Here is a 57,671-nt window from a genome sequence, read left to right as displayed (position 1 = left end):
CGCCGTTCCGCGACCGCGCGTTCGACGACGCGACGCGGGACCCGGTCGAACGTCCCGCTCCGTTCGAGCGTGGCGAGCGTCGGACGGCCCGGCCGCGGGAGCCGGATCGACAGGGCGGTGCCGCTGACCGCGACGGGTGCGAGCACGACGTGTACGCGGATCCCGTCGCCGTGTCGCACATCGGCCACGGGCGTGCTCTCGTCGACGTGCCGACCGCCCCGGGCGACGAGGGCGGCGCCGAGCTCGCGGGCACGTCGTTCGCCGAGCACGGGATCGGCCGGCTCGAGTCCGGAGCCGCGGTCGATCCACGTCCCGCGTCCTCCGACGGCGAGGACGTCGGTCACCGCCGCGTCACGGACGAGGCCCGCGAGCTCCTCGAACTCCTCGGCCCGGACGTCGCGCTCGGAGCGGGGCGGGGCGACCCCGGGCAGGAACGGCGTCGACGGGGCGGCTCGGTGTCGGTGCATGTCCGGCGACGCTAGGCGTGTCCCGACACGCGGTCCGGCGGGGTCGCTGTGCGGTGCACAACGGCATCGAGTCCACAGCAGCGGACAACTTTGTCCCCCGTTGCAGAAAGCCGTACCCCACTCGGCGATGCAGGCCCTCTCCGTCGAGGCGCCACGCCACGCCGCCCCCGACGGCGTCGAAGTACGTCCGGAACGACCCCGCGACCACCGGCGAGCTCGGTGCGTCAGCATGGACCGATCTGTCCACTCATCCGCGTACCCGCGCGGATCGATGCGTGACACATGTGTCCGGGCCTGCCCGTGACGGGAGGACGTGCCCGGGAAACAGAAGAGGCGGCACCTGTTGGGGGGAACGGGTGCCGCCTGGACATCGGCGGATTGGGGGGAATCACGGCCGACGCCACCGGAAACGAGTCCGGCGATGAACACTGTACCCCACGAACACCCCTCCACGGCAACCCCGACACGGAATCCGCGACCGCCGGGGCAGGGGTAGTCTCCGGGTGCTGCCGGCAGCGCCACGGGTGCTGCTCCGATGCCGACGCGAAAGGACACCGATGTCCCCGACCCCGACCGACGACTCACCCCGCCACGAGGACGGCCCCACGTTCCCGCCGTCGCCGGAGTTCGTCGCCGACGCCGTCGCCCACGAGGACCTGCACGAGGCCGCCGCGGCCGACCGCGAGGGCTTCTGGGCCGAGCAGGCGCGCACCCTCCTCGACTGGCGGACGCCGTTCACGCAGACACTCGACTGGTCCGGCGCGCCGTTCGCGAAGTGGTTCGCCGACGGGGAGCTCAACGTGGCGGAGAACTGCCTCGACCGGCACGTCCGCGCGGGCAACGGGGACCGGGTCGCGATCCACTTCGAGGGCGCCCCGGGCGACACCCGTCGGATCACGTACGCCGAGCTCACCGCCGACGTGCAGCGAGCCGCGAACATGCTCACCGACCTCGGCGTCGGCGAGGGCGACCGCGTGGTGGTCTACCTCCCGCTCATCCCCGCGGCCGTCGTGACGATGCTCGCCGTCGCCCGCATCGGCGCGATCCACTCGGTCGTCTTCGGCGGTTTCAGTGCAGAGAGCCTGCGGGCACGCATCGAGGACGCTGAGGCGAAGCTCGTCGTCACGGCCGACGGCGGCTGGCGTCGGGGTGCGGTCTCGGCGCTGAAGCCCGCGGTCGACGAGGCGCTCGAGGGCGAGGGCACCGACAGCGTCGAGCACGTCCTGGTCGTCAAGCGCGGCGGCAACGAGATCGCGTGGAACGACCGCGACCTCTGGTGGCACGACGAGTTCGCCAAGGCCGCCCCCGAGCACGAGGCGCAGGCGTTCCCCGCCGAGACGCCGCTGTTCATCCTCTACACCTCGGGCACGACCGGGAAGCCGAAGGGCATCGTGCACACCTCCGGCGGGTACCTCACGCAGGCGACGTACACGCACCGGAACGTCTTCGACATGCACCCGGAGAAGGACGTGTACTGGTGCACGGCCGACATCGGCTGGATCACCGGACACTCCTACGTCGTCTACGGCCCGCTCGCGAACGGCGTCACCCAGGTGCTCTACGAGGGCACCCCGGACGAGCCGAGGCCGGGCCGCTGGTGGGACCTCGTCGACTCCTACGGCGTCACCGTCCTGTACACGGCACCGACTGCGGTCCGCGCGGCGATGAAGGCCGGCCGGCAGATCCCCGAAGCCCGGAGCCTCGAGACCCTCCGCCTCCTCGGCAGCGTCGGCGAACCGATCAACCCCGAGGCGTGGCAGTGGTACCGGCAGGTCATCGGCCACGACCGCACCCCGATCGTCGACACGTGGTGGCAGACCGAGACCGGCGCGATCATGATCTCCGCGCTCCCCGGCGTCACGAAGCTCAAGCCCGGCGCCGCACAGACCCCGCTCCCCGGGATCACCGCCGAGATCGTGGACGAGGACGGCCACCGCGTCGGACCCGGCGAGGGCGGCTACCTCACCATCGCCGACCCGTGGCCGTCGATGGCGCGGGGCATCTGGAACGACCCCGACCGCTTCGTCGAGACCTACTGGTCACGCTTCCCTGGCCGGTACTTCGCCGGCGACGGCGCACGCCTCGACGGGCAGGGCGACATCTGGGTGCAGGGCCGCGTCGACGACGTCATGAACGTCTCCGGCCACCGCCTCTCGACCGCCGAGATCGAGTCGGCCCTCGTCGGCCACGAGGGCGTCGCCGAGGCCGCCGTCGTCGGCGCGGCGGACGAGACGACGGGACAGGCCGTCGTCGCGTTCGTGATCCTCACCGCGGAGGCCGCCGAGGGCGTCGACCGAGACGCCACGGCGAAGGAGCTGCGCGACTGGGTCGGCAAGCGCATCGGCGCGATCGCGAAGCCCCGACAGGTCGTGATCGTGCCGGAGCTGCCGAAGACGCGGTCCGGCAAGATCATGCGGCGGCTCCTCCGCGACGCGGCCGAGGGCCGCCGCATCGGCGACACGACCACGCTGGCCGACCCGACGATCATGGCGACCATCGCGGAACTCATGTAGCAGGAACGACGCGAGCCGCGCCTCCCGGCGGATCTGCCTGGAGGCGCGGCTCGCGTGACGTGCGCGACTGACGGCCCGTCAGTCGGTCAGTTCCACGACCAACTCGACCTCGACGGGTGCGTCGAGCGGCAAGACCGCGACGCCCACCGCGCTGCGCGCGTGGACGCCGGCGTCGCCGAAGACGTCGCCCACCAGGGTAGACGCACCGTTCGCGACGGCCGGCTGCCCCGTGAACGACGGGTCGGACGCGACGAACACGGTCACCTTGACGACGCGTGCGACGCGGTCGAGCGAGCCCGCGACCGACTGCACGGCGGCGAGGGCGTTGAGGGCGGCGGTGCGGGCCTCGGCGGCCGCGGTCTCCGGGTCGACGCCCGCACCGACCTTGCCCGTGACCGACAGTGCGCCGTCGACGAAGGGCAGCTGCCCGGCCGTGTGCACGTACCGCCCCGTGACGACCGCGGGGACGTACGCGGCGACCGGCGCGGCGACCGCCGGGACGGTCAGACCGAGTTCGGCGAGGCGCTCCGCGACGCTCATGCGTCGGCCTTCGGACGCTTCAGGTAGGCGACGAGTCCGCCCTCGGGACCGGTGACGACCTGGACGAGCTCCCAGCCCTCGTCGCCGAAGTTGTTGAGGATCGCCGTGGTGTTGTGGATGATCAACGGCGTCGTGAGGTATTCCCAGCGGCTCATGCGGTTCCTTGCCAGCCTTTCAGTCGGCGGTGTCGTTTAGGCTGCATCCTATGTCTGCCCAGAAGACGTCTGCCTCGCGGACCAAACCCGTCTCCGCAGTCGGTGCCTTCGTCGGATTCGTCGGCTTCAGCGTGCTCGCCGGTCTCCTCGTGACGATCGGCGTGACCCCGGCCATCGCGGTGGCCGGCGTGACCACGACCTCGACGATCGGCGTCTTCGAGTCGCTCCCGGAGTACATCGAGATCGGTGACCTCCCGCAGCGCAACGAGCTCTACGCGTACCAGGGCGGCAAGAGCGTCCACTTCGCGACGGTGTACGACCAGAACCGTCAAGAACTCAAGTACGACCAGATCAGCGACAACCTGAAGAACGCCGCCATCGACGGTGAGGACAAGCGCTTCTTCGAGCACGGCGGCGTCGACATGACCTCGCTCGTCCGTGCGGGTGTCGGCAGCCTCGCCGGCGGACTGGGCGAGTCGGGTGGCGGCTCGACGCTCACCATGCAGCTCGTCCGCAACATCAAGATGCAGCAGGCGCTCGAGCTCCCCACCGAGAAGGACCGCCTCAAGGCCTACAACGAGGCCACCGAGACGACCATCCCCCGCAAGCTCGAGGAGATGAAGCTCGCGATCGGCCTGGCGAAGAAGTACTCCAAGAAGGAGATCCTCACCGGGTACCTCAACATCGCGTACTTCGGCGACCAGACGTACGGCGTGCAGGCCGCCGCGCAGCACTACTTCAACAAGTCGGCGACCGACCTCACGCCGGCCGAGGCCGCGTCGATCCTCGCGATCGTGCAGTCGCCGAACACCCGCAACCTCTCGACGTCGAAGAACTACGAGGCGAACAAGGCCCGTCGCGACGTCATCCTCAAGTCGATGTACGCGCAGAAGCACATCGACAAGGAAGCCTTCGACAAGGCGATCGCGTCGAGCCCGAAGGACTACGTCCGGCTGACCCAGCCCACCCAGGGCTGCCGCGCCTCGGTCGGCGACGGCTCGCAGTTCTTCTGCGACTACGCCGTGAAGGTCGTCAAGGAGATGTCGCAGCTCGGTGGAACGCAGAAGGAGCGCGACACCGCCTGGCGCAACGGCGGCTACAAGATCCAGACGACGCTGGACATCGGTCTGAACGCCAAGCAGAAGCAGATCCTCAACACGTACGACAACAAGGCCGAGACGAACCTCAAGCTCGGCGCGACCCTCAACTCGATCGAGGCCGGCACGGGCCGCATCCTCACGATGGCGCAGAACAAGGACTACGACCAGTCACTGAAGTCCGCGCCCACGTCGACCTCGATCAACTACAGCGTCGACTACAAGTACGGCAATTCCGGGGGGTTCCAGACCGGTTCGACGTACAAGCTCTTCACACTGTTGCAATGGCTGAAGGCCGGACACGGGCTGAACGAGACGGTCAGCGGGACGCCGAGGCCGATGCCGACCGGCTGGACCGAGTGCGGCGCGCCCTACTACGCAGGCGACTACACCCCCAAGAACGACTCTCCCGGCGAGAGCGGCAACTACACCGTCGCTCGCGCGACTGCCCTCTCGATCAACCTCGCGTTCCTCAACATGGCGCAGCAGCTCGACCTCTGCGACATCAAGAAGACCGCAGAGTCGCTCGGCGTGCACCGCGCGGACGGCGGCGAGCTGAAGTCGAACCCGACGTCCGTCCTCGGCATCAACGAGATCGCCCCGATGACGATGGCCGCTGCGTACGCAGCGGTGGCAGCGAATGGTCTCTACTGCAAGCCGATCGCGATCGAGCAGGTCACGAACGCTGCGGGCAAGCAGCTGGGTGGTCAGCCGAAGGACTGCAACCAGGCGATCGAGCCGTCGGTGGCCCAGGCAGCCGTGTACGCGATGAAGGGCACGATCTCCGGCGGTACGGCGGTCGGCGCCCAGACGCCCGATGGCACCGAGCTGTTCGGCAAGACCGGTACGACGGACGACGGCAACCAGATCTGGCTCGTCGGCAGCAGCTCGAAGGTCGCGACCGCGTACTGGCAGGGCAACACCGACGGCAAGCTGACGAACCTCCGTCACTTCAGCAACGGAGTGAACGGCACCTACGCCGGTGCGCGTGCCGGTGTCTGGCAGCAGGCGCAGACCCCGGTGAACGCGGCCTACCCTGCTGGTCCGTTCACCACGCCGGACCAGTCGGCGCTCCGCGGCAACAGCGTCGCGGTGCCGGATGTCACGGGCAAGAGCGCCGACGAGGCGCGGACGACGCTGTCGGCCGCTGGGTTCAGTTACATCGACGGTGGCGCGCAGCCCGGCCCGGGCAGCGCCGGAGATGTTGCAAAGACCTCCCCCGCAGCGGGTTCGTACCTCTCCAAAGGCGCGAGCGTGACGGTGTACACGAGCGACGGCTCGCAGGCCTCGGTGCCGAACGTGGCCGGGAAGAGCGTCGGCGGCGCCCGCTCGCAGCTCGAGTCGGCCGGTCTGAGCAACGTCTCGATCTCCGACCAGTACGAGAAGGGCGGCGGCTCCAAGGAGTGCAAGGTGGCGTCGACCGATCCCGCCGCTGACTCCGTCGTGGGCAAGGACTCCGCCGTGACCGTGAAGCTGTACGGCACGAAGGACGGCAAGGCGCCGAAGGACTGCAAGTGACGCGCGGCCGCGCCGCGCTCGGGATCCTCGCAGCGGGCGCGGCCGTCGGCGGCGCCGCCGCTGCGTGGGGCTCCCTCGTGGAACGACGCCGGTTCGGTATCCGGTGGGAGACCGTCCCCGTCCTCGCTCCGGGCTCCCGCGACATCGTGGTCCTGCACCTGTCGGACATCCACATGGCGCCGTGGCAGGCGGACAAGCAGCAGTGGCTGCGCGACCTCAGCCTCGTCGAGCCCGACTTCGTGGTGAACACGGGCGACAACCTCGGGCACGCCACGGCGAACTCCGCCGTCGAGTACGCGCTCGAACCGTTCCGCGGCGTCCCGGGGGTGTTCGCGTACGGTTCGAACGACTTCTACGGTCCGACGCCACGCAACCCGTTCAAGTACTTCGGCGGGCCGAGCACGCACGGCGGCGGGGGTGCGCGTCCGGTCGAGCTCGACATCGACCGGCAGACGGCGTTCTTCGAGTCACTCGGGTGGCTCGACGTGAACGACCAGGCCCACGCGATCGAACTGCGGGGCTCGCGGCTCGAGCTGTTCGGGACGTCCGACGCCCACCGCGATTGGGACCGTCTCGACCTCCTGCCGACGAACGTCGACGAGATGCGAAGCGACGTCCCGTGGTCCGAGGACGAGGACGGCCCCGCACCGGTGTCGATCGGGATCACGCACGCGCCGTACCGCCGGGTGCTCGACGCCTTCGTGACCCAGGGTGCCGACGTCATCTTCGCCGGGCACACACACGGCGGGCAGGTCCAGGTGCCCGGGGTCGGTGCGCTCGTCACGAACTGCGACCTCCCCCGCCGCTACGTCAGCGGGCTGCACAAGTGGGAGCACCGGAACCACTGGTCGTGGCTCGAGGTCTCCGCGGGGCTCGGCACGTCGATCTACGCTCCGGTGCGGTTCTCGTGCCGCCCGGAGGCCGTCGTCGTCACGCTCACCGCCCGCACCGACTGACCGCGGGTCCGACGCGCCCGGGCGTCACTGAGATGGTCGTGAGCACACTCGATCATCCGGTAGACTTCTGGGGTTGCTCCGGTTCGGAGCGATCACACCTCGGGGTGTGGCGCAGCTTGGTAGCGCGCCTCGTTCGGGACGAGGAGGTCGCAGGTTCAAATCCTGTCACCCCGACAGCAAGGCCCCGGTCCACAGGACCGGGGCCTTCTTCGTTCCAGGGCCTTGCTCACTGCAACGCCGTTCTCGTCACGACCCTCCTCGTCGGCTCGGGCCCGGTGCACGCGGGCCATCCCCACGGGGTCGCACCCGAGTGTCCCTGCGGGTAGCGGGTCCGCCGAGGTCACGACATCCCGCTCACCCGCGGCCAGTGGTCGCACAACGTCGTCCTGCGGCGCACAGAACGACGATTCAGGACCACTCGGCATAACGCGGGCGGGGAGTCGTGACCACCCGCTGTCGTCGACGATTCGCATCGCACCGGTCCCGACCGCCCGGCTGCCGCTGCCCACGCGCCGAGGTTCCACGACTCGCTGCGTGACACCCGCCGAAGTTCCCCGCACGACGACGGACGCCCGCCGAGACTCCCCGCTTCTGGGATCTCGACGGGCGTCGGGACCTGCGCAGGCGCGGCCGCGCGCACGCGCCGGGGCTCAGGCGACCGCAGCCCCCGCCCGCACGAGCCGCCCCTCCGCGTGCAACCGCGCCACGACATCGAGCGCCTGGTGCCGGTACCGCGCCTGCGCCGCCCCCGGAGCCACGATGACGCCGTCCGCGCCGGTGGACTCGACGAGCGCGTTGATCTTCGCCGCGACCTCGTCCGCGTTGCCGTACGCCTGCCGGGCCGTGCGGGCTTCGATGAACCGCCGCTCGAGGTCGGAGAACTCGTACGCCCGGGCCTCCTCCATCGACACCGGCTCGGGCTTCGCGCCCTGCCGCATCCGGATGAACGAGATCATCCCCGGCGCGGACTGCTCGGAGACCACCGCCGGGTCCTCGTCGGTGACGACCTGCACGCCGATGAGCGCGTTCGGCTCGGACCGGAAGCGCGAGGGGCGGAACGAGTCGCGGTAGAGCGCGAGCGCCGCCTCGGTGTTGTCCGACGCGAAGTGGTGGGCGAAGGCGAACGAGACACCGAGCGCCCCGGCCACCTGGGCGCTGTAGCCCGACGAGCCGAGCAGCCAGAACTCGGGGACGTCGCCGTACCCGGGCACGGCCCGGATGCGCGACAGGGGGTTGTCGGCGTCCATGCCGGTGAAGAAGCCGATGAGGTCGGCGAGCTGCTGCGGGAAGTCGTCGACGTCGAGGCGGTCGGTTCGACGGAGGGCCATCGCGGTCGCGCCGTCGGTGCCGGGTGCACGTCCGATGCCGAGGTCGACCCGGTCGCCGTAGAGGGCGCGCAGCGTGCCGAACTGCTCCGCGATGACGAGCGGTGCGTGGTTGGGCAGCATCACTCCCCCGGAGCCGATGCGGATCGTCGACGTCGCGGCGCCCACCGCGCTCAGCAGCACCGCCGGGGCGGAGGAGGTGATCCCCGGCATCCCGTGGTGCTCGGCGACCCAGATGCGCTCGTAGCCGAGCTTCTCGGCGTGCACCGCCATGTCGATCGACCCTTGCAGGGCGTCGGTGTTGGACTGGCCGTACTCACGGGTGGCCAGGTCGAGGACGGACAGGTGCACGGATGCGTCGCTCATGTGGTCGCCAACGCCGGCCGGCCAGCGTGCATTCCGCGCCGACTGTCGGCCGGGAGGCGCGGGGCGGGCCCGCCACGAGCCTCCAGACGGGTCGGTGGTGACCAGGCGCCGGAGGCGACCGTCAGTCGCCGTCGAGGTGCCCGCCGGACTCCGTCAGGTAGCAGTTGGCGCAGAGGGACTCGTAGGTGACGTCCTCGCCGTCGATGGCGACCTGGGAGCCGTCGAAGACGAAGCGTCCGTCGATCAACCGCGCGTTGAACACCGCCTTGCGGCCACACCGGCAGATCGTCTTGAGCTCTTCGAGCGAGTGCGCGATCTCGAGCAGCCGCGCGCTGCCGGGGAACGCCTCGGTGCGGAAGTCGGTGCGGATGCCGTAGGCGAGGACCGGGATGCCGTCGAGGACCGCGATGCGGAGGAGGTCGTCGACCTGGTTCGGCGTCAGGAACTGCGCTTCGTCGACCAGCACGCAACTGACGGGCCGGACCATGCCGTCGAGCCGTCCGGAATCCGGGTCGGCCGCTCCTGCGGCGGACACGGCGGCACGGACGTCGTCAGACGGCGCGAACACGACGTCGACCGCCCGTGTCACACCGAGGCGGGACACGATCTCGTGGTCGCCCTTGGTGTCGACCGCGGGCTTCGCGAGCAGGACCCGCTGACCGCGCTCCTCGTAGTTGTACGCCGCCTGCAGCAACCCGGTGCTCTTGCCGCTGTTCATCGCGCCGTAGCGGAAGTAGAGCTTCGCCACTACGCGAGGAACCCGTCCTCCGCCGCACGACGGATGAGGTCGGACTTCTTCGACGCCGGGCGCCCGACCTTGCTGTACTTCTCGCGCACGCGGCGCAGGTACGTCTTCGCGGTCTCGTACTGCACGTTCATCTGCGCGGCGACCTCGTTCGTGGAGTAGCCGGACACGTACAGGCGGAGCGCCTCTTCCTCACCGTGGCTGAGCTTCGGACGCTGGTGCGCGTTCGCCCCGGTGGGCAGCGGCCGCCAGTCACGCTGCGGCGGGGTCTCGCGGGCGACGCCCATGATCTCCCGGGCGACGTCCATGACCTCGCGCATGGGCAGCGACTTCGACAGGAAGGCCGCGGCGCCGGCGGCGAGGGCGCGGTCGCGGGACTCACGGCTGTCGACGCTGGAGAGGACGATGACCTTCGCCCCGGCGGCTCGGCAGGTGCGGACGCGGGCCTCGATCGACACGGGCTCCTTGAGCTGGAAGTCGAGGAACACGAGGTCGGTCGGGAAGCTGTCGCTGTGGACCATCTCGAGCCAGGTGTGCGCGGTGAGGGCCAGGTCGAAGTCGAACGCGTTGACGGCGATCCAGCTCGACAGGGAGTCGAGCAGCACCTCGTGGTCGTCGAGGATGGCCAACCGCACCCGGCGGGTCCCCGGGGTCGGGAGGACGGGACCGCCCTCCGAGAGCCGGTTCGGGTCAGTGCTGGTCATACGAGAACCTTAGTGCGAGGGCGGAGGGTCGGACCGCGACGTCGAGGTCGGGGAACGTGACCCGGAGGACGGCGAGGTACGGGTCGAACGTGCGGTGGATCCCGACGTCGGAGTCCGCGACGACGACGCCGACGGCGACCTCGACCCGGTCCCCCGGTGCCGGACGGGCACGGACGGTGAGGCCAGCCGGATCGACCGCGGCGGCGCGGAGCGTGGCACGGAGGAACGTCCTGACGACCGTCCGCTGGTCGACGTCGAGCGTCGCGAGCAGCCCGTCGGGGTCGTCGACGACGGACCGCCCGCCGCCCTCGGTCCTGATCGCGTGCTCGAACCACGTCCGGTCGGCGTCGGCGACCATCCCGCGGCGCAGACCGTCGGCGATCGCCCGGGCCCGGGCACGGTCGACGTCGGTGATGACGTCGCGGGTGCGGAGCTCGGCGAAGAACGGTGCGACCTCGTCGGCGAGGACGGTCGACCGGTCCTGCTGCACGCTCGCGGCGATGCCGTCCTGCTCGGCACGTTCGACCGAGTACGACCCGGCGCGGATCTGCACGCGCTCGGCGAGCCCGGAGAACGTCGACGCGAACACCGCGGACGCCCCGGTCAGCACGAGGGTGGGTGCCGCGGCCAGGAAGGCCGCGACCGCCACCGGGACCTGGTGCGGGAACACCGCGGCCCCCACACCCCAGGTGACGCCGTCCACGGCGGCGAGCAGGAGCCCACCGACCGCGAGGTCGGTCCACGGCCGGTACGGCGCCGCCATCACGATGCCGGTCGCGGTGAGGAGGCACATGAAGTCGTTGAGGGCGTTGCGGTCCGGCCCCCACTGCGCCGCGACGCTCGTCACCGAGGCCGCCGCGAGGAGCGCGACGTGCGCGACGTACGCACCGCGGGTGAACGGGGCGCGGAACGGACTCGAGGCAGCGATCACCACGGTCGCCGAGGCCGCGACCAGCAGCACCGTCAACGCGCTCAGTCCGGGGCTGCCGGCGACGTCGCGGTCGAACACGGACACCAGCAACGCCCACAGCGTCCCCGCGGCGCCGATCACGACCGCGAACGGTCGCGATCCCATGGCGCCGAGCGGGTCGTACTGCTGGGCGGTCCGGCGCGCGGCCGTCATCGTGCACGCTCCGGTTCGTCGTCCTCGACCGAGCGTGCGGGCGCCACGCCGAGGTCCGACGGCGCCGCCACGGGGACCGTCATCATGATGCTCGTCCCCGCTCCCGGCGAGGACCACACCTGCACGGAGCCGCCGACCCGCTCGATGCGCTGCCGGACCGAGCCGCGGAGTCCCATCCGGTCCGCGCCCGTCGAGGACTCGTCGAACCCGCGGCCGTCGTCCACGACCATCACCGTGGTCGAGGCGCCGTCGTCGAACACGCTCACCTCGGCGGCGTCCACGCCGGCGTGCTTCCGGACGTTCGCGAGGCACTGCCCCACAGCGCGCACGAGGGCGTCGAGGGTGCGGTCGTCGAGGCGCTCGAGCGAGGTCCGCTCGCCGGTCATCGCGATCGCGAGGCCGCGGTCGCGCTCGTCCTCCAGCAGCTGCTCGAACGCACGCACCGGGGCACTGGGACCGTCGGCCACCGACCCCTCGTCGGAGCCCGGTGTGGCGAGCCACTCCCGCCCGGTGAGGACCGCGATGTCCGCGTCCACCGTCCGGGCGAGCTGGCGGTCCATCGGACCGTCCGGGGCGATCGCGATCGCGCCCAGGTGGTTGAGGACGGTGTCGTGCAGGATCGCCGCCGCCTCGGCCTCGACGCCGGCCCGGTACGCGGAGACGTGCTCCTCGCGCGCGGAGCGCAGCAGTTCGGGCTGGACGCGGGTGGACCGGGCGGTGGCGCGGCTGGTGAACAGCACGAGGGCGACCACGAACGCGAGCGTCACCCATGCCAGCACGAGCGGTTGCGGGGTGCCGTTCGTCTGCACGAGGGCGACCAGCGCGGCACCGCGCCCGACGAGGAACCCACCGACCGACCACAGCACGACCCGTCCGGGCACCGCCCCGGCCCCACCGACCAACACGAGGGGGATCACCGCGAGGGACAGCAGGTAGGACGCCACCCAGGGCACCTCGACCTCGCGTTGCACGACCGTGGCGAACCACCAGACGCACACGCCGCCGACGACCAGGAACGCCACGGCCGAGCGCCAGGTGCCGAACTGCACGTGCACGCCGATCATCCCGAGCATCGGCGCGAGCGCGAGCACGGCGCCGATCACCCGGGCGTCCGGGTCGCTCGCGCCGAGCAGCAGGAGCGCGATCGCGGCGGCGGCGATCGATCCCACCGCAGCCGCGTGGAAGGCGCGCACGGTCGACCAGGCATTCACGCGCGGCGCGAGGTGCGTGGGGATGCCGAGCACGGGCGGGTCGTCCTTCCGGGAAGTCTCGCCGCCGTCCGTGTACCCCGAAACGAGGTGGCGACAGCGACCCGCACGATGATACCGGCCCGCTCCGACATCGGGTGTCCCCCGAACGCGGAGCGGATGTCAGAACAGCGTCGGCGATGTCCTGGTCACGGTACGCCGCTCGGTGAAGTCCGGTGCCGCCCGCTTGAGCGGCATCACCCGCTTCCGGTCGACGCTGTGCCCCATCGACCCGGTGGCCGGGTCGACCGTGCCGAGACCGACGCCGTGCGCGCGCAGGATCGGTCGGACCCGCTCCCCCAGCCAGCGTCGGTAGTCCTTCGGGGCGTACGTGTTGTCGAGGTACATCGACCGGTACCGCTCGACGAGGTCGGGACGGTTCTGCCGCAGCCAGGCCGCCCACCACGGCTTCACCCCGGGCCGCAGGTGCAGCGCGGAGTACATGATGCTCGTCGCACCGGCCGCGACGGCACGCCCGACGGCGTCGTCGAGGTGCGCCTTCGTGTCCGTGATGTACGGCAGGACGGGCATGAGGAACACGGCGCAGTCGAGCCCGGCGTCCCGGATCGCGCGCACCGTGGCCAGGCGTGCGGTCGTGGTGGGCGTACCGGACTCGACCGACTGCTGGAGGTCGTCGTCGTACACCGCGATCGACATGGCCAGGTCGACCGGCACGCGTTCGGCCGCCGCGGCGAGGAGCGGTAGGTCACGGCGCAGCAGCGTCCCCTTCGTGAGGATGCTGAACGGCGTGCCCGCGTCGGCCAGCGCCTCGATCACGCCGGGCATCAGGCGGTAGCGGCCCTCGGCCCGCTGGTACGGGTCGGTGTTCGTGCCGAGGGCGACCGGGTGCCCCGCCCACGTGGGCTTGGCGAGCTCGCGCCGCAGGACGTCGGCCACGTTGGTCTTCACGACGATCTGCTGGTCGAAGTCGGCGCCGCCGTCGAACTCGAGGTAGGTGTGCGTCGGACGCGCGAAGCAGTACACGCAGGCGTGACTGCAGCCGCGGTACGGGTTGATCGTCCACCCGTAGGTGCCGTCGCCGTCCGCGCTCGGCACCCGGTTGAGCGCGCTCTTCGCCAGGACCTCGTGGAACGTCACTCCGGCGAACTCCGGGGTCGTCACGCTCCGGACGAACCCGCTGTTCGACTCCATGCCCGGCAGCGCGTCGCCCCGGGACGCATCGACCGCCTGTCCACTCCACCGCATGCCGTCATTCGAACACACGTTCGAACGACGCGCAAGCCGTGGGCCGGCTCAGTGGTGCAGACCGAGCACCTTCGCGGTGCGCTCGAGCGTGCGGTCCGCGAGCTGCGGGTCGTCCCCGAGGGCCGTGCCGTAGGTGGGGACCATCTGCTGGACGGCGGGCTGCCAACCGGCCCAGCGGTCGGGGAAGCACCGTTCGAGGAGCTTCAGCATGATCGGCACGGCCGTGGACGCCCCCGGGCTCGCGCCCAGGAGACCGGCGATCGAGCCGTCGGCGGCCGTGATGACCTCGGTGCCGAACTGCAGCACACCGCCCTTGTCCGCGTCCGGCTTGATCACCTGGACGCGCTGCCCCGCCGTGATGCGGTGCCAGTTCTCCGGCTGCGCGGACGGCATGAAGTCACGGAGCGCATCGAACTTCGTCTGCTTCGAGGCGAGCAGCTGACCGATGAGGTACCGGACGAGGTCGAAGTTGGACAACGCGACGCTCAGCATCGGGCGGAGGTTGTGCGGCCGGATGCTCTTGAACAGGTCGAGCACCGAGCCCTGCTTGAGGAACTTCGGGCTGAACCCGGCGTACGGCCCGAACATGAGCGAGGAACTGCCGTCGACGATGCGGGTGTCGAGGTGCGGGACCGACATCGGCGGCGCCCCGACGCTCGCCTTGCCGTACACCTTCGCTGCGTGCTTCTGCACGACCTCGGGGTCGTCGGTGCGGAGGAACTCGCCCGACACCGGGAAGCCGCCGTACCCGCGGATCTCCGGGATGCCGGACTTCTGCAGCAGGTGCAGCGCTCCGCCACCGGCGCCGACGAACACGAACTTCGCGGCGATGCGCTGCGTCGACCGCCCGATCTCGTTCCGGACGTCGAGCACCCACCCCTCGCTGATCTTCGAGCGGGTGACGTTCGTGACCTGGTGGGAGGACTCGAACTCGACACCGTCCACCTCGAGCTGGTCGAAGAGCTGGCGGGTGAGCGAGCCGAAGTCGACGTCCGACCCGGCGGCCGAGTACGTCGCCGCGATCGGCTGGTCCTTCTTCCGCCCGGGGATCAGTGCGGGCGCCCACTGCCGGATCTGCGCCGGATCGTCCGAGTACTCGATCCCGGCGAACAGCGGGTGGTCCTTCAGCGCCTCGTACCGCTTGCGCATGTACTCGACGTTCTCGGCGCCCCACACGAAGGAGATGTGCGGCGTCGGGTTGATGAAGTTCGACGGCTCGGGCAGCGCGCCCTGCTCGACGAGGAACGACCAGAACTGCCGCGAGACCTGGAACTGCTCGTTGACCCCGACGGCCTTGCTGATGTCGACGCGTCCGTCGGCGAGCTCGGGCGTGTAGTTCAGCTCGCAGAGGGCGGAGTGCCCGGTCCCGGCGTTGTTCCACGGGTTCGAGGACTCCTGCGCGACACTGCCCAGGCGCTCGTAGACGCGGATCTTCCAGCTCGGCTCCAGCCGGTGGATGATGGCGCCGAGCGTGGCGCTCATGATGCCACCCCCGACCAGGACGACGTCGATCGGATCCACCTGCTTCACTGCCACCCGTCGATCCTACCGTCGCGCGGTGGAAGCGGGGTGACGACGGAACGGACGGGAGGCACGGTGCGGGCCCGCACCGTGCCTCCCGTCCGTCCCGCGGCAGCGTCCGGAGCAGCCGTCGCTACGCGGCGACCGCGCGGCGCGCGACGATCGCCTCGGCGATCTGCACCGCGTTGAGCGCGGCGCCCTTGCGGAGGTTGTCGTTGCTGACGAAGAGGGCCAGGCCGTGCCCCTCCGGCGCGGACTGGTCGGCTCGGATGCGGCCGACGAACGACGGGTCCTGCCCGGCTGCCTGGAGCGGTGTCGGGACGTCGGAGAGCTCGACACCGGGCGCGCTCGCCAGGATCTCCGTCGCGCGCTCGGGCGACAGCGGCCGGTCGAACTCGGCGTTCACCGAGATGGAGTGACCGGTGAAGACGGGGACGCGGACGCAGGTGCCCGCGACGAGGAGGTCGGGCAGCTCGAGGATCTTGCGGCTCTCGTTCCGGAGCTTCTTCTCTTCGTCGGTCTCGCCGAGACCGTCCTCGACGATGCTGCCGGCGAGCGGCACCACGTCGAAGGCGATCGGACGGACGTACTTGACGGGCTCGGGGAACGTCACCGCGGCGCCGTCGTGCGTGAGCTGCGCGGTGTCCTGCTCGAGCGCGGTGCGTGCCTGGCCCAGCAGTTCCTCGACCCCGGCGAGCCCGGAGCCCGACACCGCCTGGTAGGTCGTCGCGACGAGGCGACGGAGCCCGGCCTCGGCGTCCAGCACCTTCAGGACCGGCATGATCGCCATCGTCGTGCAGTTCGGGTTCGCGATGATGCCCTTCGGGGCGTCGTCGATCGCATGGGGGTTGACCTCGCTGACGACGAGCGGCACGTCGGGGTCCATGCGCCAGGCGCTGGAGTTGTCCACGACGACCGCACCGGCGGCGGCGAACTTCGGCGCGAGGGCGCGCGAGGCGGTGGCACCGGCCGAGAAGAGCGCGATGTCGATGCCCGACGGGTCCGCGGTCTCGGAGTCCTCGACGACGACCTGCTCACCGCGGAACGGGAGCGTCGTGCCGGCGGAGCGGGCGCTCGCGAAGAAGCGGACGCGGTCGGCGGGGAACGCGCGCTCCTCGAGCAGGCGACGCATGACCGCGCCGACCTGACCGGTGGCGCCGACGACGGCGACGGTGGGGTTGCTCATGGTGTGCTCCTGGTGGATCTGCGGGCTCAGCGGCCGGTGCCGGCGTAGACGACGGCCTCGTTCTCGCCGTCGAGTCCGAACGCCTCGTGCACCACGCGCACGGCGTCGTTGAGGGTGTCGGCGCGGGTGACGACCGAGATCCGGATCTCCGACGTCGAGATCATCTCGATGTTGATCGAGGCCTCGTGGAGCGCACGGAACAGCTGCGCCGAGACGCCCGCGTTCGTCCGCATGCCGGCGCCGACGAGTGCGAGCTTGCCGATCTGGTCGTCGTACTGGATGCTCTCGTACCCGATGTCGGCCTTCGCGACCTCGAGCGCGGTGAGGACACCCTGCCCCTGGTCCTTCGGGAGGGTGAACGAGATGTCCGTGCGACCGGTCACGGCCTCGGACACGTTCTGCACGATCATGTCGATGTTCGCACCGGCGCGGGCCACGATCGTGAAGATCTCGGCGGCCTTGCCGGGGGTGTCGGGCACGCCGACGACGGTGATCTTCCCCTCGGAGAGGTCTCCGGCGATGCCGGTGATGATCGGTTCTTCCACGGTTTCCCCCTCTGCAGGGTTGTAGACGATGGTGCCCTCGGCGTTGGAGAACGACGAGCGGACGTGCAGGGTGACGCCGTGCCGACGGGCGTACTCGACGGCACGGATGTAGAGGACCTTCGCGCCGGACGCCGCGAGCTCGAGCATCTCCTCGCTCGTGATGCGGTCGACCTTGCGGGCGCGCGGGACGACGCGGGGGTCGGCGGTGAAGATGCCGTCGACGTCCGTGTAGATCTCGCAGACGTCCGCGTCGAGCGCAGCTGCGAGGGCGACGGCCGTCGTGTCGGAGCCGCCACGACCGAGCGTGGTGATCTCGCCCGTCGTGCGGTTGAAGCCCTGGAACCCGGCGACGATCGCGACGTGCCCTGCGTCGAGCGCCTCGCGCACGCGCTTCGGGGTGACGTCGACGATGCGGGCCTTGCCGTGCTGCGCGTCGGTCAGCATGCCGGCCTGGCTGCCCGTGTACGAGGACGCCTCGACGCCGAGGCTCTTGATCGCCATCGCGAGGAGGGCCATCGAGATGCGCTCCCCCGCCGTGAGGAGCATGTCGAGTTCACGTCCGGCGGGGATGGGCGTCACCGAGTGCGCGAGGTCGACGAGCTCGTCGGTGGTGTCGCCCATCGCGGAGACGGCCACGACCACGTCGTTGCCGGCCTTCTTCGTCTGGACGATCCGCTTCGCCACGCGCTTGATGCTCTCGGCGTCCGCGACGGACGATCCACCGAACTTCTGCACGATCAAGGCCACGGGTTGGTACTCCTGGGGACGGGGCGGTCGCGCGGAGCGCGCGGTTCCGACAATCGTAGAGGGTGTTTCGTGGATGTTGCGTCGGGGCGGCCCCCGACGCAACGATCCTGCGCGGGCGTCAGCCGCCGACGAGCCGCCGGCCTTCGAACGCCCGGCCGAGGGTGACCTCGTCGGCGTACTCGAGGTCACCGCCGACGGGCAGCCCGGAGGCCAGTCGGGTCGTCCGGATGCCCATCGGCACGAGCAGGCGGCTGAGGTACGTCGCCGTCGCCTCCCCCTCGAGGTTCGGGTCGGTGGCGATGATGACCTCGTCGACGGTGCCGTCGGCCAGGCGCGTCATCAGCTGCTGGATCCGGAGGTCGTCCGGTCCGACGCCGTCGATCGGGCTGATGGCGCCGCCGAGCACGTGGTACAGCCCGCGGAACTCCCGCGTCCGTTCGATGGCGGCGACGTCCTTGGCCTCCTCCACGACACAGATGACGCTCGGGGACCGTCGCGGGTCACGGCAGATGCTGCACTGCACGTTCTCGGTGACGTTGCCGCAGACCTCGCAGAACCGGACCTTCTCCTTGACCTCGGCGAGGAGCTCGGAGAGCCGCGTCGGGTCGAACGACTCGGTCTGGAGGATGTGGAACGCGATGCGCTGCGCCGACTTCGGACCGATGCCGGGCAGGCGGCCGAACTCGTCGATGAGGTCTTGGACGATGCCGTCGTACATCAGGCACCGTCCTCGTGGAGGGAGGTCTCCTCGATGAACTGCGCACCGAGGATCTCGCGGACGACGGCCTCGCCGTAGCGACCGGCGACGGCGGTGCGGCGGACCTGCGGGGCGGGCGCAGCGGCCGTCCGGGCGACCTGTTGCGGCGCGGCCTGCTGCGGCACGGCCTGCGGCTGCGCCGGGGCCGCGGCGCGCTGCGCGGGTCCACCGCTCGGGGCGCCGGACCCGGGGTCCGGGAAGGGCGCGCCGTCGTCGTACGGTTCGTCGTCGAGCGGGTAGTCGTCCACCGGGACGTCGCTCGACGGCGTGACCACCGAGGTCGTGGCGGTGCCCGCGGTGGGAGTGCCAGCACCGGACGCCGTGACCTGGTCGGAGCTCGTGGCGGCGTCGTCGGTCGGGGCGGGCTCGACACCGCTGTCGGACGGAGCGGCACGAGGCGCCGGAGCCGAGAAGGACGACGCCGGGCGGAGCTGCGCGGCGAGCGCTGCGTCGGCCGCCGGGTCCGGGCGCTGCGGTTCGGCCGGCGCGACGGGCTCGTTCGGGTCGGTCTGCCCGAACGGGGCGCCCCAGGTCGGTTGGACCGACTCGGGGACGGCACCCGCCGTCGGGTCCGTGGTGGGGATCGTGGCGACCGCCCACTCCGTGACGGGCGCACTCGGCTCGGCAGGCTGCTGTGCCCGCTCTGAGCGCTGCTCCTGCCGCGGTGGCTCCTGCTGCTCCGGCACTGGACGCTGCTGCCGCTGTGGCTCCGGCGCCGGCCACTGCTGCGGCTGCTCCGCGGCCTGCCGCTGCTGCGTCTGCTCAGCGGCCTGCCGCTGCTCCGGCTGCTCCGAGGCCTGCCGCTGCTGCTCGGGCGCGGGACGCTGCTGTGCCCCAGCCGCCGCCGGACCCCGCGCGACGAACTTCACACGGATGCCGAGCACGTCCACGATGGCCGCACGGAGCAGCTCGCTCACGCTGGCGGACGGGTCGGACATCTCCTTGAAGGACGCGACGTCCTGCTGGCTCGGGAACGTCAGGGTCAGCACGTCGTCCCGCAGCGCCGTCACCTGCGCGGTCACGACGACGGACCACGCCGAACGCTTGGCACGCTGCACGTGCTCGACGACCTGCGGCCATGCGTCACGCATCTGCTGGAAGCCGACGACACCGACCGGCTGCACCGCGGGTTCGTCGCCGACGGCCGTCCCCTGCCCGGTGGACGAGGAGCTCACGGGCTCCGAGGGCCGTTCGGACTGCGGCGCGGCCGCGGACGACGGGCCCGGGTCCTGCGACGGGCTCGGTGCGCTCGGCACCGCCGCTGCCCAGGAAGCGGCGGCGTCACGGGCCGCGGTGCCCGGCGCGGTCGATGACTCCTGCCCCGGAGCGGCGACGGACGACGCGGGCGCACCGGTGGAGCGCTGGGGCTGCACCGAACCACCGGAGGCCGGCGCGGAGGCGGTCGATGCGGGAGCACCCGGAGCGACGGCGGCCGGGGCGGTGGCGGCCGGAGCGGTGGCGACCGGGGCGTCGGGCGCGGCCTGGCGCGCGGGGGACGTCGTCGATGCCTGGGTCGGCGTGGGAGCAGCGGGGGCCTGGCCTCGGCTCGACTCTGCACCGCCGGCAGCCCGCACGGGCTCGGCCTGGTGCCCACCGGCGTCACCGACACCGATGCGTCGCTCGAGCCGCTCGACCCGGGCGAGGGCGCCCCGCTGGGTGTCGTCGCTCTCGGGCACGAGGATGCGCGCCGTCATCAGCTCGAGGTGCAGGCGGGGCGAGGTCGCGCCGGTCATCTCGGTGAGCGCCCGGTTCGCGATGTCGGCCGCCCGGGAGAGCCCGGTTGCGCCGAACACGCCGGCCTGCCGGGTCATCGTGTCGAGCTCTTCCGGGGAGACCCCGCGGAGCACGGCGGCCGCGCTCTCGTTCGTGGCGGCGACGACGATGAGGTCACGGAGACGCTCGAGCAGGTCCTCCACGAAGCGCCGCGGGTCCTGCCCGGTCTGCACCACGCGGTCGACCGCGGCGAACGCGGACGCCGGGTCGGCCACGGCGAGCGCGTCCACGACGTCGTCGAGGAGCGCGGCGTCGGTGTAGCCGAGCAGGGCGACGGCGCGTTCGTAGGCGATCGCACCGTCCTCACTGCCCGCGATGAGCTGGTCGAGCAGCGACAGGGTGTCGCGGACCGATCCCCCGCCGGCACGCACGACGAGCGGCAGCACGCCGGGAGCCACCGACACGGACTCCTGCTGGCAGAGCTGCTCGACGTACTCGAGCATCGCGGCGGGCGGCACGAGTCGGAACGGGTAGTGGTGGGTCCGCGAGCGGATGGTGCCGATGACCTTCTCGGGCTCGGTGGTGGCGAAGATGAACTTGACGTGCTCCGGAGGCTCCTCCACGAGCTTGAGCAGGGCGTTGAAGCCCTGCGGCGTGACCATGTGGGCCTCGTCGAGGATGAAGATCTTGTAGCGGTCGCGGGCGGGGGCGAACACCGCACGGTCGCGGAGGTCGCGCGCGTCGTCGACGCCGTTGTGGCTCGCCGCGTCGATCTCGATCACGTCGAGCGACCCGCCGCCACCGCGGGCGAGCTCGACGCAGCTCGGGCACACGCCGCACGGCGTGTCGGTCGGCCCCTCGGCGCAGTTCAGGCAGCGCGCGAGGATCCGCGCCGACGTCGTCTTGCCGCAGCCGCGGGGGCCGCTGAAGAGGTAGGCGTGGTTGACCCGGTTCGTCCGCAACGCGGTGCGCAGCGGATCGGTGACCTGGGACTGCCCGATCAGCTCGGCGAAGTTCTCGGGCCGGTAACGGCGATACAGGGCGGTGACCACGCGACCAAGGGTAGTCGGCACCGCCGACACCACCAGCCGTCTCCACAGGACCCGGCCGACCGACGGACGGGGGGCACGGTGCGGGCGTGCACCGTGCCTCCAGTCCGTCTCCTGGTCGCGTCGCGACCGGCGTCAGCCCCTGCGGCGACGCACCCCGCGGGCGAGTCGCGACAGGCCGAGGAGCAGGAACCCGAGCACCACGAGTCCGGCTGCCGCGCTCGCGACGGGTGCCACGTCGGCCCCGGTGAAGGCGAGATCGCCGGCCGTCCCGACACCGCTGCCGTTGCCGGGCGCCCCCGGAGCCCCCGGAGCACCCGGAGCACCCGGAGTTCCCGGAGCACCCGGCGTGCCGGGCGTGCCCGGATCACCCGGCGTACCCGGCGTACCCGGCGTACCCGGCGTACCCGGCGTACCCGGCTCACCCGGCTCACCCGGTACGGACGGCGCCGCGTCCACCACGACGCGCACGGACTGCGCCGCTGACGTCGCTCCCGCGACCGTCTGCGTGACGCTGATCGTGTGCGGACCGACGAGCAGCCGGAGCACGACGCTCCAGGAGCCGTCCGCCCCCGCGGTGACCGTGACCGGCGCCCCGCCGTCGACCGACAGGGTGACGGTCGAGCCGGGGTCCGCCGTCCCGGTCACGCGCCAGTCGGTGTACCCGGCCGCGTTCGCCTGCTGGTGCGCCCCGGGCGTCGGGGCCGTGATCGCGAGCGGGTCCACCGCGGCGACCACGACCGCGACCGGCTCGGCCGCGGTGGCGACCCCGTTCACGCTCTCGGTCGCGCGGATCGTCCACTCGCCCTCCGGCACGCGGTCGAAGGTCACGCTCCAGGCCCCCGTGGCGTCCGCAGTCGTCGTCCGCGACTGCCCGTCGGACAGGGTGACGACGACGAGTGCGCGGGGCGTCGCGGTCCCCCGGACGGTGAACGAACCGGTGTCGCCCGTGCCCGTGGCAGGGATGAGCTGACCGGGCTTCGGGCTGGTGATCGTGATGCCCGTGGGCTGCGCGACGACCACGGTGACGCCGACCGTGACCGGCCGCGAGGTGACGCCGCCGACGGTCTCGGTGACCGCGACGGTGTGGTCACCCGCGGGCACGCCCGGCACCGTGACGGTCCAGGACCCGTCACCGCCGGCGAGGACGGTCTGGGTACGCCCGTCGATGTCCACGGTGACGCGCGCGCCGGGTTCTGCGGTGCCGGACACCGGCACGTCCGCGGTCCCGCTCGGGACCGTGAACACCTGGCCGTCGACGGGGGTCCGGACGTCGACGCCGCTCGCGGCCTCCACGGTGAAGCCGACCGCCGGTGCGGACGACGACTCCGAGCCGATGCGCTGCGACGCCGCGACCCTGTGGGCCCCGGTGCCGACCGACGGCACGTCGACCGACCAGTCGCCGTCCTCGTCCGCGGTCGTGGTGACGGGGTCGCCGCCGTCGACACGGACGCTGACCGCCGCTCGCGGGGCCGCGGTGCCGGCCACCGTGACCGTGGTGGACCCGCCGAGCACGCGGTAGACCGTGCCCGCGGCCGGGGCGGTCACGACGATGGCCTCGGCCGGGGCCACCTCGACGGTGTACGCGCGGTCGATCGGCGTCGACACCGTGCCGCCGACGACCTGCCGCACCTCGATCGTGTGGTCGCCCGGCTCCACGTCCGGGAGGGTCGTCGACCAGCGGCCGTTCCCGTCCACGAGGACCTCGACGGGCGTGCCGTCGTCGGCGACGAGCCGGACGGTCGCGCCGGGATCGCCCGTGCCGGACACGGGGACGTCGGTGGACGTCGTACCGTTCGGCACCGTGATCGTGGCGTCGGCTGCCGGGCTGGTCAACGTGAGGGCGCGACCGGCGGTGACGGTGAACGTGCTCGTGACCGCGGGCGAGGTGGATGCCCCGATCGTCTGGGTGGCGCGCACGGTGTGCTCGCCGGTGCCGACCGTCCCGAGGTCGACGCTCCAGGTGCCGCCCGTCGCGGTCGTCGTGACCGGGTCCCTGCCGTCGATGGTCACACGGACGGTGGCGCCCGCGTCGGCCGCGCCCGCCGCCGTGACCGCGACCCGCGAGTCCGGCTGCGCGACCCGGACCTCGGTCCCGTCGCCCGGTGTGGCGATCGTGATCGGGTCCGCGACGGCGACGCTCACCCGGACCTCGACCGGCTCGGAGACGGTGTCGCCGATCCGCTGCGTGACCCGGACCGTGGTCGGGTCGCCCGCCGGCACGTCCGGCACCGAGACCGACCAGTCGCCGTCCTCGTCGGCCGTGGTGGACTCGCTGCGGCCGCCGCCGAGGTCGACCACGACGGTGGCGCCGGGCTCGGCGGTCCCGGCGACGTCGACCGTGGTGGTGGCGTCCGGTCCGGCGACGCTGTACTCCTGCCCCGCCGTCGGCTCCGTCACCGTCACCGGGTCACCGGCCACGACGACGACGTCGCGCTCGACCGGTGTGGTCGAGGTGGAGCCGCCGACCGTCTGCGTCGCGCTGACGGTGTGCGTCGCGACGCCCAGGTCCGGGACGTCGATGCTCCACGACCCGTCCGTGCCCGCCGTCGTCCGCAACGGGTCGCGGTCGTCGACGGTGAGTTCGACGGTGGCGCCCGGCTGGGCGTCGCCCGCGACGGTGACGGTCGTGGTGGCGTCCGGTCCGGCGACCGTGACGGGGTCCGAGGGCTGCCGGATCGTGAGCACCGCCGCGGCCACGACCGAGACGGACCGCTCGACGGCGGCGCTCGTGGTGCTGCCGATCGACTGCGTCACCGACGCCGTGGACGATCCCACCGGGACGTCCTCGACGGTGGCGTCCCAGGTACCGTCCTGGCGCACGGGGGCCGTGGCGGTCCGGCCGCCTCCGAGGTCGACGGTCACCTCCGCACCGGGCGCGCCGGTGCCGGCGAAGTCGACGTCGGTCGTCGCGTCCTCGTCCGCGACCGTGACGGTCGTGGCCCCGGCCGGGGTCCGGACGACGAGCGGCGCACCGGCGGCGACCGTCACGTCGACGGTCACCGGCGCGGACTGCCGCCCGTCGACCGACTGCGTCGCCGTGACACGGTGGTCGCCGACCGGCACACCCGTGAACGTGTGCGTCCAGTCACCGTCCGCGGTGCTCGTCACCGTCTCCGACGCTCCCGTGGAGAGCCGGACGGTCACGTCCGTGTCCGGCTGCGCCGTCCCCGTCACCGTCAGGTCGACGGTCCCGGTGACGTCCGCGACGGTGATGGTCGCGTCGTCCTCGGGCTCGGTGATCGCGAGCGCTGCGGCTGCGCGCACCTGCACGGTCTGCTCCGGACTGGAGGCAGTGGTGCCGCCCACGGTCTGGGTCGCGACGAGCGGGTGGTCGCCCTCCGGCACGGCGGTGAAGACGACCGTCCAGTCGCCGTCGCCGCCCGCGATGGTGGTCAGCTCGTCGTCGGCGAGGGTCACCCCCACCGCGGCGCCCGGGTCGGCGGTGCCGACGACCGTCACGGGACGGGTGTCCCCGGCGTCCGGCACGTACAGGATCCCGGCGCCCGGCGACGTGACCGTCACGGGGTCGGCGGCCCCGAGCGTGACCGTCCGCTCCACCGGTGTGGACGTCGCGCCTGCGACCTCCTGGGTGACCGACACGGCGTACGCACCGACGCCGAGGTCCGGCAGGGTCACCGACCAGGACCCGTCGCCAGCGGCGGTCGTGGTGCGGTCGTCCTGCTCGGGCACCGACAGGGTGACCGTCGCGCCGGGCTGCGCCGTGCCCGTGACGCGCACGTCGCGCGTGACGTCCTCGCCCGCGACGCGGATCGGGTCGGTCGTCGGTGCGGTGATCCGGACGGGCGCGGCCGTGACGACCTGGAACGTGGTCGGGATCGCGCTCGTGCTCACGCTGCCGACGGTCTGCGTCGCGTTGACGGTGTGCGTGCCGGTCGGTGCGATGCCGGTCGCGGTGACGGTCCACGCGCCGCTGGTCGGGTCGGCCGCCGTCGTGCGGGCCGTTCCGCCGTCCACGGAGACCGACACCGCGGCACCGGGTTCGGCCGTGCCGGTGATCGGGACCGTCGCGCGGGCGTCCTCGTCGACGACGACGATGCGCGTGCCGACGGGCGGGGTCTCGATCGTGATGGCCGTCCCGGGCACGACCGAGAAGGCACGGGAGACGGTGTCGCCCTGCGTGCCGTTGACGGTCGCGACCGCGGTGACGGTGTGGTCGTCGGTGTCGAGCAGGACGCTGCCGGTCGCCGGTGCGGTCCAGCGGCCGTCCGGGCCCGCCGTGACCTCGATCGGGTCACCGTCGTCGAAGCGGACCGTGACGGTGGCACCGGGTTCGGCGGTGCCGGTGGCGACCACCGGAGCCGAGCCACCGGGGCCGGCCGCGATCTCGGCGTCGGCGACCGGTGTGTCGATGGCGACCGGGGCGCCGGCGACGATCGAGAAGTCCCGGTCGACGGGGTCGGACGTGGCACCGCCGACGGTCTGCGTGACCCGCACGGTGTGGTCGTCGACGTCGACGTCGGGCAGGGTCACCGACCAGGTGCCGTCGTCGCCCGCGGTCGTCGTCACCACCGCGCCGCCGTCGAGCCGGACGTCCACGTCGGCGTCGGGCTCGGCCGTACCGGAGACCCTGACGTCGATCGTCGAGTCCGCGGTGGCGACGGTCGTGCTGCTGTCCTGCGTCGGCGTCGTGACGGTCAGGGCCGCGGCGGCCCGGACGGTGAGGGTCCTCGTGACCACCGGCGAGGTGGTGCCGCCGACCGTCTGTGTGGCACTGAGCGTGCGGGTCCCGACCGGCACCCCGGCCACGCTGAGGGTCCAGTCGCCCTCGTCGTCGGCGGTCGTGCTGGCCGTGAGCCCCGAGCCGAGGGAGACGTCCACGGTGGCGCCGGGCTGCGCCGTGCCGGTGACGCGGAGGTCGGTCGTGTCGTCGGCGGTGAGGACCGTCCGCACGGCACCGTCCGCGGGCGCGGTCAGCACGAGGGGTGCACCCGCCGCGACGGCGAAGTCGCTCGACACGGGGTCCGACGTCGTGCCGGCGACCGTCTGGGTCGCGGTGGCGGTGCGCTCCCCCACGGGGACGCCCGCGAAGCTGGCGCTCCAGCGACCGTCGTCGTCCGCGGTCGTCGTCGCCGCGAACGCTCCGCCGATCGAGACCGACACCCGGGCTCCCGGGGCCGCGGTGCCGCGGACCGTCACGGGTGTGGTCGAGGTCGGGTCGGCCACACGGATCGTGCTGCCGTCCGCGGGAGCGGTGATCGTCAACCGCTCGGCGGCCGTGACGGTGAACGCGCGACGCACCGGCTCGCTCGTCGACCCGCCGACGGTCTGGGTCACGGCTGCGTCGTACGAGCCGGCCGGCACGTCCGGCACGGTCGCCGACCACGATCCGTCCGCCGCAGCCGTCGTCGTCGCCGTGCGGCCGCCGCCGAGGTCGACGTCGACCGTGGCCCCGGGCTGCGCCGTCCCGGACAGGACGACCTCGCGGGTGGTCCCGGCGAGCGGGAGGTCCTGCCCCGCGCTCGGTGAGGCGACCGTCAGGTCTGCTGCCTGCACGACGCGGAAGGACCGGGTGACGGGTGCGGACGTCGAGTCCCCGACGGTCTGGGTCACGCTGGCGGTCCAGCTGCCGGTCGGCAGGTCCGCCACCGGGACGCTCCAGGACCTGTCGGCCGCGGCGGTCGCCGACCCCGTGCGCCCGCCACCGAGGTCGACGTCGATGCGCGCACCGGGCGTCGCCGTACCGGTGACCGTCACCGTGGTCGAGGCGCCCGCGATGGTGAACGTCTGGCCGGCGGTGGGCGTCGTGACCACGAGCGGCTGCTGTGCCACGACGGTGAAGCGCTGCGTGGCGGTGCCCGCGGCCGTGCCCCCGACGGTCTGCGTCGCGGTCGCCGTGTACTCGCCGGTCGGCACGTTCGCGACCGACGTCGTCCACGTGCCGTTCGCCGCGACGGTCGCGGTACCGGCGCGGCCGCCGCCGAGGTCGACGCGGATCGTCGCGCCGGGTTCGCCCGCGCCGCTCACCGTGATGCTGCGCGTCGAGGCCGCGGTGGGCACGCTGAACTGCTGCCCCGCGGTCGGCGCGGTGATCGTCGGCGTCGCGAAGGCCGCGGCCCGGACGGTCGAGGTCGCGAGGTCGACGGTCGCCACGTTCGCGCCGGGCAGGACCGACAGCCGGAGGGCGTGCACGCTCCGGGCGCCGGTGTCGTAGCCGCGGCCGTCGCGGAAGCCGGTGCTCGTGTCCTGCGCGTTCACCGTGAGGTCGACGACCTGGCGGAGGAGCAGCACGACCGGTGCGAGCGTCCGTGCGACCGCGGTCGTCGTGGCCCGCAGTGCGGTCCCCAGGTCGTCGAGTGCGGTGCCGGTCACGAGCGGTCGGACGAGCGTCTGCGCTGCCGGGATCACGAGCGAGGTGATCGCCGGGGTGAGGAGCGTGCCCAGGAGCGACAGCCCGAGCGGGCCGCCCGTCACGGTCGTCGTCGGCGTGCCGGGGGCGGTGCCGGCGAGCTGCCCGAGGGTCGAGTCCACCCGGATGGTGATCGGGTCGAGGACCCCGACCGCGGTGCGGACGTTCGCCGCGACGTCGATGCGCACGGCGGTCGAGTTGATCGTGTTCACCACGGCCGTCCGCAGCGCCGTCGGCAGCTGCGTCCCGAGGATCGTGGTGATGCTCTGGTTGATCGACGCCACCGCCGCGTCCGTCAGCACCGGTGTGTTCGCCGGCTGGCCGTTGAGTGCCGTGAGCTTGTCGAGGTCGACGGTGATCGCGCCGGTCGACGGGGTGATCGTCACCGCGCCGTCGGTCAGGGGCTGGGCGAGCACCTGCGTGAGGGTGTCGTCGAGGTTGAGGTTCACCGACGCCTTGACCGTGGTGCCGTCGACGTTCACGAGCGCGCCGAGCGCGGTGGTCCGGAGGAGGCGTTGGAGTTCGGCCGTGAGACCGGTCGTGACGCCGGAGAGCGCCCCGTTGGCGCCGACGGTCGTGTTCACCGTGGTCGAGAACGACCGGAGGTCGCTCCGGAGCGACGTGCTCAGCCCGGCGACCGCGGGGCTCGTGAGGTCGAGCCGTGCGCTGGCGATCCGGTAGTCGCTCGACGTCGTCACGGTCGCCCCGCGCGTCGCGGTGATCGTCGAGGCGAGCGCGCCGACCTGCAGCCGTCCGGTCGAGAGGACCGACGTGTCGGCACCGACGCGGGACAGCAGCGGACGCAGGTCGAGCGTCGCCGCGTTCGTGCCGGTGCCCGATCCCACCCCGATCGCACCGTCGTCGGTCAGGAGCCCGGCCGAGGCGGTCGCTCCGGTCGCCGAACTGCGGGCGTACTGCCCGTCCACGCCGAGCGTCAGGATGCCGTTGGACCCGAGCAGGTCGAGGTTGTTCCCGAGCCGCACCCCGAGCGCGTTCACGGCGGTGAGGTCGAGCGGCTGGCTCGTGGTGCCGCCCCCGCTCGTCGCGGCCCGGGCAGAGTACGCCCCGCCGAGCCGTGCGATCGAGTCGACGTCGACGATGCCCGAGCCCCCGAGCAGGACCCCCTCGGCCTCGGCGACGTCGGACTGCGCTGCCGTCGCCGGTTGGATCGCCACGGTGGCGGCGACCAGCGCCGTCACCGTGGCGACGACAGCACCGCGCAGCAGTGGGCGCCGGTCGAGCGGTGCTCGTCGTCGAGCACGGCTCCCGGCACCGTCGATCCGTCGTTCCCCGATGCCCGCCGCGACCGTACGCCGCGACGACACGTGCTCGCGCATGCGTGTCCCGTTCCTGGCGGGCGCACCCGCCACCTGATCCTCGGAACTCCCCCGCTGGTGAGGCGGTGGAGGGTCGGAACCCTGGTTGGGGGTTCCTGGGACCGATCTTCACACACGATCAGGAATCTGTCCGCGGGGCGTGACGAAACCGTCACCGAACCGCGCCGGACGCACGGAACGATCGGCGCACGGAACGATCGGCGCACGGAACGAACGGCGCACGGAACGAACGGCGCACGGAACGATCGGCGTACGAAAAGACTCCCCACGCACCCGCCAGAGCCCGGTTACCCTTGCTGCGTTTCCGCCCTGGGGGAGTTGGCCTGGATGGCGTCACGTGAGGAGCCTCCGGAAGTCTACCGGACGCGACGGGCAGTATCGGACACATGAAGATCGCCATCGCCGGGGGCCACGGGCAGATCGCCCTCCTCCTCGCCCGTCAGCTCACCGATGCCGGACACGACGCCGTCTCGATCGTCCGGAACCCCGCCCACGTCCCGGACGTCGAACAGCAGGGCGCCACCGCGCTCGTGGCCGATTTGGAGCAGCTCGACGACGACGAGCTCGCGCTGCGGCTCCGCGGCGTCGACGCGGTCGTGTTCGCCGCCGGTGCCGGTCCGAACAGCGGCGCGGAACGCAAGCTCAGCGTCGACCGCGACGCAGCGCTCCTGCTCGCGGACGCTGCGGAACGCCTCGGTGTCCAGCGGTACGTGATGATCTCCGCGATGGCGACGGACCGCTACGACCCCGAGCGGGCCGTCGTCCCCGCGCAGAGCGACGCCGACGTGTTCCAGGTGTACCTGCGGGCGAAGTCGGAGGCCGACGCGAACATCCGGGCCCGCAACCTGCGCTGGACGATCATCCGTCCCGGTGCGCTGCTCGACACACCGCCGCAGGGCACGGTCGACGTCGGCCGGACGGTCCCGCGCGGCTCGATCCCCCGCGCGGACGTGGCGGCCCTCGTGCTGCACGCGCTCGTGGACGACCTCGCGGTGGGGGTGCAGTTCGAGGTGACGAGCGGGAACACCCCGATCCCTGCGGCGCTCGCAGCGCTCAGCTGACGCGCGCCGCGCAGCGACGGCCGGGTCGCGCCACGATCCCGACGTCGGACCAGGCACCCGGCCTGGTTCGACGTCGGGATCGCGGTTCGACGCCGGAAGCGCGCACACCGCGCCCGGACCGCCGGTCGAGCGCGGCGACGCTGCGCGCCGCCGGGGAGGGCGCCGCTACAGCGCGACCGCAGCCGACTGCCGGGCGATCTCGAGCTCTTCGTTCGTCGGGATGACGAGCACCGCGACACGTGACGTGTCCGTGGAGATGCGCCGGGCCTCCCGTGAGGCCAGCTCGTTGCGGTCCGCGTCGATCTCGATGCCGAGGTGCTCGAGACCGGCGAGGACCCGCCGGCGGAGCAGGGCGTTGTTCTCCCCCACCCCCGCGGTGAAGACGACCGCGTCGAGACCGCCGAGCTGCGCGGTGTAGGCGCCGACGTACCGGCGGATGCGGTGCCGGTACACGGCGAGCGCCGCCTCGGCGACCTCGTCACCCTTGGAGGCGGCGTCCTGCACGTCGCGCATGTCGCCGTTGCCGGTGAGCCCGAGGAGTCCCGACCGCTTGTTGAGGATGTCGTCGAGCTCGTCGAAGTCGAGCCCGGCCTCACGGTGGAGGTGCACGAGGACCGCGGGGTCGAGGTCACCGGAGCGGGTGCCCATCACGAGGCCCTCGAGCGGGGTGAGGCCCATCGAGGTCTCGATCGACCGACCGCCGTCGATCGCCGCCGCGCTGGCCCCGTTGCCGAGGTGCAGCACGATCGTCTTCAGCTCGGACAGCGGGCGGTCGAGGAACGCGGCTGCCTGCTCCGAGACGTACTTGTGGCTCGTGCCGTGCATGCCGTAGCGGCGGATCCCGTACCGCTCGGCGAGGTCGGACGGGATCGCGTACGTGTACGCGTGCGGCGGCATCGTCTGGTGGAACGCGGTGTCGAAGACGGCGACGTGCGGCACGTCCGCGAACACCTGCTTCGCCGCGCGGATGCCCTCGAGGTTCGCCGGGTTGTGCAGCGGTGCGAGGGACGACAGGTCCTCGATCTGCTGCTCGACGTCGGCCGTCACCACGGTGGCGGCGTCGAAGGTGGTGCCGCCGTGCACGACGCGGTGCCCGACGACCGCCGGCGGGTTGTCCTCGAACGACGGTCCGACCTTCCCGAAGGCGTCGAGCATCGCCTGGAAGCCTGCGGCGTGGTCCGGCACGGACGCGGCGTCGTTCGACGAGGACTCCCCCGTGATCGCGTTCGTGTGCTTCCAGGCCCCGGCGGACTCGCCGATGCGCTCGACGAGGCCGGACGCGAGGGTCCGCTCGTCGTCGAGCTCGATGAGCTGGTACTTGAACGAACTCGATCCGGAGTTCACGACGAGTGCTGCGGTCACTTCGGTGGTTGCCTTTCCGTTCGGACTGGAGGCGCGGTGCGCGGTGGTCGGTCGGCTCACGCCACCGGGTGGCTGGCTGGGTGGCTGCCCTGGTGTGGTCGGCAGGGTCAGGCCGGCTCGGTCGCGGTGCCGGCCTGGATGGCCGTGATCGCGACGGTGTTGACGATGTCGCTGACGAGCGCTCCGCGGGAGAGGTCGTTGATCGGCTTGCGGAGCCCCTGGAGCACCGGGCCGATCGCGACCGCGCCGGCCGACCGCTGCACGGCCTTGTACGTGTTGTTGCCGGTGTTGAGGTCGGGGAAGATGAACACCGTCGCCTTGCCCGCCACCGGGGAGTCCGGCATCTTCGTGCTCGCGACCGTCGGATCGGCGGCCGCGTCGTACTGGATCGGGCCCTCGACGAGGAGGTCCGGGCGGCGCTCGCGGACGAACGCCGTGCCCGCCCGCACCTTGTCCACGTCGGCACCGGAGCCGCTGTCGCCCGTCGAGTAGCTGAGCATCGCGACCCGGGGGTCGATGCCGAACTGCGTCGCGGTCTCGGCCGAGGAGATCGCGATGTCGGCGAGCTGCTCGCTCGTCGGGTCCGGGATCACGGCGCAGTCGCCGTAGACGAGCACCCGGTCGGCGAGGGCCATGAGGAACACGCTCGACACGATCGACGTCTCGGGGCGGGTCTTGATGATCTCGAAGGACGGCCGGATGGTGTGCGCGGTCGTGTGCTTCGCTCCGGAGACCATGCCGTCGGCGAGGCCGAGCTGCACCATGAGCGTGCCGAAGTACGAGACGTCGGTGACGGTGTCGCGGGCGAGCTCGACCGACATCCCCTTGTGCGCCCGGAGTCGTGCGTACTCCTCGGCGAAGCGCTCCCGGAGCTCGGGGTCGAACGGGCTGAGGAGCTGCGCCTGCTCGATGTCGAGGCCGAGCTCGGTCGCGCGGGCCCGGATGGCCGCCGGTTCGCCGAGGATCGTGATCCGGCAGACCTGGCGCGCGAGCAGCGTCGATGCCGCGCGGAGGATGCGGTCGTCGTCGCCCTCGGGCAGGACGATGTGCTTGCCGTACCCGCGCGCCCGGTCGAGGAGACCGTGCTCGAACATCAGCGGTGTGACCACCCCGGACGGCGTGACCTGGAGCCGGTCGCGGAGCTCGTCGGCGTCCACGTGCTGCTCGAACAGAGCCAGCGCGAGGTCGGCCTTGCGCGGCGAGTCGGCCGCGAGCCGCCCCCGGGTCTGGGTGATCCGGAGCGCCGTGTCGTACGTGCCGAGCGTGTTCTGCGCGATCGGCAGCGAGCTCGACAGACCCTCGAGCAGCCGCGAGATCTGCGGGGCGGTCTCGAACCCGCCGTTGAGGATCACGCCCGCGAGGCTCGGGAAGGTCTCGGACTGGTTGGCGAGCAGCGTCGCGATGAGGACGTCGCTGCGGTCGCCCGGGACGACGACGATGCCGCCCTCGATGAGCCGTGGCAGCACGTTCTCCATGCTCATCCCGGCGACCACGGTGCCGAGGGCTTCACGGTCGAGCAGGGCCTCGTCGCCGCGGACCAGGGTGGCGTCGGTGGCTTCGAGCAGGGCACGGACCGTCGGCGCCACGAGCACCGGGTCCTCCGGGATCGCCCAGACCGGCACGCCGGCGTGGTCGTCGTGCACGGCGGCGCCGACGCTCGACACGATCTCGGCGAGCCTTTCGGGGTCCGCTCGGTTCACGACGACGCCGAGGAGCTGCGCGTGTGCCGCCCGGAGCTCGCTCGTCGTGACGTCCGCCACCTGGGCCATGGCCTCGGGCGTGCGGGCGCCGCGGTCGGCGGAGTCGCGTCCACCGAGCACGAGGAGCACGGGAGCGCCGAGGTTCGTCGCGACCTTGGCGTTGAACGACAGCTCGGTGGGGCTGCCCACGTCGGTGTAGTCCGACCCGAGGACCACGACCGCGTCGCACTGCTGCTCGACCTGGGCGAACCGCCGGAGGATCGTCGCGACGGCGGCGTCCGGGTCGGCGTGCACGTCGTCGTACGTGACCCCGACCGCGTCGTCGTAGGAGATGCCGACCGCGGTGTGCTGGAGCAGGAGTTCGAGCACGTAGTCGGGCTCGTGCACGGAGCGCGCCACCGGCCGGAACACGCCCACCCGGCCGACCGTGCGGGCGAGCGTCTCGAGGACTCCGAGGGCGACGGTGCTCTTGCCCGTGTGGCCCTCCGCGGACGTGATGTAGATGCGGGTCGACACGGATCCAGGGTAGCCGCCGGTCATGACGCGACATCCGGGTGGATTCCCATCTGTGGACGCACGTGGTCATCCACACCCTCGCGGACCTGTAGCATGGGGTGTCGTCACCGCGAGGTGGCGCCTGGAGGATTCGCCTAGTGGCCTATGGCGCACGCTTGGAAAGCGTGTTGGGTGCAAGCCCTCAGGGGTTCGAATCCCCTATCCTCCGCCAGAAGTAGCAGTTGGGTGCGCGCACAGCGCCGTTCAGCGGGGTTCGAATCCCCTATCCTCCGCCAGCAAACGACGAAAGCGCGAGACTCCGGTCTCGCGCTTTCGTCGTTCCCGGCCCGCCCGCGACACCGGGTCCCCCACGTGGTGGACCGCCCCGCACCCCGATCCGCGCACGGTGGCCAGGACACGCCGTCGCGGGGTGGAACGGGCTGTCCCCGATACCCGTCGGTCGCCTATGCTGACCGGACGGCGCCCCCGGGACGGGACGCCACGGGACACGAGCGGCAGGGGCGTCGCTCGGCAGCGCGACTCGCTGCGCCCGCATCTCAGGAGGATCCGACGTGGGGGACATGACTGCGCAGGCGGCGGTACGGCCGCGCGTCCGCACCTACGACCTCGTCGTCCGCCCCCGCAGCGCGCTCGTCCGATCGACCGCGCTGAGCATCGCCTTCTCCGCGGTCCCCCTCGCCGTCGCCCTCGTCTGGGTGTCCTTCCCGTTCCGGCTGTGGGCGCTCATGGCCGCGATCGTCGTGCTCCTGGCCGTCGTCGTGGGCGCGGCGGTCGTCCGGCTCGGGACGGCCTACGTCGGCGTCGACGCCACCACGGTCGACGTGCGCGGCGTGCTCTCCGCCAGTCGTCGGATCCCCCGCGACACGGTCGACCGGGTCCTGCTCGTCGAGACGTACGGCGCATCGGTCGAACGGTCCGTGCGCGAACTCGTGGCGTTCGCCGCTGACGGGACGCACCTGTTCCGGTTGCGCGGTGACGTGTGGGGCGACGCCGGACTCGACCGCGTCGTCGACGAACTCGGCGTGACCGTCACCGAGGAACCCAAGCCGCTGACCACCCGCGAGTTCGCGCGGCGCTGGCCGTCGAGCCGCGCGTGGTACGAGCGCTCCCGGGCGTTCCTCGTGGTCGGGCTGCTCGCGGTCCTCGTCGTCGGCGGCCTCCTCGTCGTCGAGACGGCCGGCCTCCTCTCCGCCTGACCGGACGGGCAGCACGCCCGACGGGCAGCACGCCCGACGGGCGGCACGCCCGACGGGCGGCACGCCCGACGGGCAGCACGCCCACCCGGCAGCACGCCCGACGGGCAGCACGCCCGCTCGGGCCTCAGCGACGCCGCCGCAGCGTCGAGAAGATGCCCTGCACGACCTCCTTGGCGATGGTCCGCCCCAGTCCGGACCCGAGCAGGTCCGACAGCGGGTCGTTCGCCTTCCGGGACGCCGTCGTCCGCGTGCTCGACCGCCCCGACCGCCGCGCCTCGGCAGCCCGCTCGGCCCGTTCGAACTCCCGCTGCGCCTTCTCGTACTCCTTCTGCGCCGCAGCCCGGTCGCGTTCCTCCTGCTTCGCCTTCGCGGCCGCCTCCTTCGCCGCGGTGGCCTGCGCCCGGGCAGCCTCCTTCTCGGCCTCGGCAGCGGCCGCCGCAGCGGCCTTCGCCGCGTCGGCCGCGGCCGCGTCCGCGGCGGCGGCCTCCATGCGGCGGGCGAGCATCTCGTAGGCCGAGTCGGGGTCGACGCGGGTGCCGTAGGTGGCGAGGAGTGGCGATGACTGCACCCGTGCCTCCAGGTCGGGTACCGGCATCGCGTCCATCGACCCCTGCGGGGCACGGAGCCGGGTCCACGCCACCGGGGTCGGCGCACCCTTCTCGTTCATGACCGTGACGATCGCCTCGCCGGTGGCGAGCGAGGTGAGGACCTCGCCGAGGTCGTAGTCGCTCGACGGGTACGTCGACACCGTGGCCCGGAGCGCCTTCGCGTCGTCCGGGGTGTGCGCGCGCAACTGGTGCTGGATGCGCGACCCGAGCTGCGCGAGCACGTCGTTCGGCACGTCCTTCGGTGTCTGCGTCACGAAGAAGATGCCGACGCCCTTCGACCGGATCAGCCGGACGGTGCGCACGATCTGGTCGGTGAAGTCCTTCGAGGCCCCGTTGAAGAGCAGGTGCGCCTCGTCGAAGAAGAACACGAGCTTCGGCTTGTCCTGGTCGCCGACCTCCGGGAGCTCGTTGAAGAGGTCCGCGAGGAGCCACATGAGGAACGTCGAGAACACCTGCGGCTGGTCCTGCACGCCCGGCACCTCGAGCAGGCTGACCACGCCCCGACCGTCCGCGGCCGTCCGGAGGAACACCTGCGTGTCGATCTCGGGCTCGCCGAAGAACTGGTCCGCACCCTGGTCGGCGAAGGTGATGAGCTCGCGGAGGATCACGCCGGCGGTCTGCTTCGACAACCCGCCGAGCTCGGCCAGTTCCTCCTTGCCGTCGTCGCCGACGAGGAACGTCAGGACGCTCCGGAGGTCCGAGAGGTCGACGAGCGGCAGGCCGGCCTGCTCGGCGTAGTGGAACACGAGCCCGAGCGAGGACTCCTGCGTCTCGTTCAGCCCGAGCACCTTCGACAGCAGCAGCGGGCCGAACCCGGACACCGTCGCGCGGATCGGGACGCCGGTGCCCTGCCCGCCGAGGCTGTAGAACTCGGCCTCGCTCGCGACCGCCTGCCAGTCCTGCCCGATGCCGGCGGTACGGGCGAGGAGCTTCTCGCTGCTCGTGCCCGGCACCGCGAGGCCGGACAGGTCGCCCTTGATGTCGGCGGCGAAGACGGGGACCCCGTTCGCGGCGATCTGCTCGGCGAGCAGCTGGAGCGTGCGGGTCTTGCCCGTGCCCGTCGCGCCCGCCACGAGGCCGTGACGGTTGAGCATGCCGAGCGGGATCCGCACCTGCACATCGGGCAGCGCCTCGCCGTTCACGAGGGCGCCGAGCTCGAGGGCGCTGCCGGTCACCCGGTAGCCGTCGCCGACCGCCGCCACTGCGTCCGGTCCGAGCGGTCCGGTCGCGTCGGCGGGTCCGGTCGCGTCGGCGGGGCCGGTCGCGTCGGCGGGGCCGGTCGCGTCGGCGGGCGCGGTCGCCGGTGCACTGCCGGGAGGCACGGTGCCGGTCCCCGACGACGACACCGGCCCGTCGGTGGTCGCGGGGGTACCGTCGTCCGCGGCCGGTGCAGGTGTCGGTGCGGGTGCGCCGGCGACGTCGGGTGCCTCCGCGTCGGGAGCCGCGTCCGCGGTGGGCACGGAGGCCGCGAGCGCCGCCGCGAGTTCCTCGGCCCGCGCCGCGGCCTCGTCCGCGAGGCGCCGAGCCTCGTCCGCCGCGGCCTTCGCCGCCGCTGCCGCCGCCCGTGCCTGCTCCACCGCATCGCTCATGGGCTCAGCATACGAACGGCGCGGACAGCCGGTTCGGTCCCGCTCGTGCCGCTGTCGGACGACTCGGTCGACGTCGTCCGACAGCGGTCACGTCGTCCGACGGCGACGGCCCGTGCACCGCGACGCCACCCGATGCCGCGCGAGCCGCCGCGCGACGCGTCAGTGCGAGAGCGCCGGCACCGTCCGCGGCCGCACGACCACCCAGAGCAGGGTGATCGCCACGGCCGACGTGCACGCCATCACGGCCGCCATGGGCGCCGCGGTGGTGATGCCGAGCCAGCCGACGATCGGCGAGATGAGCCCGGCGACGCCGAAGTTCAGGGCACCGAGGAGGGACGCAGCGGTGCCCGCCTCCTTGCCGTGGGCCGCGAGGCCGATCACCTGCACGAGCGGGAACGAGAACCCGCAGGCGGCGATGAAGAACCACAGCGGCACGAGCACCCCGACGAGCCCGGCGCCGAGCAGGTCGAGCACGATGATCGCCACGGCCGCGAGGAACAGTGTCGCGGTCGAGCACGCCAGGATCCACTGCGGGCCGACGCGCTGCGCGATGCGGGACGAGATCTGCACCCCGAGCACGACGCCGATCGAGTTCACCGCGAAGAGCAGGCCGTACTGCTGCGCGTTGAGGTCGTACACCTGTTGGAACAGGAACGGCGACGCGCTGAGGTACGAGAACAGCCCGCTGAACACCATCGCGCCGATGAGGGCCACGCCCACGAAGATCCGGTCGGAGAAGAGCGCCCGGTACCGCTGCCCGACGCTCGAGTGCCCGGCCTCGTGCCGACGTGCCGGCGGCAGGGTCTCGACGATGAGCAGCACCGAGGCGATCACCACGGCGAGGCCGTAGCAGGCGAGGAAGACGAAGATGCCGCGCCAGCTCGTGAACCGGAGCATCTGCGAACCGATGAGCGGGGCGAGGATCGGCGCGAGCCCGTTCACCATCGCGAGGCGGGACAGCATGCGCACGAGGGGCTTGCCGCCGAACAGGTCGCGGACGGTCGCCATCGCCACGACGCCTCCGGCCGAGGCCCCCATGCCCTGCAGGACACGGAACAGCGCGAGCACCTCGACGTTCGGGGCGAGCGCGGCCCCGACCGAGGCGGCCACGTGCACGCTGGTCGCGATGATCAGCGGGAGGCGCCGACCGACCTTGTCACTCCAGGGGCCGACGAGCAGCTGCCCGACCGCGAACCCGATCGTGGTCGCCGTCAGGGTGAGCTGGACCGTGCCGGCCGAGATCCCGAGGTCGCCCTCGAGGGACGGGAACGCCGGCAGGTACAGGTCGATGGTGAACGGCCCGAGCGCGGTGAGGGCACCCAGGACGAAGACGTAGACGAGGCGCTGTCCGCGGGAGAGCGAGTCCCCCGGGTGCAGGACGACGCGGAGCGAACCGGTGGTGGCGGGCGCGGTCACGAGCTGGGTCCTTCGACGTGGGGAGGGGTGGTGGGAGGAGGGGGGCCGGAACCGGGTCGAATCGATTCGGCCGCGGAACCATCCTAACCGCACCTGTGCGTCACCTGACATGCGGTACGTTCGGACTGCCCGGCGGACCGGGCGATCTGGACAGGAAGGGGGTGGGTGTCGTGGTGGACGCCCGGATCCTGCACACGACCGCGGCCCTGCGCGAGGCGATCCTGCGCCTCGCCGCCGATCGTCCCGTGTCGCGCATCACCGTCGCCGACGTCACACGTGCCGCGGGCATCAACCGCGCGACGTTCTACTCGCACGCGGTCTCCCCCGGGTCGCTGCTCGCCGACGTCCTCACGCCGGAGCTCGACCGCATCCGCGACGACGACGCCGCGGCGCGTCGGGCGGCGTTCGAGCGCGGCGCGGGACCGGACGAGCTCGAGGCCATCACCCGCCGCGGCATCGACGCCGTCGTCGAGCACGTGGTGTCGTACAAGGACATCTACGGCAAGGCGCTGCCCGACCCCGAGGACGGCTCGCTCCACCGCCTCCTCGTCGACCACTTCACGGTGTCGAGTGCGCAGCACATCCGGGAGCTCCCGGCCGAGGGTCGGCCCGAGCTCCTCGACGACGTCGCGGCAGGGTTCGTCGCCCAGGGGTTCGTCGGCGCGATCGAGGCGTGGCTCGCCGGCCCGCGCCGGTCGCGGAAGTCGCTCGTGCAGACGATCACGCTGTCGTTCCCGGCCTGGTGGCGCTGACGCGTCGCGCCTCGCGCCCCGCGCGCGTAGCAGACGGACGGGAGGCCCGGTGCCAGCTGGCGCCCCTCCCTCGCAGGCTCGGTCGGCGCGCTCCGCGCAACGCTTCGCGTTGCCGCTGAGCGGGGCGCGCCCGTCCGTCAGGTGCGTCCTTCGTCGACGCGCCACGCGCTACCGGCGCGCCACCTGCGACAGTCCGCTGAAGGACACCGCGCCGAGGCCGGTCACGTCGTCGTACCCCTCGGCGGTGGTGAGCGACGTGTCGTGGTCGAGCGTGACGAGGTAGTCCTTGCCGCTCGTGGCGCTCGTGTAGGCCAGCGCGATCGGCGACTTCGGCGGCTTCACGTCGGTGAACGCCTTCGGGGTCGCCCGGTACGTGGCGTACAGCGTCGGGTTGGCGAACCCGAGCCGAGCGTGCGTCGATTGCTGCACGATCGCCATGAGGGCCGCCGTGAGCGGGGACGCGAGCGAGGTGCCGCCGTACGTCTCGTTCACGAAGTCCCCCGTGGCGAGGGTGCTGTCGTCCGTGATCGGGCGGATGCCGATCGCGAAGCCGGTGTACGGGTCGGCGAGCGCCGCGAGGTCCGGGGACACCCGCTTGCCGTTCGCGAGGGACGACGGCACGACGCCCCGCTGGTACGCGGGCTGGTCGAAGAGCGTGCTCGTGCCGCCGCCGGCGCCACCGCCGACCAGGTTGCCCGGGAGCGGTGCCGCGTACACGTTCCCGCGGTCGCTCGACACGATCTGGTCGAGGACGTCGCCCCACCCGGTCTCGAACGTCTTGCGGCCGTTCGCGCCGATGCCGAGGCTCGTCCCGCCGACCGCGGTCACCCACGGGCTGGAAGCCGGGAAGTCCGGCTGCGCGCTGCCGAGGGCGGCGGACTCGTCACCGTTGTCCCCGCTCGAGAAGTACAGGCCGATGCCCTCACCGGCGGCCTGGACGTGCAGGTTCTCCTGTCCGCGGATGCTCGACAGCGGCACGTTCTCGCCGACGTCGCCGTAGCTGTTGCTGACGAGGTCCGCGAGCCCCTGGTCGAGGATCTTCGACATCGCGACGTCGAGCCCGCCGCCGCAGTTCGTCCCGCCGACGTAGAGGATCTTCGCGGCCGGGGCGACGGCGTGCACCGACTGGACGTCGAGCGTCTCCTCGCCCTGCCACCCGCTCGGCTGCTGGCAGAGCACCTGGTCGGTGAACTGCGAGGGCGCCGGGATCTTCTGCTGGAAGGTCGCGTCGGTCAGACCCGGCTCACCGTTCTGGGCCGAGTAGGTGTTCGTGTCGTGCACGATCGTCGGCGAGGCGTACGCGTCGATGATCGCGACGGTCTGCCCCTGGCCCTGGACGCCCGTCGCCGCGAGGGCGTCCACGCCGTAGGCCGAGCGGATCTGCTTCGGGACGTAGCCGCAGGCGAACGTGCGGACATCGGTCTGCCCGTACGCTGCCGGCACGGTCGCGGTGTGCTGTCCGTCGTACTGGGAGCACTTCGCCTGGATGCCGGTGGGGCCGGTGGCCTGCTGCCTGAGCGTGCGCGCGGGTGTCGAGGTCGCGGGGGTCTGGCCCTGCTGCACGAGCTCCGGGTGGGTGAGGAGCCTGCCCTGGTCGACGCTGACCCCGCTCACGAGACCGGCGATGGAGGACGGCAGCGACGGTGCGGAGGCCGGCGCGACGAGGGTCTTCCCGGCGTGCTGGTAGCGGTGCAGGCTCGTGCCGAGCACCGAACCGACGACCGACGCCGGCCCGCGGAACACCACGAACTCGTGGCTCGCCGGGACGGCCGTGATGGTGAGGCCCTGTGCGCGGAGGTAGCCGGTGACCTCGTCCGCGGAGGCCTTCGTCGGGGCGTACTTCGCGATCCAGGCCGACGGGCTGAGCGGCTTGCGGTACCGGGCGTTCCCCGGGGTGGACACCGCGGTGGCGAGGGCCTCGGCACCCTGCTGGTTCCGCAGGGGCAGGTAGACCTCGCCCTCGACGTCGGTGCTCGCCGCCACGGTGCCGGCGTCGTTCGTGCTCGTCGCCCACGTGGGGACGGAGTCGGGGAGCGTGTGCCGGGTCGCCGCGTCGGCCGGTCCGGCAGCGAGGGCGACGGCACCGACCGTGCACGCTGCGGTGGCGATCGCGACGAGCGCGGTCCGGGTCCTGCGGGGTTCGGTCCGACCGGGGGTCGGTGGGCGTCGTTGCACTTCGGGTCCTCTCACCGTGGAGCTGGGTGAGGCGAATGTAGTGAGCTTCCGGAACGACCGGACAGTCGGTGGTTCCACCGACGAACGACGTCCCCCGTTCGAGGGACGCGGCCTGTCCCTCCGCTCAGCGGCGGACGGCGTCGTTCCGAGGCTCGGCGGGGCGATGCTGGGGAAGCGCCGTGAGACGACGACGCCCCCTTGTGTGGACGGCCTCAGCCGACGTCGGGCTTCTCGCCGCGCTGCAGCGACTCCACGACCGCGGTGGCCTTCGCGACCGTGGCCGCGTCCGAGTCGCTGCCCTGCACGCGGTAGTCCGCCGAGACCCCGTCCCCGCCGGTGCCCGAGGCCGGCAGGGGGTCCCCGACGGCGACGATCACCACGCCGGCGTCGTGGGCGACCTGCACCGCGCCGGCGAGCGACGCGGGGTCGGCGGCCTCGACCAGGACGGCCTTGGCACCGCGCTGCACGAGTGCCCGCAGTGCCGACCGCTGGTCCGCCGCGGCGTCGTCGGTACCGGCCACGCGCACGTCCGGCCGGAACCCGGCGGCGGTCAGGTCGTCGCGGAAGCGTGTCGCGAGCGGCACGCCGCCCGAGGTCGTCCCCGGGATCGCCGCACTGTGCAGGAGGACGACGCCGACGACCGCGCTCTGGTCGAAGCCGCCGTCGGAGCTCGTCAGGTCGCTGCTCTGCACGGGCGTGGGCGCCGCCGACGTCGCGCCCTGGCACCCGGTCAGGGTGAGGACCGTCGCGAGGGCGACGGCTGCGGCGACGATGCGGGCGGACACGTCGGCCACGCTACCCGTCGGCCACGGTCGATGACGGCGGCGGCACCGGCCCGAGGCGGCGGACCGCTGCCCACGCGAGCAGCGACACGACGACCATGCCGCCGAAGACGAGCGGGAACGACACGTCGGTGTCCGCTCCACCGGTCCCGACGAAGAGCAGCCCGGTGAGCGCGAGGCCCACCACGCTGCCGGAGGCGTCCGCGATCGTGAGCGCACTCGACGCGAAGCCGTCGTCGCCCTCCCCCGAGAACCGCAGCGTGAGCATCGACGTCCGCGGGTAGATCGCCCCCATGCCCGCTCCCCCGACGAACCAGCCGACGACGAGCACCCACCACGGCAGGTCGAACGTCGCGACGGCGAACGCGGCGAGCAGGCTCACGAGCACGAGGCCGAGGCCCACGGCGAACGTCCGTGCCGCGGTCAGCCGGTTCTCCCCGAGCCGTCCGTGCAGCCAGCTCGCACCGGCCCAGCTCAGTGCGGCGACGGTCAGCGCGAGCCCCGCCGTGGACGCGGACAACCCGTGCTTCGCCTGCAGGAGGAACGGGACGTACGCCTCGCTCCCGAAGAACGACGCGGCGACGAGGCCGCGGAGCAGCACGACCGACGGCAGGCCGGGCGCGGCGCGGAACGTGCCCGTCGGCACGAGCGGTCGGAGCGCCGCCCAGGTGCCGACGACGCCGATGACCACGGCTGCGACGCGGGCCCAGGTGCCGAGGTCCGGCGCGACGTTGAGGAGCAGGATGGCGACCGCCGCGGCGACCGACCACCCGATGCGGGCGCGCTGCCACGGCGCCCGGACATCGACAGCCGGCGGGTGCAGGCGGCGGAGGGTCGGGACGAGCACGCTGAAGCCGACGACCGCGATGACGAGCGCCCCCGCGAAGACCCAGTGCCAGTTCCAGACGTCGGTGACGATGCCCGCGAGCGCGGGACCGACGAGGGCCGGGAGGACCCAGGCCGCGGCGAACCCGGCGAACACCGGGCCGTGCAGCTCGTCCGGGAAGATCCGCGCCACGAGCACGTAGAGGACGACGTCGATCGCCCCGGCGCCGAAGCCCTCGACGAGCCGACCGACGAGGAAGACCTCCATCGTCGGCGCGGTCATCACCACGGCTGTTCCGACGGCGAAGAAGGCGGCGGACACCCACGCGACGACGCGTCCGCCGGAGCGGTCGGTCCAGTTGCCCGCGAGGACCATGCCCGGCACGCCGGCGGCGAGCGGCGCGGCGAAGGCCAGGGCGTACAGGGTCTCGCCGTCGAGGTCGCGGCTGATCTCCGGCATGACCGTCGTCATCGCCAGGTTCTGGAACGCCGCGACCGCCACGATGGCGACCATGCCGACCGTGGCGAGTGCGTACCGCCCGCTGAAGATGCTGGTCCTCGTCGGCGCGGCGGTGCTCACCGCACCATCCTAGGAGCGGCCACCGACGGCCGTGGGGCCGGCCGGGGACGCACGGGAGGCTCGTGGCGGCGCCGCCACGAGCCTCCAGGCCGACCCTCAGCGCGTCAGCGCGTCAGCGCGTCAGCGCGTCAGCGGGTGAGGGCCTGCTGCAGGTCCGCGACCAGGTCGCCGGCGTCCTCGATGCCGACGGACAGGCGCACGACGTCGTCCGGTACCTCGAGCTCGGTCCCCCGCACCGAGGCGTGCGTCATCTCGCTCGGGTACCCGATGAGCGACTCGACGCCGCCGAGCGACTCCGCGAGCGTGAACACCTCGGTGGACTCCGCGAACCGCTTCGCCGCCGCGGCGCCGCCGGACAGCGAGAGCGAGAGCATGCCGCCGAAGCTGCGCATCTGGCGGGCCGCGACCTCGTGCCCGGGGTGGTCGGCGAGCCCCGGGTAGAACACACGCTCGACCCCGGGAGCACCGACGAGCGACTCGGCGACGGCCTGCGCGTTCGCCGAGTGCCGCTCCATCCGGACCGCGAGGGTCTTGATGCCGCGGGTGGTGAGGAACGCGTCGAACGGCGACGAGATCGCCCCGGCGCCGAACTGCAGGAACGCGACCTGCTCGGCGAGTTCCTCGTCGGCGAGCACGACCGCGCCGCCGACGACGTCGGAGTGACCACCGAGGTACTTCGTGGTCGAGTACACGACGGCGTCGGCGCCGAGCGCGATCGGCTGCTGGAGGTAGGGCGACGCGAACGTGTTGTCCACGACGACGAGTGCCCCGGCGAGGTGCCCGAGCTCGGCGAGCGCCGCGATGTCGGCGATCTTCATGAGCGGGTTCGTCGGCGTCTCGACCCACAGCACGGTCTTCGCGGGCGCCCCCTCGAGCGCGGCCCGCACGGCGTCCTGGTCGCTCATGTCGACCACGACGAGCTGGACGCCCCACGGCACGTGCACCCGGTTCACGAGGCGGTGGGTGCCGCCGTACACGTCGTTGCCCATGACGACGCGGGCTCCGGGCTCGAGGTACGCGCGGAGCAGGGCGTCCTCCGCCGCGAGGCCGGACGCGAACGAGTACGCCGCGACCCCGCCGTCGAGGTCCGCGAGCAGCGTCTGCAGACCGTCGCGCGTCGGGTTGCCGCCGCGGGAGTACTCGTAGCCGGCGCGCATGTTCCCGATGCCGTCCTGCGCGTACGTCGACGTGACGTGAATCGGCGGGATGACGGCGCCGGTCCCGGCGTCGGGCTCCTGGCCGGCGTGGACGGCGCGGGTGCTGAACTCGGTCATGCTGGTGCTTCCTCGGTCGTTCGGGCGGACGTGCGGTCGGTGGGCCGGTCGGGCGGACGGCCGGTCGGTCAGTCGGAGAGGGACGTGAGCAGGTCGTGGCGGGTCAGGACCGTGACGGGCTTGCCGTCCTCGACCACCAGCAGGGCGTCGACGGTCTCGAGCGCACGACGGGCGGCGGCGACGGACTCGCCGATGCCTATCAGCGGGAGCGGGTCGCCGACGAACGGCGTGAGCGCGTCCGTCATCGACGCGGCGCCGGTGAACACCTGCTCGAGCAGGTCCTTCTCGGCGACGGCGCCGACGACCTCGCCGATGACGACGGGCGGCTCCGCGCTGAGGACCGGCATCTGCGAGACGCCGTACTTCGACATGATGTCGACGACGTCGCGGACGGTGTCGGACGGGTGCGCGTGCACGAGGTCGGGCAGGCGGCCGTCCTTGCCCGCGACGATCGACCCCACCGTGCGCGCGTCGTCGGTCTCGGCGAAGCCGTACGAACGCATCCAGCGGTCGTTGAAGATCTTGCCGAGGTAGCCGCGGCCGCCGTCCGGCAGGAGCACCACGACGACGTCGTCCTCGGTGAGGTCACGGGCGGCCCGGAGCGCGGCGACCACGGCCATGCCGCTCGAGCCGCCGACGAGCAGCCCTTCCTCGCGAGCGAGCCGCCGGGTCATCGCGAAGGACTCGGCGTCCGTGACGGCGATGATCTCGTCCGGCACCCCGGCGTCGTACGCGGCGGGCCAGAAGTCCTCGCCGACGCCCTCGACCAGGTACGGTCGGCCGGTGCCGCCGGAGTAGACGGAGCCCTCGGGGTCGGCGCCGACGATGCGGACGCGGCCCTCGGAGGCCTCCTTGAGGTAGCGACCGGTGCCGGAGATGGTACCGCCCGTACCGACGCCGGCGACGAAGTGCGTGATCCGCCCCTCGGTGTCGCGCCAGATCTCCGGGCCGGTGGTCTCGTAGTGGCTGCGCGGGCCGTTCGGGTTCGCGTACTGGTTCGGCTTGTAGGCGCCGGGGATCTCCCGCACGAGCCGGTCGGACACCGAGTAGTACGACTCGGGGTGCTCCGGTGCGACGGCCGTCGGGGTGACCACGATCTCGGCGCCGTACGCGGTGAGGACGTTCCGCTTGTCCTCGCCGACCTTGTCCGGCAGCACGAAGACGCACCGGTAGCCGCGCTGCTGCGCCACGAGGGCGAGCCCGACGCCGGTGTTGCCCGAGGTCGGCTCGACGATCGTGCCGCCCGGGCGGAGGTCGCCGGACGCCTCGGCCGCGTCGATGATCCGCGTGGCGATGCGGTCCTTCGACGATCCGCCGGGGTTGAGGTACTCGACCTTCACGAGGACGGTCGCGTGGACGCCCTCGGTCACCCGGTTGAGCTTGACGAGCGGGGTGTCGCCGACGAGGTCGACGACGGAGTTCGCGTAACGCACGCGCCCGAGTCTAGGCGGGCGTCCCTCACGCTCCCCCGGACGTGACGCCCGGCTGCAGCTGACCGGCCCGGGCCGCGATCGTGTCCGCGACGTCCTGGTGCCGCCGGTCGATCACCGCCCCGATGTCGCGGGCGAGCTGCGGGTTCGACCGGACGATGGTGTCGATCGCCTCGACCGGGACGACGAGCACCGCGACCTCGGTCAGGGCCACCTGGAAGGTCTGCACGACCTCGCGGGTGAGCGACGTCTGCCCGACGTAGTCGCCGGCCTCGACCCGGGTCGCCGGGAGCTGCTCGTCGCCGAACGGCACGCGGAGCTCGACGCTGCCGGTCAGCACGAACCGGATCGCCGTCGGGACGACGCCCGGCCTGGAGATCACCTCGCCGGCCGCGTAGCGCTCGAGCGTCACGACCTGCCGGAGCGCCGCGACGTCGTCGGACGCCAGGTACAGCGTCGGTGCGATCGAGGCGAGGGCGGCGTCCCGGCGCTCGTCCGTGACGAAGTCGTCGGTGGTGTCGCCGTCGAGTCCGAGCCCGGCGCGACGCGCGGCGTACCAGAGCCACATCCGGAACTGTGCCAGCGCCGAGCCCTCCTGCGACGGGCCGCCGACCTCGAACGAGACGGTGTAGCCCGATCCGCCCATCGGCTCGGCCGACGGGCTCGTGCCCGGCGCGAGCTGGGGCAGGCCGGACGCGACCCGCTGGAGCAGGGCGACCACCGCCGCCGGTGCGTCGTCCGTCGTGAAGGTGACCGACGTCGAGACCGGGTACGTGCCTCCCGTCCGGCTGAGGTTCGTGAACGACGCGCCCGCGAGCGAGCCGATCGGGGTGATGAGGATGCCGTTGCCCGTGTCGAGGTGCACGGACCGCCAGTTGACCTCGACGACCCGGCCACGCGTGCCGCCGATGTCGAGCCAGTCCCCGAGCCGGAACGGCTGCTCGAACAGCAGGAACAGCCCGGCGACGATCGGACCGACGGCGGTCTGCAGGGCGAGGGCGATGACGAAGGACCCGACACCGAGCGCCGTGAAGATGCCGCCGATGTCGGTCCCCCACACGATGCGGAACACGACCGCGAGGCCGATCGCCACGAGGATGACCCGGGCGATGTCGACGAAGATCGACGGGATCTTCTCGCGCCAGCTGCCCTTCCGGGCGTTCGTGAACAGCAGGACGTTCATGCCGTTCAGGACGAACACGATCACGAGGAAACCGAGCACCGTCGCGATCACCTGGGTCACGACCGGGCGGGACGGGTCGACCGCCGCCGTGACCTGCACGCTCAGGACGAGGATCGCGATCACCGGGATGACCGCGTTGCGGAGCAGGCCGACCACCTTGTGCAGCGAGTTGCCACGGCGCTGCAGGTCCGACTGCAGCTCGGTGAGGACGAGGAGGACGACCGGGAGCCCGACGATGACGACGATCGCCGGCCAGAACCACGGCTGCTGCCAGAACGGGATCACGACTGCACCTGCTCGAGCTTCCAGATGCGCTGCGACCCGGACTGCGTCTGCACCTCGCCCGCGTCGACGATGCCCGCGCGGTCGCCGAGCTTGTCGACGACCCGCTGCGTGGCGTACACCCCCGGGGACGGGGCGATGCCCTGCACCCGGTACGCGAGGTTCACGGCATCGCCCCACATGTCGTACACGAGGCTCGCGCGACCGACGAGGCCGCTCGTCACCTGTCCGGCGTCGATGCCCGCGCGGAGCCCGACACGGGAGCCGTGCTGCCCGTTGAACCGCTCGAGCACACGCTGGGACTCCTCCGCCCACTCGACCACGCGGCGGACGTTGTCGACCCGCGGGACGCTCAGGCCGCACGAGGCGAGGTACCCGGCGCGGGTCGTCCGCACCCGCTCGATGCCGTACCGACCGGCGGCCTCGTCGAGCGAGCGCCAGATGTCGTTCACGAGCGCGAGGCTCTCCTCGGCCGAGAGCCCCTTCGCGAAGTCGTCGAAGCCGATGAGGTCGGCGTACACGACCGCGACGTCCTGGTGGTCGGCCGCGATGGTGTCGTCACCCTGCTTGTACCGCTTCGCAAGGTCCTCCGGCATCATCGTCAGCAGCAGCGAGTCGTTCTGCCGGCGCTGCTCGTCGAGGAGGTCCTGCTTCACCTGCAGGCTCCGACTCATGTCGTTGAACGCGATCCCGAGGTCGCCGATCTCGTCGCCGGCCTTCGTCTGCACCTCGACGCCGAGCTCGCCAGCGCTCACCCGGTTCACGGCCCGTTGCAGCCGTCGGATCGGACGGACGAAGACCTGCGCGAGCAGGAGCGACAGGAGCGAGACGAGGACGATGATCCCGACGAGAGCGAGCGCGAGGTTCCGCGCGAACACGTTCACCGGAGCGAAGGCCTCGGACGTGTCCATCTGCGCGACCACCACCCACCGCAGGCCGTCGACCTCGAGCGGGGCGTACGCCGCGAGGACCTCCTTCCCGCGGTAGTCGTCCGCGATCACCGTCCCCGTCTTCCCCTGCAGTGCGCGGCTGACCGGCGTCGTGTTCACCTCCTGGAGCAGCACGGAGCCCTTGACCTCCACCTGGCGCTTCGCGACGGCAGGCGCAGTGCCGGCCGAGATGACGTCCCGCTCGTACTGCGCCGGGTGCTGCAGCAGCTGCCGGGGGTACGACCGCATCAGGCGATCGTCACCCACGAGGTACGACTCCCCGGTGTCGCCCAGCCCGTCGCCCTTCCAGCCCCGGTCACCGGTCATGATGTCACTGATCAGTTCGACGGGCACCTGCACCGCCATCACGCCGATGATCTTGCCGTCGTCGCCGACCGGGGACATCACCCACAGCGTCGGGACGTTCAGGCTCGGGACGTACCGCTGGAAGTCGGTGACCACGAAGCCGTCCGAGCTCGTCAGCCGGAGCGCGTCGCGGTACCCGGTCGCGAGGTTCGACTCACGGTACGGACCGTCGTCCAGGTTCGTGCCGAGGTCAGCCCCCGAGTACGCCGAGTAGACGACGTCTCCGTCCGTGTTCATGAGGAGCAGGTCCTCGTACCCGACCGTCTCCACCGCCTGCTTGAAGTACGGCTGGTACTCGGCGTGGGCCTTCGACCACGCGCTGCCGTCACCCGCGTCGTCCTGCGCGATCGCCTCGTCGTAGTCGGTGAACGGCGCCGTGTACCGGGCCTGGAGGTACGCCTGCGGGTCGGACGTCGGCGCGAACTGCTGCGGGTCGGCCGTCCCGCCGGACGCCTTGTCCAACTGCGGCACGAGGGTGTCGGCGTACCAGTCGTCGACCTTCTGCCGGTCGTCGTCCGACACCGGACGGCGCTGCAGGTCGTCCCAGCCGGACTCGAAGGCCTTCGTCGCGCCGATGACGCTCGCGTTCCGGGTCTGCGCCACCACGGTGTCGGTGAACTGCGCGAACGACCGCTTGAGCTCGGTGATCCGGGCCTCCCGCAGCGAGGTCACCTGGTTGAGTGCGGCGGCCTGGAGGGAGTCGCGGCCGTTCACGTACCCGACGGCCCCGACGACGAGCGCCGCCACGACGCTCACCGCCAGGAGCATCACGAGGAGCTTCGACTGGACGTCGAGGGAGCCGCTCGTGAGGAACGCGCGGAAGCGTCCACTGCGCCTGCTGGTCCGGTCGCGGTCGCGGTCGCGGGGGTAGCGCTGGTCGCGCTGGTCGCGCTGGTCGCGCTGGTCGCGCTGGTCGCGCTGGTCTTGCGGGTCGAGCGGGTCGCGCTCGCGGGCACCGTCCGACGGTGTGACCGGGTCGGTCGGGGACGGGGCATCGGTCACGGAGGACTCCGTTCGGGCGGCGCGGATCAGGAGGCACTGCTCGGGTTCTGGATCCAGAGCTACCACGCGAGGAAGCGTCGTGTCCGGCTCGGTCCGGTATCCGGTTCACGCGGGTCGGGCACCTGGTGCGGGACGACACGTGTCGCGTTGTCGCGTTGTCGCGGCCTGTGCGGGCGCGGGCGGGACCACGGCGGACGGGAGGCGCGGTACCGGCCCGCCCCGCCGGCACGGCCGACGCCGTGACGGACGGGAGGCACGGTACCGGCCCGCCCCGCCGGCACAGCAGACACCGTGACGGACGGGACGCACGGTACCGGCCCGCCCCGCCGGCACAGCAGACACCGTGACGGACGGGAGGCACGCTGCCCGCCCACGCCGTGCCTCCCGGCCGGCCGCGCGCTTGCGTGCTCCGGCACGCCCGCGACGGTCAGGCGCCGACCGGCAGGTTCTGCTGGCGGTGGAGGGTCGCGTACGTCCCGCCGAGGTCGAGGAGCTCGTCGTGCGTCCCCTGCTCGACGATGCGCCCGTGGTCCAGCACGAAGATGACGTCGGCGTCCCGGACCGTGGACAGTCGGTGGGCGATCGAGATGGTCGTCCGACCGGCGGCGGCGGTGTCGAGCGCCGTCTGCACCACCCGCTCGGAGATCGAGTCGAGTGCGCTCGTCGCCTCGTCGAGGACCAGGACGGGCGGGTCCTTCAGCAGCACGCGCGCGATCGCGATGCGCTGCTTCTCGCCGCCGGAGAGCCGGTAGCCCCGCTCGCCCACGATCGTGTCGTACCCGTCCGGGAACGACGCGATCGTCTCGTGGATGTTGGCCGCGCGGGCAGCCCGTTCGAGTTCCTCGTCCGTGGCGTCCGGTCTGGCGTAGCGGAGGTTGTCGCCGATCGACGCGTGGAAGAGGTAGGTCTCCTGGCTGACGATCCCGACGTGCCGCATCAGGTCCTCGTGCTCGATGTCGCGGACGTCGGCGCCCGCGAACCGCACACTGCCGCTCGTCGCCTCGTACAGCCGCGGGACCAGGTACGACACCGTGGTCTTGCCCGCCCCGGACGGCCCGACGAACGCGGCGAACTGCCCGGGCTGGAGTTCGAAGGAGACGTCCCGGAGCGTCGGGTGGTCGGGCTCGCCGTCCGGGTAGGCGAAGGTCACGTGGTCGAACGCGACGTGCCCGAGCCGGGACTCGTCGACCGGCTTCGCCGTCGGGGAGTCGGTGATCGCCGGTTTCAGGTCGAGGTACTCGAAGATCCGTGCGAACAGGGCGCCCGACGTCTGGAGGTCGAGCACCACGCGCAGCAGGCCGACCGTCGGGAAGAGCAGGCGGGACTGCACCGTCGTGAACGCCACGATCGTGCCGGCCGTGATCGGGACGTCGCCGATGATCAGCCAGGCCGCGACGACGTAGATGATCGCGGGGATGATCGACAGGAAGATCTGCACGATCGCGAAGAACCACTGACCGGACATCTGCTGCCGGACCTGGAGCTGGATCTGGTTGCGGTTCTCGTCGCCGTACCGCTGAGTCTCGCTGCGCTGCTGGTTGAAGCTCTTCGCGAGGAGGATGCCCGAGACGCTGAGCGCCTCCTGGGTGATCGCGGTCATGTCCGACAGCGACTCCTGCGTCTGGGCGGCGATGCGCGCCCGGACCTGTCCCACACGGCGTTGGGCGATCACGAGCAGCGGGAGCAGCACGACCGAGACGAGGGTCATCTGCCAGCTGAGCAGCAGCATCGCCACGACGGCCGCGATCACCGTGACGGTGTTGCCGAGCACCGAGGAGATCGTGTTGTTGAGGACGCTCGCGACGCCGCCGACGTCGTTCTGCAGCCGCGACTGGATGATCCCGGTCTTGGTGCGGGTGAAGAAGGCGAGCTCCATCCGCTGCAGGTGGCCGAAGAGCCGCATCCGCATCGCGCCCATGACCTTGTTGCCGACCGTCGCGGTCAGGTAGGTCTGCCAGACGCCGATGCCGGCGCTCGCGATCCACAGGCCGACCATGCCCGCCACCAGGGCGTAGAGGACCGGGAGGTCGGGACCTGCACCGCCCTTCGGGAACAGCCCCTCGTCGAAGGCGCGCTGGGTCAGGAGCGGCGGGATCACGGACAGCGCCGCGCCGACGAGGACCAGCACGACCGTCAGCACGATCGACGCACGGTGGGGCACGAACAGGCCGGAAATGCGGTGCAGCAGGTGCGGGATCCGGGGCGCCTCGGCGTTCGCGGCCTTCTGCGCGGCGTGGTCGCCGCTCGAGATCCGACCGCCCCCACGCGGACCCCCACGAGCGCCGTGTCCCATGCTCATGCGCGCTCCTCCCGCTTCGATCCCTGCAACCGTACCGCCGCGCGGCGACATCGGCGCGGTCCCCCGGTTTGACCCCGCACGGGGGGCGTGCCACCATCGTGCGTCCCCGTCCTGCCACCCCGAGGTCCCATGTCGTCCGCGCAGTCCCCCGTGTCCCTCCGGCAGCAGCTCGCCCGCCGCAAACCGATCGAGGACCTCCAGGCCGAGGCCGCCAGGGGTGTCAACGGTGAGCCGCTCCGCCGCTCCCTCGGGGTGTGGCACCTCACGATGATCAGCGTCGGCGCCACCCTCGGCACCGGGATCCTCGTCGTGCTCGGCACCGCGGTCCCGCTCGCCGGTCCCGCCGTCTGGATCTCGTTCGTCCTCGCGGGTGTCGCGGCGCTGCTCTCGGCCCTGTCGTACGCCGAGATGGCCGGTGCGGTGCCGACGTCCGGGTCGAGCTACTCCTACACGTACGCGACGATGGGCGAGGGCATCGCCTGGGTCTGCGGCTGGTGCCTCGTCCTCGAGTACGCCGTGTCGGTGGCGGCGGTCGCGGTCGGTGCGAGCGAGTACGTCGACGAGACCCTGCGTGTGTTCGGGCTGCACCTGCCCGCAGCGATCTCCTCGCCGCCGGGCGAAGGTGGCCTCGTCAACCTGCCGGCGGCGGCGCTGGTGCTCCTCGCCACCGCGATCCTGCTCCCCGGCGCCCGCGAGAGCGCCTGGGTGAACACCCTGATGGTGATCGTGAAGATCGCGCTGCTGGTGTTCTTCGTCGTGGTGGCCTTCACCGCGTTCCGGGCCGGCAACTTCGAGCCCCTCGCACCGATGGGCGCCGCCGGCGTCACCGCGGCGGCCTCACGCCTGTTCTTCTCCTACATCGGCTTCGACGCCGCGTCCACCGCCGGGGAAGAGGCGAAGGCCCCCCGCCGCGACCTCCCGCGCGCGATCATCGGCTCCATCGCCCTCATCACGGCCCTGTACATCCTCGTCGCGATCGCGGCGATCGGCGCTCGCGCGTGGACGTCCTTCTCCGACTCCGAGGCGTCGCTCGTCCGGATCGTCGTCGAGGTCACCGGCCAGCCCTGGGTGGCGCTGGTGTTCTCGGTCGGCGCCGTGATCGCCATCGCCAGCGTCGTGCTCACGGTGCTCTACGGGCAGACACGCATCCTCCTGACGATGGCGCGCGACGGCCTCGTGCCGAAGGTCTTCGGCCGGGTGTCGCACCGCACGGGCACCCCGGTCGCGAACACGCTCGTCGTCGGCATCGTCGTCACCGTGGTCGCCGCCCTCGTCCCGCTCGGTGAGCTCGCCGACGCGACGAGCATCGGCACGCTCGTGGCCTTCGCCCTCGTCAACGTCTCCGTCATCGTGCTCCGCCGCACGCAGCCCGGGCTCGAGCGCTCGTACCGGGTCCCGCTCTTCCCGGTCGTCCCCGTGCTCGGAACGCTGTGCTGCGTGCTGCTCGCGGTCTTCCTCGGCGCCGGCACGTGGATCGCGTTCGGCGTGTGGATGCTCGTCGGCGCCGCGCTCTACCTCCTCTGGGGCCGCCGCCACAGCACCCTGCGCTGACGCGGCCCGCCGCCCGCCGCGGCGCTGCGCGTCGAGACTCGGCATGAGCGACACTTCTCGCCGTCCTGGGCGCGAGAGACGTCGCTGACGGCGAGTCTCGACGTCAGCGCGGTGAGTCTCGTCCACACCGACGAGCGGCGCGCACCTTTCCACAGTTCGGGCCCGAGACGGCAGCCCTCCCGTCCGGGCGCGAGACGCTTCCGGCATGCCCAACGCACCAGCCAGACTCCTCCGAGCGAACGAACTCGACCGCGCACGATCACGCTCCCTGCAACGTCGACACCGCGCTGGCGCGCTCGTCCGCGTTGCGGAGGGTGTCTACGTCGAGACAGCCGCTTGGCGCGCGATGACCGCCATCGAACAACACCTCACGTTGGCGCGTGCGATCGCTCCGAGCCTGCGACCGACCGCCACGTTCTCCCACCTCACTGCGGCGATCGCGCTCGGATGGCCGCTCGTCGGCAGTCCACCGGATCGCATCCACGTCAGGGACACCCTGACCAGTCGGACCGAGCACCGTGCCCACCTCGTCCGGCATCCGAGCGAACCGGCATTCGATCATCGCGCGATGACCTTGGGCGGCGTGCCGATAACTGGTGCGCTGCGGACGGCGGTCGACCTCGCCGCGACCGTCGAACCCGCGGTCGCGGCAGTAGCGATCGACCACGCAGTCCGCGCACGACTCATCACGGTCGATGACTTCGTCGCGGCGCTTCCGGCGCCTCGTCGTCGAGGCTTCGTCCGCGGTCGCACGGTGGCCGAAGCGCTCGACCCGCTCCACGAGTCTGTCGGTGAGTCGTACACGGCGATCCGGATGGTGGAGATCGGACTCCCCCGGCCCGTTGCGCAGCACGAGTTCCGGGTCGAGGACGGCCACACAGACCGCGTCGACTTCTGGTTCGAGGAGCTCGGGGTGGTGGTCGAGTTCGACGGCAAGCAGAAGTACGTCGACCGCGAGGCGCTCGCCGGCCGCAGTCCCGATGAAGCACTCTGGCACGAGAAAGTCCGCGAAGACCGGCTCCGTGCGTTCACCGCGGTCCGGACCGTCGTGCGTCCGACGTGGTGGCACCTGGTCGAGCCCGACCGGCTCGTGACGCTGTTCCGGCAGCACCGCGTGCACTTCTGACCGCCTCGAGTCTTGGTTGGCCGCCCGCGAGACTCGAGAGGAGCGACAGTTCTCGCGCGTTTGACCGCGAGAACTGTCGCAGAGCACGAGACTCGGCTGGCACCGCCCCGCGCACGACGAAGGCCGCCGCCCCGAGGGGCGACGGCCTTCGTGACCGAACGGTCGAGACTACGCGAGCTCGATCGTGGCGCCGGCGCCCTCGAGCGTCTCCTTCGCCTTGTCAGCGGTCTCCTTGTTGACACCCTCGAGGATCTTGGCGTCGGCGGTCTCGACGAGCGCCTTGGCCTCACCGAGGCCGAGCGACGTCAGGCCACGGACCTCCTTGATGACCTGGATCTTCTTGTCACCAGCGGACTTGAGGATGACGTCGAACTCGGACTTCTCCTCAGCGGCCTCGGCCGGGGCAGCTGCACCGGGGGCGGCGGCAGCGGCGACCGGGGCGGCCGCGGTGACCTCGAAGACCTCTTCGAACTTCTTCACGAAGTCCGAGAGCTCGATGAGCGTGAGCTCCTTGAAGGCCTCGATGAGCTCGTCCTGCGAAAGCTTCGCCATGATTTTCTCCTACTTGCTAATGCGTGGTGTGGTTGTGGAACGCGTGCCTGATCAGGCCGCGGACTCCTGCTTCTCGCGGAGGGCGTCCACGGTGCGGACGGCCTGCGAGAGGGGTGCCTGGAACAGGTACGCAGCACCGAACAGCGAGGCCTTGAAGGCGCCGGCGAGCTTGCCGAGCAGCACTTCACGGGACTCGAGGTCAGCGAGCTTGTCCACCTCGGTCGCGGAGAGCGGGTTACCGTCGAAGTAACCACCCTTCACCACGAGCTGAGGGTTCGCCTTGGCGAATGCACGCAGCGACTTCGCGACGGCGACGGTGTCACCGTGGACGAAGGCGAGAGCGGACGGACCGGCGAGCTCGTCGTCGAACGACGAGATGCCGGCGTTGTTCGCCGCGATCTTGGTCAGCGTGTTCTTCACCACGGCGTACGTGGCGTGCTCACGGATCGAGTTGCGGAGCTCCTTGAGCTGCGCGACCGTGAGACCGCGGTACTCGGTGAGCAGAACGGCGTTCGAGCTCTGGAATGCTTCCGTGAGCTCGGCGACCGCAGCTTCCTTGTTCGCCATGGTTCTCCTTGGGGGTTTCTTGCCGGTAGCCCCAGGCCCACGAACGAAAAAAGCTCCGGCGCACAGAGGCTCGGAGCTGCCCCCACCGGAACGGCGGGAGTGGTTCGGAACACCTGCGCGGGATGCCTCACGTTAGAGGACCTTCGGTCACTGCGCGAGCGCAGCGACATCCGGCGGTCTTTGGCTTCGAGAACTGTACCAGACGCCGTGGGCGTCGCCAAACGACGGCCGGGAGGCACGGGGCGGGCCCGCACCGCGCCTCCCGGCCGTCAGGTGGCCGCGGGAGCGGCGTCGGGCGTCGCCGACCAGTCGGCCAGGTCGCCCCCGGCCGACGCGTCTGCCGCGCCACCGTCGGCCGCCGCCGGCGGCGCGATCGGCAGGTGCACCGTGAACACGGTGTCGCCCGGCTCGCTCGTGACATCGACGCGCCCACCGTGCGCCTGCACGACCGCGTCGACGATGGCGAGCCCGAGCCCGGTCGACCCGACCGTGCGGGAGCGCGAGCTGTCGGCGCGGGCGAAGCGTTCGAAGAGCTTCGGCAGGAACTCGGGGTCGATGCCCTGTCCGGTGTCCCGCACCGTCAGGTCGACACCGTCGGCGGCCCGGGCGATGCCCACCGTGATGCGGGTGCCCTCGGGGGTGTGGGTCCTGGCGTTCGTGACGAGGTTGACGATCACCTGGTGGAGCCGTGCGGCGTCGCCGAGCACCTCGACGGGCTCGTCCGGCACGTCCACCTCGATGACGTGCCCCGGTGATGCGGCGTGTGCGTCGTTCACCGCGTCGAGCACGAGTCCGGTGAGGTCGACGTCGTCGAACTGGATCTCCCGGCCCTCGTCGAGGCGCGCGAGGAGCAGCAGGTCCTCGACCATGCTCGTCATCCGCTTCGACTCGGACTCGATGCGGCTCATCGCGTAGACGACGTCCTCGGGCAGGTCGGCGCCCATCCGGCGGGTGAGCTCGGCGTAGCCGCGGACGGACGCGAGCGGCGTGCGGAGCTCGTGCGAGGCGTCCGCGACGAACTGCCGGACCTTCTGCTCGGAGCGCTCCCGGGCCTGCATGGCACCGCCGATGTGCCCGAGCATGCGGTTGAACGCAGCACCGACCCGACCGACCTCGGTGCGGGGGTCGGCGTCCGGGACCCGGACGTCCTGCAGGGCGTCGCTGCGCTCGAGGGGCATGCGGGCGACGGCGGACGCGGTCTCCGCCACCCGTTCGAGCGGCCGGAGCGAGCGCCGCACCACGACGGCGGCGACGACCGAGCCGGCGACGAGGGCGAGTCCGACGACCACCACGACCACGAGGAGCAGCGACCAGACGCTCTCGTACACGGGCGACATCGGCAGCCCGACGACGAGCACGGC

Annotated in this window: 38 protein-coding genes, 2 tRNA genes and 1 other RNA gene (2 of these 41 cut by a window edge); 10 read left to right on the top strand and 31 right to left on the bottom strand. The window is 72.1% G+C overall.

Annotated features, from left to right (window positions below):
* Positions 1–467, bottom strand: the 5' end (the start) of a protein-coding gene (locus tag ACIPYW_RS10835; RefSeq protein ID WP_400413244.1) for a CpaF family protein. 538 nt of this gene lie to the left of the window's left edge; only the first 467 of its 1,005 coding nucleotides appear in the window; the start codon lies at positions 465–467; its stop codon lies beyond the left edge, outside the window.
* Between the two features lie 557 nt (positions 468–1,024).
* On the opposite strand from ACIPYW_RS10835, the gene acs reads away from it, so the two are divergent.
* Entirely contained in the window at positions 1,025–2,980 is a 1,956-nt protein-coding gene (gene acs, locus ACIPYW_RS10830; protein ID WP_400413241.1) for an acetate--CoA ligase, read from the top strand.
* A 78-nt stretch (positions 2,981–3,058) separates the two neighbouring features.
* Here acs and ACIPYW_RS10825 read toward each other — a convergent pair whose 3' ends face one another.
* Positions 3,059–3,520, bottom strand: a complete 462-nt coding sequence (locus ACIPYW_RS10825) for a RidA family protein (protein ID WP_400413239.1) — start codon at positions 3,518–3,520, stop codon at positions 3,059–3,061.
* Complete coding sequence (locus ACIPYW_RS10820; protein ID WP_022903105.1) at positions 3,517–3,675, bottom strand: hypothetical protein; 159 nt, start codon at positions 3,673–3,675, stop codon at positions 3,517–3,519. Before ACIPYW_RS10820 ends, ACIPYW_RS10825 begins: the two co-directional genes overlap by 4 nt.
* 50 nt (positions 3,676–3,725) lie before the next feature.
* Here ACIPYW_RS10820 and ACIPYW_RS10815 point away from each other — a divergent pair, with 50 nt between their 5' ends.
* The 3 genes from ACIPYW_RS10815 (at position 3,726) to ACIPYW_RS10805 (ending at position 7,420) form a co-directional block, all read left to right on the top strand.
* Positions 3,726–6,290, top strand: coding sequence for a transglycosylase domain-containing protein (locus tag ACIPYW_RS10815; RefSeq protein ID WP_400413236.1), 2,565 nt, complete (start codon positions 3,726–3,728; stop codon positions 6,288–6,290).
* A complete protein-coding gene (locus tag ACIPYW_RS10810; protein WP_400413233.1) occupies positions 6,287–7,246 on the top strand; it encodes a metallophosphoesterase in 960 nt (319 codons plus the stop codon). Before ACIPYW_RS10815 ends, ACIPYW_RS10810 begins: the two co-directional genes overlap by 4 nt.
* A gap of 100 nt (positions 7,247–7,346) precedes the next feature.
* Positions 7,347–7,420 (top strand) — tRNA-Pro (locus ACIPYW_RS10805).
* A gap of 476 nt (positions 7,421–7,896) precedes the next feature.
* On the opposite strand, the gene ACIPYW_RS10800 is transcribed toward ACIPYW_RS10805, so the two are convergent.
* From ACIPYW_RS10800 to ffs, 13 genes are all read right to left on the bottom strand, one after another.
* Positions 7,897–8,937: an LLM class flavin-dependent oxidoreductase gene (locus ACIPYW_RS10800; protein ID WP_400413231.1), complete on the bottom strand. Its 1,041-nt coding sequence runs from the start codon at positions 8,935–8,937 to the stop codon at positions 7,897–7,899.
* A 121-nt stretch (positions 8,938–9,058) separates the two neighbouring features.
* Complete coding sequence (locus tag ACIPYW_RS10795) at positions 9,059–9,685, bottom strand: thymidine kinase (RefSeq protein ID WP_400413229.1); 627 nt, start codon at positions 9,683–9,685, stop codon at positions 9,059–9,061.
* Positions 9,685–10,386, bottom strand: a complete 702-nt coding sequence (locus ACIPYW_RS10790; protein WP_242863021.1) for a response regulator transcription factor — start codon at positions 10,384–10,386, stop codon at positions 9,685–9,687. The genes ACIPYW_RS10795 and ACIPYW_RS10790 overlap by 1 nt, the downstream gene beginning before the upstream one ends.
* Positions 10,373–11,509 (bottom strand): hypothetical protein, encoded by a 1,137-nt coding sequence (locus ACIPYW_RS10785; RefSeq protein ID WP_400413226.1) that lies wholly within the window; start codon positions 11,507–11,509, stop codon positions 10,373–10,375. The genes ACIPYW_RS10790 and ACIPYW_RS10785 overlap by 14 nt, the downstream gene beginning before the upstream one ends.
* The gene (locus tag ACIPYW_RS10780; protein WP_400413225.1) at positions 11,506–12,753 is read right to left on the bottom strand and encodes a sensor histidine kinase; all 1,248 of its coding nucleotides are present in this window, start codon (positions 12,751–12,753) and stop codon (positions 11,506–11,508) included. Before ACIPYW_RS10780 ends, ACIPYW_RS10785 begins: the two co-directional genes overlap by 4 nt.
* A 126-nt stretch (positions 12,754–12,879) precedes the next feature.
* Complete coding sequence (locus ACIPYW_RS10775) at positions 12,880–13,962, bottom strand: Rv2578c family radical SAM protein (protein WP_400413223.1); 1,083 nt, start codon at positions 13,960–13,962, stop codon at positions 12,880–12,882.
* Between the two features lie 48 nt (positions 13,963–14,010).
* Positions 14,011–15,498 carry a malate:quinone oxidoreductase gene (locus ACIPYW_RS10770; RefSeq protein ID WP_400413220.1) on the bottom strand — a complete coding sequence of 496 codons (1,488 nt, stop codon included), beginning with the start codon at positions 15,496–15,498 and terminating at the stop codon, positions 14,011–14,013.
* Positions 15,499–15,616: 118 nt separating this feature from the next.
* The gene (locus ACIPYW_RS10765; protein ID WP_400413218.1) at positions 15,617–16,669 is read right to left on the bottom strand and encodes an aspartate-semialdehyde dehydrogenase; all 1,053 of its coding nucleotides are present in this window, start codon (positions 16,667–16,669) and stop codon (positions 15,617–15,619) included.
* Positions 16,670–16,695: 26 nt separating this feature from the next.
* The gene (locus ACIPYW_RS10760; RefSeq protein ID WP_400413215.1) at positions 16,696–17,961 is read right to left on the bottom strand and encodes an aspartate kinase; all 1,266 of its coding nucleotides are present in this window, start codon (positions 17,959–17,961) and stop codon (positions 16,696–16,698) included.
* A gap of 118 nt (positions 17,962–18,079) precedes the next feature.
* Positions 18,080–18,679, bottom strand: a complete 600-nt coding sequence (gene recR, locus ACIPYW_RS10755) for a recombination mediator RecR (RefSeq protein WP_058725994.1) — start codon at positions 18,677–18,679, stop codon at positions 18,080–18,082.
* Positions 18,679–21,483 carry a DNA polymerase III subunit gamma and tau gene (locus tag ACIPYW_RS10750; RefSeq protein WP_400413213.1) on the bottom strand — a complete coding sequence of 935 codons (2,805 nt, stop codon included), beginning with the start codon at positions 21,481–21,483 and terminating at the stop codon, positions 18,679–18,681. Before ACIPYW_RS10750 ends, recR begins: the two co-directional genes overlap by 1 nt.
* 132 nt (positions 21,484–21,615) lie before the next feature.
* Entirely contained in the window at positions 21,616–29,187 is a 7,572-nt protein-coding gene (locus ACIPYW_RS10745) for a choice-of-anchor G family protein (protein WP_400413211.1), read from the bottom strand.
* A gap of 253 nt (positions 29,188–29,440) precedes the next feature.
* An RNA gene (ffs, locus tag ACIPYW_RS10740) (signal recognition particle sRNA small type) lies at positions 29,441–29,537 on the bottom strand.
* A gap of 36 nt (positions 29,538–29,573) precedes the next feature.
* Here ffs and ACIPYW_RS10735 point away from each other — a divergent pair.
* Positions 29,574–30,248 (top strand): SDR family oxidoreductase, encoded by a 675-nt coding sequence (locus ACIPYW_RS10735; protein ID WP_400413208.1) that lies wholly within the window; start codon positions 29,574–29,576, stop codon positions 30,246–30,248.
* Between the two features lie 165 nt (positions 30,249–30,413).
* On the opposite strand, the gene ACIPYW_RS10730 is transcribed toward ACIPYW_RS10735, so the two are convergent.
* Both ACIPYW_RS10730 and pta read right to left on the bottom strand, forming a co-directional pair.
* Positions 30,414–31,610 carry an acetate/propionate family kinase gene (locus ACIPYW_RS10730; protein ID WP_400413206.1) on the bottom strand — a complete coding sequence of 399 codons (1,197 nt, stop codon included), beginning with the start codon at positions 31,608–31,610 and terminating at the stop codon, positions 30,414–30,416.
* A 107-nt stretch (positions 31,611–31,717) separates the two neighbouring features.
* Positions 31,718–33,826 (bottom strand): phosphate acetyltransferase, encoded by a 2,109-nt coding sequence (pta, locus tag ACIPYW_RS10725; protein WP_400413203.1) that lies wholly within the window; start codon positions 33,824–33,826, stop codon positions 31,718–31,720.
* 123 nt (positions 33,827–33,949) lie between these two features.
* Between pta and ACIPYW_RS10720 the strand changes: the two genes are divergently transcribed.
* A tRNA-Ser gene (locus ACIPYW_RS10720) sits at positions 33,950–34,037 on the top strand.
* 340 nt (positions 34,038–34,377) lie between these two features.
* Positions 34,378–35,022 (top strand): hypothetical protein, encoded by a 645-nt coding sequence (locus ACIPYW_RS10715; RefSeq protein ID WP_400413201.1) that lies wholly within the window; start codon positions 34,378–34,380, stop codon positions 35,020–35,022.
* Positions 35,023–35,146: 124 nt separating this feature from the next.
* Here ACIPYW_RS10715 and ACIPYW_RS10710 read toward each other — a convergent pair whose 3' ends face one another.
* Both ACIPYW_RS10710 and ACIPYW_RS10705 read right to left on the bottom strand, forming a co-directional pair.
* Entirely contained in the window at positions 35,147–37,219 is a 2,073-nt protein-coding gene (locus tag ACIPYW_RS10710) for a helicase HerA-like domain-containing protein (RefSeq protein WP_400413199.1), read from the bottom strand.
* 159 nt (positions 37,220–37,378) lie between these two features.
* Positions 37,379–38,635 (bottom strand): multidrug effflux MFS transporter, encoded by a 1,257-nt coding sequence (locus tag ACIPYW_RS10705; protein ID WP_400413197.1) that lies wholly within the window; start codon positions 38,633–38,635, stop codon positions 37,379–37,381.
* Between the two features lie 161 nt (positions 38,636–38,796).
* On the opposite strand from ACIPYW_RS10705, the gene ACIPYW_RS10700 reads away from it, so the two are divergent.
* Positions 38,797–39,387 (top strand): TetR/AcrR family transcriptional regulator, encoded by a 591-nt coding sequence (locus ACIPYW_RS10700; RefSeq protein WP_290131252.1) that lies wholly within the window; start codon positions 38,797–38,799, stop codon positions 39,385–39,387.
* 168 nt (positions 39,388–39,555) lie between these two features.
* Here the strand turns inward: ACIPYW_RS10700 and ACIPYW_RS10695 are convergent, their stop codons facing one another.
* The 8 genes from ACIPYW_RS10695 to ACIPYW_RS10660 all read right to left on the bottom strand — a co-directional run bounded on the left by ACIPYW_RS10695 (position 39,556) and on the right by ACIPYW_RS10660 (position 52,508).
* Positions 39,556–41,562: a protease pro-enzyme activation domain-containing protein gene (locus ACIPYW_RS10695; RefSeq protein WP_400413193.1), complete on the bottom strand. Its 2,007-nt coding sequence runs from the start codon at positions 41,560–41,562 to the stop codon at positions 39,556–39,558.
* Between the two features lie 212 nt (positions 41,563–41,774).
* Positions 41,775–42,347 carry a hypothetical protein gene (locus ACIPYW_RS10690; RefSeq protein ID WP_400413190.1) on the bottom strand — a complete coding sequence of 191 codons (573 nt, stop codon included), beginning with the start codon at positions 42,345–42,347 and terminating at the stop codon, positions 41,775–41,777.
* A 10-nt stretch (positions 42,348–42,357) separates the two neighbouring features.
* The gene (locus ACIPYW_RS10685; RefSeq protein WP_400413187.1) at positions 42,358–43,749 is read right to left on the bottom strand and encodes an MFS transporter; all 1,392 of its coding nucleotides are present in this window, start codon (positions 43,747–43,749) and stop codon (positions 42,358–42,360) included.
* A gap of 128 nt (positions 43,750–43,877) precedes the next feature.
* Positions 43,878–45,023: a cystathionine gamma-synthase gene (locus ACIPYW_RS10680; protein WP_400413185.1), complete on the bottom strand. Its 1,146-nt coding sequence runs from the start codon at positions 45,021–45,023 to the stop codon at positions 43,878–43,880.
* Between the two features lie 68 nt (positions 45,024–45,091).
* Positions 45,092–46,456 carry a cystathionine beta-synthase gene (locus ACIPYW_RS10675; RefSeq protein ID WP_400413182.1) on the bottom strand — a complete coding sequence of 455 codons (1,365 nt, stop codon included), beginning with the start codon at positions 46,454–46,456 and terminating at the stop codon, positions 45,092–45,094.
* Positions 46,457–46,481: 25 nt separating this feature from the next.
* Positions 46,482–47,921: a mechanosensitive ion channel domain-containing protein gene (locus tag ACIPYW_RS10670; protein ID WP_400413179.1), complete on the bottom strand. Its 1,440-nt coding sequence runs from the start codon at positions 47,919–47,921 to the stop codon at positions 46,482–46,484.
* Entirely contained in the window at positions 47,918–50,215 is a 2,298-nt protein-coding gene (locus ACIPYW_RS10665) for an adenylate/guanylate cyclase domain-containing protein (RefSeq protein ID WP_400413176.1), read from the bottom strand. The genes ACIPYW_RS10670 and ACIPYW_RS10665 overlap by 4 nt, the downstream gene beginning before the upstream one ends.
* Positions 50,216–50,642: 427 nt before the next feature.
* Positions 50,643–52,508, bottom strand: coding sequence for an ABC transporter ATP-binding protein (locus ACIPYW_RS10660; protein WP_400413606.1), 1,866 nt, complete (start codon positions 52,506–52,508; stop codon positions 50,643–50,645).
* A 135-nt stretch (positions 52,509–52,643) separates the two neighbouring features.
* Between ACIPYW_RS10660 and ACIPYW_RS10655 the strand changes: the two genes are divergently transcribed.
* Together ACIPYW_RS10655 and ACIPYW_RS10650 are read left to right on the top strand one after the other, a co-directional pair.
* A complete protein-coding gene (locus ACIPYW_RS10655; RefSeq protein WP_400413175.1) occupies positions 52,644–54,065 on the top strand; it encodes an APC family permease in 1,422 nt (473 codons plus the stop codon).
* 568 nt (positions 54,066–54,633) lie between these two features.
* Entirely contained in the window at positions 54,634–55,191 is a 558-nt protein-coding gene (locus ACIPYW_RS10650) for a hypothetical protein (RefSeq protein WP_400413173.1), read from the top strand.
* 168 nt (positions 55,192–55,359) lie between these two features.
* On the opposite strand, the gene rplL is transcribed toward ACIPYW_RS10650, so the two are convergent.
* From rplL to ACIPYW_RS10635, 3 genes are all read right to left on the bottom strand, one after another.
* Complete coding sequence (rplL, locus tag ACIPYW_RS10645; protein WP_400413170.1) at positions 55,360–55,743, bottom strand: 50S ribosomal protein L7/L12; 384 nt, start codon at positions 55,741–55,743, stop codon at positions 55,360–55,362.
* A 51-nt stretch (positions 55,744–55,794) separates the two neighbouring features.
* Positions 55,795–56,310: a 50S ribosomal protein L10 gene (rplJ, locus tag ACIPYW_RS10640; protein WP_058726968.1), complete on the bottom strand. Its 516-nt coding sequence runs from the start codon at positions 56,308–56,310 to the stop codon at positions 55,795–55,797.
* Between the two features lie 269 nt (positions 56,311–56,579).
* Positions 56,580–57,671, bottom strand: partial view of a sensor histidine kinase gene (locus ACIPYW_RS10635; RefSeq protein ID WP_400413164.1) — the 3' portion only. It continues 441 nt past the right edge of the window; the window shows 1,092 of its 1,533 coding nt (coding positions 442–1,533); its start codon lies off the right edge, out of view; it ends in the stop codon at positions 56,580–56,582.

Origin of the sequence: Curtobacterium sp. NPDC089689, assembly GCF_044749145.1 — a bacterium.
Lineage (GTDB): Bacteria > Actinomycetota > Actinomycetes > Actinomycetales > Microbacteriaceae > Curtobacterium.
This window is presented reverse-complemented; position numbering and strand designations above follow the sequence as displayed.

Coding starts and splice junctions, on each gene's coding strand:
- acs (WP_400413241.1), top strand. CDS start 1,025: ATGTCCCCGACCCCGACCGACGACTCACCCCGCCACGAGGACGGCCCC.
- ACIPYW_RS10825 (WP_400413239.1), bottom strand. CDS start 3,520: ATGAGCGTCGCGGAGCGCCTCGCCGAACTCGGTCTGACCGTCCCGGCG.
- ACIPYW_RS10820 (WP_022903105.1), bottom strand. CDS start 3,675: ATGAGCCGCTGGGAATACCTCACGACGCCGTTGATCATCCACAACACC.
- ACIPYW_RS10815 (WP_400413236.1), top strand. CDS start 3,726: ATGTCTGCCCAGAAGACGTCTGCCTCGCGGACCAAACCCGTCTCCGCA.
- ACIPYW_RS10800 (WP_400413231.1), bottom strand. CDS start 8,937: ATGAGCGACGCATCCGTGCACCTGTCCGTCCTCGACCTGGCCACCCGT.
- ACIPYW_RS10790 (WP_242863021.1), bottom strand. CDS start 10,386: ATGACCAGCACTGACCCGAACCGGCTCTCGGAGGGCGGTCCCGTCCTC.
- ACIPYW_RS10785 (WP_400413226.1), bottom strand. CDS start 11,509: ATGACGGCCGCGCGCCGGACCGCCCAGCAGTACGACCCGCTCGGCGCC.
- ACIPYW_RS10775 (WP_400413223.1), bottom strand. CDS start 13,962: ATGCGGTGGAGTGGACAGGCGGTCGATGCGTCCCGGGGCGACGCGCTG.
- ACIPYW_RS10765 (WP_400413218.1), bottom strand. CDS start 16,669: ATGAGCAACCCCACCGTCGCCGTCGTCGGCGCCACCGGTCAGGTCGGC.
- recR (WP_058725994.1), bottom strand. CDS start 18,679: ATGTACGACGGCATCGTCCAAGACCTCATCGACGAGTTCGGCCGCCTG.
- ACIPYW_RS10745 (WP_400413211.1), bottom strand. CDS start 29,187: ATGCGCGAGCACGTGTCGTCGCGGCGTACGGTCGCGGCGGGCATCGGG.
- ACIPYW_RS10735 (WP_400413208.1), top strand. CDS start 29,574: ATGAAGATCGCCATCGCCGGGGGCCACGGGCAGATCGCCCTCCTCCTC.
- ACIPYW_RS10710 (WP_400413199.1), bottom strand. CDS start 37,219: ATGAGCGATGCGGTGGAGCAGGCACGGGCGGCGGCAGCGGCGGCGAAG.
- ACIPYW_RS10680 (WP_400413185.1), bottom strand. CDS start 45,023: ATGACCGAGTTCAGCACCCGCGCCGTCCACGCCGGCCAGGAGCCCGAC.
- ACIPYW_RS10660 (WP_400413606.1), bottom strand. CDS start 52,508: ATGGGACACGGCGCTCGTGGGGGTCCGCGTGGGGGCGGTCGGATCTCG.
- ACIPYW_RS10655 (WP_400413175.1), top strand. CDS start 52,644: ATGTCGTCCGCGCAGTCCCCCGTGTCCCTCCGGCAGCAGCTCGCCCGC.
- ACIPYW_RS10650 (WP_400413173.1), top strand. CDS start 54,634: ATGACCTTGGGCGGCGTGCCGATAACTGGTGCGCTGCGGACGGCGGTC.
- rplL (WP_400413170.1), bottom strand. CDS start 55,743: ATGGCGAAGCTTTCGCAGGACGAGCTCATCGAGGCCTTCAAGGAGCTC.
- rplJ (WP_058726968.1), bottom strand. CDS start 56,310: ATGGCGAACAAGGAAGCTGCGGTCGCCGAGCTCACGGAAGCATTCCAG.